Here is a 57,671-nt window from a genome sequence, read left to right as displayed (position 1 = left end):
GCACGCCTTCGTTGATATGGGCGGGCCGGCCAGGGTTGACGGAACCGCTGTGTGGCGGCCATCCATGACGGCGCCCCGTGGTGCGGCGACACGCGGCTGTTGAACGGCAGTCCCCTCGGCGGCCGGAACACCGGTCACCCCGCTTCCCGGTCCTGACACGCCCGTTGCACCTCCCCCACAGCCGATTCCGTGGCGCGAGAGACCATCATCGGACTGTGCTTTGTAGTGGTCGCTCACATGGGATGAGCCGGGGAAACTCTCTACCGTTCTCGGCCATGACGAACGCACTTCCCACCCCCGCTCCCCTGCCGCCGCCCGCCGCCGCGGTCGATCTGAGCGGCCGTACGGCCCTGGTGACCGGCGGCGGCAGCGGGATCGGCCGGGCCTGTGTACTCGCCCTCGCGCAGGCGGGGGCCACCGTGTACGCGGTCGACCGGGACGCCGAAACCGCCAAGGCCGTCGCGGAGATCACCGGCGGCGAGGCGCACGTGGCCGATCTCGCGGACCCGGAGGCCATCGACCTGCTGCCGGCCGAGGTCGACATCCTGGTCAACAACGCCGGTCTGCAGCACGTGGCGCCGATCGCGGAATTCCCCGCGGAGCGGTTCGAGCTGATCCAGAAGGTGATGGTCACCGCGCCGTTCCTGCTGCTACGGCGCGTCCTGCCGCACATGTACGCGCGCGGTTGGGGCCGGGTGGTCAACGTTTCCAGCGTCCACGGGCTGCGGGCCAGCGCCTACAAATCGGCCTATGTCGCCGCCAAGCACGCCCTGGAAGGGCTAAGCAAGGTCACCGCGATCGAGGGCGCCCCGCACGGGGTGACCAGCAACTGCGTCAACCCCGGGTATGTCCGTACCCCGCTGGTGGAGGGCCAGATCCGCGACCAGGCGGCCGCCCACGGCATCAGCGAGGCCGACGTGCTCTCCGACGTGTTGCTGGCCCGCTCCCCCGTCAAGCGGCTCCTGGAGGCCGAGGAGGTGGCCGCAGCCGTCCTGTGGCTGTGCGGCCCGCACTCCGGCTTCCTCACCGGGGCGTCCCTGCCGCTCGACGGCGGCTGGACCGCCAACTGAACGGCGGCCGTGTCGTCAGGGGCCACCCGTACGACCGTCCCCACCGTTCCCCGCCCGTCCCCCACCCGTCCCCCACCCGTGGTCAACGCCCGTGGCCCCGCGCCTACTTCGCCTCCCGCACCATCTGCGCCGCTCCCGGCCCCCTCCCGACCGCCACCGTCATCAGCGCCCCCACCGCGAGCGCACCCCCCAGCCACATCACGCCCACCGCGCCCCAGCCGTCAGCTGCCCGGCCGCCGAGGAGTGCCCCCAACGCGATGGCCCCGTTGAACACCGCCACGAACAGCGCGGACGCCGCCTCCCGGGCACCCGGCGCGGCCGCCATCAGCCAGGTCTGGGTGCTCACGGACACGCCCCCGTAGGCGAGGCCCCATACGGCCACCAGGACGGCTGCCACTGGCACCCCGCCGCCGTGGCCCAGCAGCGGCACCAGCAGTACCGCGCCCGCGAGCACCCCGCAGATCACCAGCAACGCCGCCCGCGGTGCCCGCGCCGCCCCGGCGCCGGCGGTGAAGTTGCCCGCCAGACCGGCGAGGCCGAAGGCCAGCAGCAGCGTGCTGATCTGGTCCGGCTGCGCGCCGGCCACCTCCTCGAGGACCGGCCGCACATAGGTGTACGCCGCGAAATGGCCCGTCACCAGGAGCGCCAGCAGCAGCAGTCCGGTTCGTACGGTGGTACCGCGCAGCAGTCCCAGCACCCCGTTCAGCCGGACCGCCCGGTCCTCCGGCAGCGGCGGAAGCAGGGCGGCCAGGGCTGCGCCCACCGCCCCGCAGACCACCGCCATCGCCACGAAGGCGGTGCGCCAGCCGCCCAGTTCGCCCAGGAACGTGCCGGCCGGGACGCCCAGCACCGAGGCCGCCGCGACCCCGCTGAAAATCAGGGACGTGGCCGCCGCCACCCGCCTCCCGGGCACCAGCCGCACCGCCAGCCCCGCCGCAATCGCCCACACCCCTCCCATTCCCAACCCCACCAGTACCCGCGCGGCCAGCAGCACCACGACATTCGGCGCGTACGCGGCGAGCAGATTCGCCACCGCCAGCGTGCCCATCAGGGCGACCAGCACCGTCCGCCGGTCCCGCCGCCCCACCAGCAACGTCAGAACCGGCGCGGCCACCGCCGCGACCAGCCCCGTCACGGTCAGCGTCAGCCCCGCCGTACCGTCCGAGATGCGCAGCTCGCGGCCCATCGGCGTCAACAGCCCCACCGGCAGCATCTCCGACGTCACGACGGTGAACGTCGCGGCCGCCAGCGCCCCCACCGCCGGCCAGCCACCGCCCCTACCTTCCGCCAACTCCCTTGCCTGCAGCCCTGGTTCAGCTCCGCGGACCACCGTTACGCCCTCACCGTTCGTCATGCCCCCAGCCAACGCCCGCACCCGCCGGGGAACAACGGCCAACTCCTCACCCTTCTATGAGCAGGACTTATCGATCCGCCGAGTCATGCCACCGACCCACGACCACACCTCGGAAAGGACCCCATGAGCGGCCCACCGGTCACGCCCACCACCGCCCACGCCCCCGCCCCCTCCCCCGGCCTCGAAATCCGCGAGCTGGAGTGCTTCCTCGTCCTGTCCGAGGAGCTGCACTTCGGCCGCGCCGCCGAGCGGCTGTATGTGTCGCAGAGCCGCGTCAGCCAGCTCCTGCGGGCCCTGGAGTCCCGGATCGGCGCCCGGCTCGTGGACCGCACCAGCCGCCGGGTCCGTCTGACCCCGCTCGGCGAGGAGTTCCGTACGTCCCTGCGCCCGGCCTACGACGCGCTGCGCGCCACCGTCGAGCGCGCCCGCAGCGCCGCCCGTGGCATCGAGGGCCGGCTGACGATCGGCTTCCAGGGCACCGCGGACGACCGCATCATGCGGGCCATCGACGCCTTCCACCGCCGACACCCGGCCTGCGCCACCGAGATCGTCGAGATCCCGCTCTGCGACCCGTTCGGCGCGCTGCGCAGCGGCACGGTCGATGTCGCCGTCACGCTGCTGCCCATGGCCGAGCCCGATCTCACCCTCGGCCCGGTCTTCGCCGACCAGCAGCAGACCCTCGCGGTCTCCGTACGCCACCCGCTGGCATCCCGCGCCGCGATCACCGCCGAGGATCTCACCGACGTCGCCCTCATTTCCCCGGACGGCCCGGCGCCCGCCTACTGGCGCGCGGCCCATGCCCCGGCCGCCACACCGCAAGGCCGCCCGATACCCGCCGGCCCCAAGGTCAGCACCCTGCAAGAGGGGCTCACGCTCACCGCTGCGGGCCGCGGGGGAATGCTGCTGTGCCGCCCCACGGCCGACTACCACGGCCGCCGTGACATCGCGTTCGTCCCCGTGACCGGCCTGCCGAACTCCGTCCTGGGCCTCGTTCACCACACCGCCCGGGAGACGGCCCGTGTGCGCGCCTTCCGCTCGGCCGTGCTGGCGGCCGCGGAGCCGTCGGGCGACGTGACAGAGACGGCACGGACGACGGAGACGGCAGAGACAGCAAGCGCGACCCAGGGTCTGTCCGATGGGCCAAGGTCTGCAGAGGGGTCCGGCGCCGGGCCGCCCACACCCGAGACGCCGACCGATTTCCGTGCCATACGGAGCGGCATGGCCAAGAGGACGAACTCGGTTGGCGTGACGCGGTGGTCCGGGTGACCCGCCGCCTGGAGGTTGCGGCGGGCGAGGTCACGGAACGCTGACGGAGCCTTGACCGGCACCGCTCCACCAGGCGACGTATTCGGGCGTGCCCACCGTCAGTCGTCGCGAGGTGAGAATCGGCCCGCCCGTACGCTGTCGGCCGATGCACGTGGGCGGCGGTCGGGAGCGGGCATGAGCGGTGCGGCGAGCGGCCCCGGTGGTCAGGGCGGTCCGAGGGGGCCGGGCGGCATGGCTCTGCGGCTGCGGCGCGAGCAGGACGTGCTCGCGCGGATGCGCGGGACCGAGGACCGGATCGCGGACGCGATCACCACCTTCGCCGCACCATGCTGTTCGTCCACATCCATGCGGCGTGCGACCTCCCGGCCTCGCAGACCCGTCTCTCCTTTGCACGGCTGCGAGTTGTTGCCTTCCTGGGGCGACCGAGCCAGGGCATTGGGTCGAACATCACGCCGTTCGCTCCTGGGCGACAAGTGGACATACGCAATAGGAGAGCCGCGTTAGTCACCCGACGGGTGGTTTACGGTTCTCGTCCGTGTGAATGCGCTTCCGCCGTGTCACTCGTATGCCAAGAGTGATGCGCGATGAACACACAAAACATGAGCACTTCAGAGGTCAGCGTCCCTGTCACGAAGAACGGGAACGTATCGAGCGGGGAGCAGCCGGCTTCGGAGACCTCACACACTCCGTACCCCGCACCGCCGTCGCACGGCGCGCCGCCCTCGCGGCGTTCCGTGGTCACGGCGACCGGTGCCTCGGTACTCGCTGTCGGGCTCACCGCCGCCTCCGCCGCGCCCGCGACCGCGCTGAGCCCTGCCACCGCACCCTCGACGGCGCCGGCCGCGGTGCCGCCCGGCGTCGACCGCAAGGCGTTCACCACGGTCGCCCGCGCCATCGTCGTCTATGACGAGCACGACAAACCCCTCGTCCCGGCCTACGTGAAGGCCATCGAGAACGGCCTGCCGGCCAGCCGGGCCAAGGCAACGAAGCGGGTCCTGATCGTCGGGGCCGGACCGGCCGGGCTGCTCGCCGCCGGCCTGCTCAACCGGGCGGGCCACGACGTGGTCGTGATCGAGGCCAACGGCAACCGCGTCGGCGGCCGTATCAAGACGTTCCGCAAGGGAGGCCACGAGAAAGGAGAGCAGCCCTTCGCCGACCCCAATCAGTACGCCGAAGCCGGGGCCATGCGACTGCCGGGCAGCCACCCGCTCCTCATGGCACTGATCAAGAAGCTCGGCCTCACGCTCCAGGAGTTCTACCTGGTGGATGTGGAGGTCGACAACCCATCGAAGCGGGCCAACCGCACCTGGATCCACGTCAATGGCATCCGCATCCGCAGGGCCGAGTACGAGAAAAATCCCGAAAAGATCAACGACACCTTCGGTGTCACGGGCCCCAACCGCACGAAGACCGCCTCCGCCATCCTCGCGCAGGCCCTCGAACCCGCACACCGGCTCATCCGGGGCAAGGAAGGGACGGCCCTCGTCAACGGGTGGGTCAAGGTCCTCAAGAAGTACGGCCACTGGTCCATGTACCGGTACCTCACCGAAGTCGCCAGGCTCGACACCAGGACCATCGACCTCATCGGCACCATCCAGAACCTGACCTCACGGCTGCATCTCTCCTTCCTGCACAGCTTCCTGTCCAGCGCGCTGATCGATCCCAAGACGAAATTCTGGGAAATCAGGGGTGGTACCGCGCTGCTTGCCGACGCGCTGTACAAGCCTGTGAAGGGCAAGGTGAGCCTCGACAGGCGCGCCGTACGCATCGAGCACCACGGCGGCAAGGTCAGGGTTCACACCGTTTCCGAGGCCTGCCAGACCGGCGAGGGGGGTGTCACGGAGGTCTTCGAGGGTGACGAGGCGATCATCACCGTTCCCTTCTCCGGACTGCGCCATGTGCCCTTCGACCCTCCGCTGACCTACGGCAAGCGCCGGGCCATCACGGAACTGCACTACGACGCCGCGACCAAGGTGCTGCTGGAGTTCTCCCGCCGCTGGTGGGAGTTCACCGAGGAGGAATGGAGGGCGGCGCTGAACTCCATCGAGCCCAAGCTTTACGAGAAGTACCAGGCGGGCCAGGTCAAGGACGCCAAATACCTCGGCGCGCACAAGTCCGTGAAGGACCTGGGGGTGACGATCCCCGACGCACTCAAGGAGTGTTTCGCCGGCTTCCGGCCCGTCATGAGCGGCGAACCCGAAGCGGCCCATACCCGTGGCGGCGGCTCCGTGAGCGACAACGCCAACCGCTTCGTGTACTTCGAGCACTCAGGGGGTTCGGAAGTCAGCGAGGGAGGCATCACGCTCGCCTCCTACAGCTGGTCCGACGACGCCCTCAAATGGGACGCGTTCGCTGACGACGAGCGCTATCTGCGCGCGCTCGCCGGCCTGCAGGACATCTACGGCCGCCGCTGCGAGGTCTTCTTCACCAACAAGTGCAAGACCCAGTCGTGGATGCGCGACCACTACGCCTATGGTGAGGCTTCCGTGCTCTTCCCGGGCCAGCACGCGGAGCTGTTCCCCGACATCCCCAGCTCCGAAGGACCGCTTCATTTCGCGGGGGACCACACCTCCATCAAGCCCGCCTGGATCGAAGGCGCCCTCGAATCCGCCGTCCGGACCGCGTTGAAGGTCCACGCGGGCTGACGGGTGCGGTGCGGCGCCCGGGCCAGCTGAGGTCGCTTTCCATTAGCTCGGTGAGGCGCTCGGCTGGGGTGTCCCAACCGAGCGTCTTCCGGGGCCTGGGGTTCAGTAGCCCGGTGGGGCTTCGCCGTGCTCGCCCCTGTCCTCTTCTGGCTCCCCCACTGAATGGTGGCCTCCGCTGTCACGCGGAAGCCACCACCTCCCCGGTCGCGACCTGGGGAGGGTTGGGGAGCAGCGCCGCGAGGTGGTCCCGCACGAAATCCACGGCCCTCAAGATCGATTCTTCGGCACCGGCCTGGTCCTGGAAGACGCTGGTCGAGATCATCACTCCCTCCCCGGCATCGATCCAGTAGTAGGCCACGAATCCGGGGACCTGGCGCATGAGCGGTACGAATCCCTCGTTGACGAGGCGCCCCGTCTCGACTGGATCGGTCACCCCTTCATATCGCCGGACTGCTGCGTACATGGCCGATCTCCTCATGGGGTTCCGGGTCGTGTCTTTCTGAGACGCCGTACCCCTGAGTCGACTTCCTGGTTTGCGAAGAGGCCGTCAATCACCTGAAGGGCTGCCTCAGATGATCCAAACGGGCCGGTCGCCGTACTGCCGGCGAGGCAACGCCCGGCCCGGCCCCCGCGCGGGGAAGCGGCGACCGCCTTAAGCGGAATGGCGTGGAATGGGGTGCTCGCGCTGTGCCCAAACGCCTCTCGGGCCGGCCTGAACCGCTCGCCGCCCGCCCCGCACTATCAGCCCACTCGCTCCCCTACCAGCTGCTCCTCGATCAGATCCACGGCCCGGCGGGTGCCGCCCTCGGCGCGCACCTCGGCCCACAGCCATGCCGAGCGCGCGGCGACCTGTGGATCGCCGATGAGTTCCATCAGAGCCGTACGCAGCGCCGCGGCCGAGACGTCCGGGGTGTCGATCCGGCGGGCGACACCCAGTTCGACGAGCCGGTCGGCGTAGAGGCACTGCTCGGCCCCGTGCGGTACCGCGATCATCGGCACACCGGCGTACAGGCCCTCACCGCAGCTGCCCATACCGGTGTGTGTCACCCATGTGTCCACCTGCTCGAGGATCGTCAATGGCGGCACCCACGGCCGCACTTCGAAGTTGGGAGGGATCCGGTCCCCCACCTCGGCCGAATCGCCGCCACTGCCGGTCTGCAGCACCACATGCCACCCCGGAAGATCCGCGAAGGCCGCCACACACTGCCCGTAGATCTCCCGCTGCCTGGGATACGCCGAGCCGCCCAGCGACACCAGCAGCACCTTCTCCGCACCGGCCGGCCGCATCCAACCGTCGTGCTCCTCACCGGCGCCGAAACACGGGCCGACGAACGTCACCGCCTCGGTGTCGACCCGGTCCGCATGTGGCTGCATGGCGCGCGGGATCATGGCGAGCGCTCGCCGTGGCCGGCCGGTGAACTCTTCCACGTTCGTGGTCACCGCACCGCACCGGGCCAGCCAATCGGCGAACCGCGCTCGGTGGGCGGAACCTCCGGGCAGCCGGGCGAACGCCGCACCGATCTCGTCCTGCGCGCCTTCCCAGGCCACATGCATGGGTGACAGCTGGACGAGGTCGCGGCCCTGCGCCTCGGCCAGCGCGCGGCCTGCGTACGCGCCGATGTCGTAGAGGTAGAGGTCGGCGGGGGCGTCGTCGTACGCGGCGTGCAGCTGTGGCAGTACGGCCATCGCCTCGTCGAGGAAGAGGGAGGCGGAGGCGATGAGGTCCTGCGGCCAGTCGCTGTCGGCGACCGGCAGAGTGGAGGTCACGCGGACCAGCTCGGCACCGGTGGGGGTGATCAGCCCGGCGACGTGGTCGGCGTTGGCGTACGTCACGCGATGGCCGCGGGCCACCAGCTCACGGATGATCTCCAGGCTGGGCAGCACATGGCTGACCATGGGCGTGCCGATCATGGCGATATGGGCAGGTCGGGGCATATCGGGACTTCCTTGACTAGAGGTCTACGCCAGGGAAACGCTGCGGGGCACAACTCGGCAACGGGGCAGTGCGCAACAGAGCAACGCGGCGCGATCCTCTTCGGCGTCCCGCGCAACGAAGGCGTACGGCGCGCGAGGCGGTCAGCCGGCCGGCCTGTCGACGTGCTCAATGTCCGACGACCGCAGATCGGCCTTCGAGGTTCCGGCCGCGGAGGTGCTCACGGGCCGCCGGAAGCACCTGAGGAGCGCGCGGCAAACCGACAAGACCAAGGTCGTGAAGCCGAATTGGGCGATTGCGGAAGCGGAGAAGGCGGAGGGCACCGACGGGTGGGGGCGGTGGTGTCGCCGTACGCCGGAGTCGGCGGCCGTCCAGATGCGGCACGTGAGCGAATACATGCGGCGTGACTGTGCCTCAAGGCATGTGCGCCCGCGGCCAACTGCGCCCCGGTCCACGCCCACGCCGGATCACGTCACGCTCGCCATGGCCCCGAGGCGGTACGACCAGCGGGCGAGGCCGAGGGGACGGTGGTACGCGAGGAGCCCGACGCCCTAGCGGAAAGCCTGCTCTACGCGTTCCGCCACCATGCTCGCGCCGCCGGCCCCGGCGCGCGGTCAGGCACTACCCGTTGCGCTGCTCGAGCGCCGCGCGGCGCTTGGTGCGGACGACCACCCAGATCAACAGAACCACGAAGAGGAGACCGAAAAACAGCAGAAGGATCAGAAAACCCACCAACCCCTTGATGCCGCTGTTGCTGCTCCTCTTCTTCGACTTCTTGCCGCCAAGGACGGACTTGGACGACGTCGAACGGGAGGAGCCGTGGCGGTAGGCGGACTGCTGCGTGGCAGCGACGGCCGCTGTGGTGGTCACCCGGCCGGCCTCGGCCGTACCGCGACCCGCCGCCGTGGCCGGCGCGACGCCGACGGTCAGCAGGGCGATCAGCAGCGCCAGCACGACGGCCGGCCGGCGCCGGGGCACGGTCGGTACGGGGCGCACGGTGGCGTTCCGCGGATCGGACTCGGGGCGTGCGGAGTTGATGGGCATCCTTGGGTCTCCCTGGGATCGAGCGGTCAGCCATTATGGGCGCAGCGGGCATCACGGCCCAACGCCCAGCGTCGTCCGCTTCCCGGCCCCGTGCGCGTGCACGTGGGCAGAACGTGCCGTATGCCGCTTCGGTGAGGCGGGCGCGCCATGACGCAGAGATTCCCAGTGGGCGGCGCAGAACCTTCAGGGACGCACCACATAGCGGACGGGGCTTGTGGCCTTGGAGGCGAGCCGGCCGAGGGGCTCCCTGACGTCGCCGAGGTCGAAAACTTCGGTGACGGAGGCGGACAGGTCCAAGCGGCCGAACTCCAGCAGCCCCGCCACCCGCCGCAGGTCGGTGATGCCGTATCCGAGGAAGGCCGTGGCGGACTGCTCAAGGTTGTGGAACCGGCCGAAGTCGTCGATCGAGACGGCCCCGGAGCACACGCCCGCGAGGACGAGACGGCCGGCCATGCCCAGCAGCCCCTGCGCCTGGTTGCGTACCGTGCCGTGGCCGACGAAGTCCACGGCGAGGTCGAGCCCCCGCCCGTCGGTCAGGTCGGCGATCCGGGCCGGGGCCGCCGGATCGGCAGGGTCCAGGGCCGCGTCCGCGCCCAGTTCACGGGCGCGGGCGCGGGCATCGGGGAGCGGGTCGAAGCCGACGATCGGTGCCGCGCCTGCGGAACGGGCGATCTGCACCGCGTGCGTTCCGAGCCCGCCCAGTCCCCACAGGCCGACGCTCTCGCCGGCTCGCAGTCGGCCGTGCCGGACCAGCGCGCTGAACGGGACGGTCACGGCGTCCGGAACGATTGCGGCGGCTACGTCGGGCAGGGAGTCGGGGACGGCGACCAGCGCGTGGTGGGCGGACAGTACGTACTGCGCCCAGCCACCGTCGATGTCCATACCGAGCGTGCGCAGGTCGGTGCAGGGCCCGCTCATGGACCGGCAGCCGGCGCAGCGCTCGCAGCGCTGGCGGGACATCGGCATGACGCGGTCACCGGGCTTCCAGGTGTCGGGGACCGCGGGGCCGATCGCGGCCACGGTGCCGGCGATCTCGTGGCCGAGGGTGATCCGGTGTCCGGGTCCTCGGTCCGGGGTGAAGTCGCGCAGGGAGCCGTCGAGTACGTGGACATCGGTCAGGCATACCCCGGCCGCGTCCACCTTGAGCAGGACCTGCCCGGGTCCGGGCTGTGGCACGGGGATCTCGTGCAGGCCGAAGGTGCCCGTGGACGTCTCGAGGCGGGCGGCTGTCATGGTGGCGGGCAGGGCCTGGGAGGGAGATCCTCCGGTGGGCCGGACGCCTTGTGAGGGGCGGGTGGTGGAGGTGGTCATGGGGCACTCCGGCAAGAGGTGGCTGGTCGTGCGGACGGTGGGAGGGAGGGACATGCGAGGGAGGCAGGGATGTGCGAGGGAGGCAGGGATGTGCAAGGGCGTCAGGAATGTGCAAGGGCGTCAGGGATGTGCGAGCGCGTCGAGCTCGGTCATGTCGGCGTCGGTGAGTCGCGCCGCCACCTCTGCGGCGGCCAGGTTCTGTTCCAGGTGGGTGCGGTGGGAGGTGCCCGGGATCGGGAGGATCGAGGGGTGGTGGGCGAGCAGCCAGGCGAGCGCGACCTGGGCGGTGGCCGCCTGGATGCGCTGGGCGATCGCGGTGAGCCGTGGGTCTTGCCGCTGCTCGGCGGTGCCGAGCGGGAAGTAGGGGACGAACGGCACAGGTTCGGCGCCGTGGGCTCGGCATGCGGCCAGGGCGGGGGCGCCGCTGCGGTCGAACAGGTTGAAGCGGTTCTGTACCGCGGCGACCGGAGCGATGGCTGCTGCGCGTGGGAGGTGCTCGGGGGTGATGCCGCTCAGGCCGAGGTGGCCGATGTCGCCCTTGTCGATCAGTTCGGCCAGGGTTCCCCAGGATTCCTCGAAGGGCGTGGAGTCGGGCTGGAGCAGTCCGTCGCCGCCCACGCGCAGGTAGACCAGGTCCAGGCGGTCGAGGCCGAGGCGGCGCAGGTTGTCGTGCACCTGATTGACGAGCTGGGAGGGGGAGGCGGCGGGCAGCCAGGAGCGGTCGGGGCCGCGGACGACGCCGACCTTGGTGGCGATCAGCAGGTTCTCGGGGTAGGGATGCAGGGCTTCGCGCAGCACTTCGTTGGCGACCGCGGGGCCGTAGAAGTCGGCGGTGTCGATGTGGGTGACGCCGTGGTCGAGCGCGGCGCGCATGACACCGATCGCGGCATCGCGGTCGGCGGGCGGGCCCCACACGCCGGGGCCGGGCAGTTGCATGGTGCCGTAGCCGAGGCGGCTGACGGAGTGACCAGCGAGGCGGATGGTCGGGGTGGTCATGGCGACCTCCAACAGGTCGGGTCGACTGGGGTGTTCAGGGGCGGTGCAGGACCGCACAGCTCCAGGTGAATCCGCCGCCTCCGTTGAAGATGAGGACATGGTCTCCAGAGCTCAGCGGGCTGTCGGGCGCGGTGAGGACCGCGATGTTGGCGAGCAGGTCGCCCGCCCCGAGGTGTCCGGTGTGGGCGCCGTGGTCGGTCCGCGGGACGCCGGGGAGCAGGGTGTTCAGCAGCGGGGCGTAGAGGGCCTCCAGGGTGTGTTTGCCGACGCGGGGCAGCACGATCTGGCGCAGGGACGGATCGTTGGGCCGCAGACCGGCATGCGCGAGGGCGCCGGCGATCGCACGCGAGGCGCCCTCGCGTGCGGCCGCCGCGAAGGCGTCGGCGCCGTGCTCGGCGATGAAGGCCCGGCGGGTGTCGCGAGGGGTGGGTGCTGCCGGGCTGCCGGGCCGTCGCCCGGCGCGGTGCGCCGCCTCCAGGGCCGGTGCCGCCGCCGAGACGAGGGAGACCAGGTGCAGTGCGGGGTCGTCGCACCGGAGGGTGTCCAGGACGGCGGCACACCCGGCGTCGCCGTAGAGCAACACGTCACCCCGCCAGCGGTCGAAGCCCGGCGCCGGGAAGGTGTCGGCAGCGGTGACCAGGGCGGGGCCCGCGGTCGGGTCGGCGGACAGCCAGGCGGCGGCGGTGTGCAGAGCCGCCGCGGCGCCGTTGCTCATCTGGTGTACGCCCAGGGGCAGAGCGGTCTCGGCGCGGACCCGGGCGGCGATGTGGTGGGCCGGTGACCAGAACGGGTGGGCGGGCCGGTGCAGCCAGGTGTGGACGAGCAGGCCGAGGCGGGCGGGATCGGTGCTGGCGGTGCGCAGGGCCAGCTCGGCGGCGTGCGCGGCCAGGGATTCGGGGGTCTCGTCCGGGCCGGCCACCGGCAGCGTGAGGTAGCCGCTGCGCGCGGCGTCGGTGGTGGTGAGGAAGCCGGCCGCCACCGCGTCGGCCACGGTGTGCCGGCCGCCGGGCAGGTGGACGGTGGCGGCGCGGACGGCGAGGGGAGCGGGCAGCTTCACCGGGAATGACCGGCGGAGGCGGGAGGGCGGGCGGCCAGCGGGCCGAGGCATTCGGTCGGATCGATCAGCCGGGGGTCGGCGCTCTCGTCAGTGACCCAGCGGAGCATGCGGCGCAGCGGTTCCATGGCGTCTTGGGGCAGCTCGGGACGGTAGTGGGCGGCGTAGCCGAGTGCGACGATGCGCTGCACGCCGTACAGCGGGGCGATGTCGCGTACGGCGAGGCGGAGGCTGTCGGGATACACACCGAGGGTCTGGGTGGCGGAGGTGAGGTGGCTCACGGCGGTGCCTGCGTCGTCGGTGGGCACGACGTTCACGACGCGGCCGGAGAGCCGGTCGGCGAAGTCCACGGGCTCTCCGGTGAGGGAGACGATGACCGCGCCCTCGTCCTGGCGGCCGCCGTGGATCCGGTACCACTCCGGGAGGGTGCGCAGCGCTTGCAGGTGGGCGCGGAGTTCCGGGTCGAAGCGGCGGGCGGGGGTGCTGATGCCTTCGGGGAGCCGCTGGATCTCGCGGTGCAGCAGTTCCGCCCAGGCGGTGGCGCGGGCGATGCCGTCCCGGTCCGTGCCGGTAGCGGCGTGCACGATGCGGGAGTTCATGCAGCCGAGTTGGTTGAGGGCGGCGATGTCGGCGGCGGCGTGCCGGGCGGTCAGCGCCATCGCCTCGTCGGTGGCGAAACCTTCGGGGCCGATGAGCGAGACGCTGAGCTTGGGGTCGAGAGTGATCAGCTCCAGGCCGGGGCGCAGGTAGCGGGTGACGTGCCGGACGGAGGCGAAGCCGCCCCAGGCCACGATCTTCTCCAGGTGTGCGGGGTGGTAGAGGCGGTCTTCGAACGCGGTGTCGCCGCCCTTCCAGTGCAGCACGGTCAGGTGGGCGGTGAGGGGGTGGTCGGGGGCCATGGCCGCGGCGGTCCGGGCGATGGCGGGTGCGGTGAGCGGGTCGTTGGAAGGGGTCTTGATGATGGCGTCGCCGCGGGTGAGGGCGTTGCGAATCACCGTGAGGGCCGCGATGAGGGGGCTGTTGCCGGCGATGATGTGGACGGTGCGCGCGCCCAGGGCGCGGACCGAGGCGCTGCGGCCGTCGGGCTGCGCGACGGGCCGCCAGCCTTCGAGTGCGGCGGTGCCGACGGTGTGCTCGGCCACAGCGCGGACCGCATCGCGGGCGAACAGCTCGGGCAGGTGGGCGTAGGTGGTGCGCAGCAGCGGGGCGGTGAGGTCCGACCAGGCCGCGGACCGCTCGATCGCTTCGGCGATCAGCGGGTTGTGGTGGGGGTCCAGCAGTGGACCGAGTTCTGCGAGGTAGTCCTCGATCTCCTGGTACGTAAGGGAGTTGAGGGCGGCCATGGTGCCCGGATCGCGCAGCGGCAGGCGGGGCAGGAGCCGGTGCGGGTCGGGGGCGAGGAAGCCGCCGACGCCGTCGCGGGCGGCGAAGCGGAGGGGCGCGTCGGTGACGGTCTCGCCGCGCAGGACGGCGGCGGCGAGCGGCGGCTCGGGCGTGTCAGGCACGGGTCGCCTCCAGGTATGCCAGGGCCTCGCGATGGGCGTCCGGCGCGGCGGCGCAGGTGATCTTGTCGTCGCCGCCGTGGTCGGTGTCGTAGCGGTCGATGCGCTGAGCGAGGTGCGGGGTGGTCCGGCCGCATGGGCAGGGGAGGAAACTGGCGTTGACGCGGTCGCCGGAGGCGAAGCCGCCCCAGTGGACTTCTGCCATCAGATCGAAGAAGGCGGCGCGGCCGGTCCGGGTACCGGTACGCGGCAGCGGCCGTCCGGTGTCGGGGTCGAGGATGTAGAGCACGACCCAGGGGTCGATGTGGTAACGCCCTGCCGGGCACAGGTCGTTGAGCGCCATGACCTCCGACAGGGCGTAGATGTGGTGCAGCCGGGGGACGCCGAAGAACCGACGGACGGTGTCCTGCCAGTCGTCCGGCACGGCCTGGTTCTTGGCACCGCCGCCGGGCATGACGACGGAGTCGCCGGCGAAGACGTTCTCCAGCCCCTGTTCCAGCCCGGCCCGGGCGAGGGAGTACAGCAGGTTCCAGGTGTTCATGGCGACGATACGGCGGCCCGCGAGGCGCTCGGCGAGGTCGTGGGCGAACGCGGCCATGGCCTTGCCGGGACGCTGGGCCTCCAGCAGTTCGCGGTGGCGCCCGGACAGCTGCGGTGAGACCTCGACGGCCGGCTCCCCGCGCAGCTCGGCGTTGCGCAGCCGTCCCGCCAGGTACATCACGTCCGCGCTCATCAGGCCCGGGTGCAGCGGGTGGAAGCGGTCCTCGGTCCGGGCGAACCGCTCGGCCATCGCGCGCCCGCAGCGGGCGATACCGCTGCGCCCATAGCGGTAGGAGGGCCAGATGACGTCCACCGGGCCGTCGTCCGGGGGCAGCACGTCCAGGCCGACGATGCGGAACAGCTCGTCGAACTGCCGGTGGGTGTGGGGCAGGAAGGAGAGCGTGCCGGAGGTACCGGAGGAGTGCGCCAGGCGTAGCTCCGTGGCGGTGTCGATCAGGTCGAGCCAGGCGTCGACGCTGTCACAGCCGGAGGCGTCGATGCCGGACAGGTCGACGGTGGTCAGGCGCTGGAGCCACTGGGTCAGCCGGTCGAAGCGGTTCGATGCCAGCAGCGAAGCCGGGTAGGACTTGTAGACGGTGTGCGGCAGCAGGAGGGGGGCGATGTCCTCCAGCGCCGTGACGGTGTGCAGCCCGGCCTCCTCGGCCAGTACGTCCAGCGCCGGCAGGCGGCCGCGCAGCTGGACGAACCGGTCGCGCAGTGCCTGGAGTTGCAGGTGCTCCAGTTCGGCGGCCGGCGATCGGTGCATGGCCTCGCGGGAGGCGCCGAAGAAGGCGATCGGATCCCGGGGGAAGGCGAGGGCGGTCACTGGGTGCCTCCGATAGGTGCGGTCTGCGGCTCGGCCGCGGTGCTGAGCAGGTCGACGAGGTGGTCGGTGATGGCCGTGGTGGTGGGCCGGTTCCACAGCAGGGTGGCCGGCAGGGACACACCCATCCGGGTCTCCAGGGCGCGCCGGAGGCGGACCGTCAGCAGGGAGTCCAGGCCGAGTTCGGGCAGCGCTCGCCGGTCGGGCACGTCCTCGGGGCGGACGCCGAGGGTTTCGGCGGCCGCCTCGGTGACCTCGGCGAGGAGCGCGGTGTTCAGTTCGTTGCCGGAAAGGCCGGCCAGCCGGGCGGCTGCGGCGGGCGGGCCGGGCCGCTCGTCGCCTCCGCGGGGTGCGGGTGCGGCCAGGTCGCGCAGCAGCGGAGGCCGGGTGACGGTGGGGTCTTCCGGGAGCATCCGGAAGACCGCCAGGTCCGGGGCGCCGCCGGCCGCGGCCCGGTCCCAGGCCCGCAGGGCCTGCTCGGCGGTGATGTCGCCGGTGCCGCGGGCGGCGAGTTCGGCGTCGATGACCTCCGACGATGTGGACATACCGAGGCCGCGCCAGCTGGTCCAGGCCAGCGAGAGGGTGTGGTCGCCGGGCTCGGCCGCGCGTCGATGGCGCGCCAGGGCGTCGAGGTAGGCGTTGGCGGCGGCGTAGGCACCCTGCCCGGGGAGGCGGAACAGCTGGCCGGCTGAAGAGAACAGCACCAGGAAGTCCAGGCCGCCTGGCGGGTAGAGCTGGTGCAGGGCCGAGGCGCCCGCCGTCTTGGGGTGCAGCACGGTGCGCATGTCGTCGTCGGTGAGCGCGTCGAGCCTGCGGTTGACGACGGTGCCGGCCGCATGCACGACACCGCGCACCGGCGGCAGGCCGAGGCGGTCGGGGTCGAGCAGGCGGGCCAGCCGGGTGGGGTCGGCGACATCGGCGACCAGGGTGCGGACCGTGACTCCGGTTGCTTCCAGGGCGCGCACGGCGTCGATCCGGGCCCGGGTCGACGGGGCGACGGGGGCGTCCCACTTTGCACGCGGCGGAAGTCCGGTGCGGCCCAGCAGAATCAGGCGGCGGGCGCCCCGGGCGGCCAGGTGGGATGCGACCTCCAAGCCGAGCGCACCCAGGCCCCCGGTGACCAGGTAGGTGCCATCCGCCCGGCATACCAGGGCGCCGCCGGGCGCGGACACGGTGTACGGAGCCAGCCGCGCGGTCTCGATCAGGCCCTGGCGGATCGACAGGGTGTCCTCGGTGTGTTCCCGTCCCAGCAGCGCGGCCAGTGCGGCGATGTCCTGCCCGCTCGGCTCGGAGGGCAGGTCCACCAGCCCGCCCCACGCCTCGGGCCGCTCCTCCGCGGCGATCCGTGCCAGACCCCACAGGGCCGCCTGGGGTGGCGCGGCGGAGTTGCGGGCCTCGCGGACGCCGGTGGTCAGGGCCCACATCCGCCCGGCGGGAGTCGCGGCGCGGCGCAGGGCGCGCAGCATCAACAGCGCGCCCTGCTCGGCGCGCCGGCCCTGTGCGGTTCCGGTCGGCGCTGCGGGAGCCGCAAGCAGCACGGTGGCGTGCGGGTCCGCCGACAGTTGTTCCGGATCCCGCAAAGTGTGCAGCCGCTGGCCGAATCCGGCCGCCAGCGCACGGCGAAGCCGTGCATCGCCACCCACGAGGACCACCGGTCCGGCGTCCGCCTGCGGGGCGGCGGTGCCGACGGCGAACGGCTGCCAGACCGTCTCATGCAGCATCATCGTCGGTGCCGTGTCGGCGGCGTCCGGCTCCAGCTGCCCGAACCGCAGCCCGAGCAGCGACGCGCGGGCCGCCCCGTCCTCGGATTCGATGCAGACATCGACGGTGTTCTCGCCGGTAACGCGCGCCAGGAGGTGGGCTTGGGCAGGTGGCGCGCCCCGCACGGTGGCCTCGTCAATGGCGGTGGGCATCCGCAGCGTCGCCGGGCCGTCGAAGGCGACGGACGCCATGGAGGTCGCGGCGTCCAGCAGGCCGGCCCAGCTCCCACCCGTACCCTGGCCTTCGGGTGCGGCGGCTGCCAGCCCGTACAGCAGCCCGCGGCCCTGGCAGAGCCGGCGGAAGTGCCACGGGAAGCCCATCGCCGAGACGCCGAGGTCGGCGAGGCGGTGTTGGACGTGCTCGGGGTCGAGGACGTTCGGGCACTCCGCTGCGCCACGGCGGGCCGTTGCAGGGTCCGGTGCGGCAGGCGAGGTGGGGGTCACGGTGCGCGCCGTGGTGTGGATCAGCCAGTCGTCGCCGTCCGTCCTGGTGGCCAGGCGCACGCCGCCGTCCTGCTGGACGACTTGGACATCGCGGGCGACGTCCACGCTCACCGGAATGCGCAGCCGGACATCCCGCAGAGTGGCGCCCATGGTGAACGGCCGGTCGGTGTGTGGCTGCGCCACGTGCAGGAACGTGTGCAGCAGCACCGCAGCGGGCACGATTTCGGTTCCCCGAACGGGGTGCGTGAGCGGGTACGGGCGGTTCGCATGGTCCAGCCGGGTGAGCCACAGCCGCGAGGGCGGGCCGGTGCGGACGTCCACCGGGGTGCCGAGCAGGGTGTGCTGCCGTGGGTCGTGTCCGCCGGCGCGGGTGGTGGTCTCGGACGGTCCTTCGACCCAGTGGCGGGTGTGTCGCCAGGGGTTGAACGGCAGATCGACGAGCCTCCCGTCGGGGTGCAGCGCGCGCCAGTCCACCTGCGCGCCGTGCACGTGCAGTTGTCCCAGGTTGTCCAGGAGTGTGGCGCGCTCCGGCTTGTCACGGCGCAGGCTGTGCGCGACCCAGGTCCCTTCGGCGGCGGTCTCCGCCAGCGTCTCGGTGAGGGAGTGTGCCACCACGGGGTGGGCGGAAATCTCCAGGAACAGCCGGTGCCCGTCCTCGGCTGCGGCAGCCACGGCGGCGGCTAGTCGGACGGGGGCGCGCAGGTTGGTTGCCCAGTAGGTGCCGTCGCGCAAGGCGTCGGCGCGGGGGTCGTCCAGGGCCGTGCCGTACAGCGGGACATGCGGCCTGCCCGGGCGCAGGAATGCGGCGGCGGTGACGAGGTCGGGGCACAGCGGGTCCATGTCCGGCCCGTGGAAGGCCACGTCGGAGTCGATCCGCTGGATCGGCAGCCCCTCCTTCTTCCAGGCTTCGGAGAGGTGGTCGATGGCGCGCGCGGTGCCGGAGACCACACACGAGTGCGGGGAGGAGGCGATGGCGGCGACCGCGGTCGAGTGCCCCGGTGGTGTGCCGAGCCGCCGCTCCACTTCTTCGAACGGCAGCGACACCATCACCATCGCGCCGCGACCGACCACGCGCGACAGCAGCCGGGAACGACGGCACACCAGACGGGCCCCCTCACGGGCCGTGAGCGCACCGGCCGCCGCGGCGGCGGCGATCTCGCCGACGGAGTGGCCGATGACCGCCCCCGGCCGCAGGCCCTTGGCCCGCCACACGGCGGTGAGGCCAGTCTGCACGGCATAGAGCAGGGCCTGGATGCGGTCCGTTTCGCCGAGCGCACCCGTTCTCAGTGCTTCGATCGCCGAGAAGCCCATCTCCTTCCGGTAGACGTCATCGATCTCGGCCAACGCTCGCGCGAATTCCGGCTCCGCGGCCATCAGTTCACGGCCCATGCCCGGCCACTGGGAGCCATGGCCGGAGTAGACCCACACTGCGTCGCGGGAGTCCGGGAGAGCGGCGTGCGGTGCGCGGGCCTTCCCCTGGGAGGCGTTCCGCAGCGCGGCGACGAGGTCCGTGTGGCGGGCGGCCACCACCGCGGCGCGGCAGGGCAGATGCTGGCGGCGCAGGGCCAGGGTGTGGCCGATGTCGGCGAGCGACGGGACCGCCCCACCGCGGTGTACGGAAGATTCCAGGTGGTCGGCCAGGCGCCCGGCGGCGGCGCGCAGCGCCTCGGGCGATGCGGCGGACAGGGGGAAGACACGCTGCTCGCCTCCGTCGTCCGCGGGCAGGGGCGCGGTTTCGTCGTCCACGGGTGCCTCTTCCACCACGACATGCGCGATGGTCCCGCCGTAGCCATAACTCGCCACACCGGCCCGCCGCACTCCGCCGACGGCTCGCGGCCACGGTGTCGTGGAGGTGACGAGCCGGAGACCGCCGGTCTCCCAGTCCACGGCTGGAGTCGGGCCGTCGACGCTCCGAACCCCTGGCAGCGTCCCGCGGCGCAGCGATTCCACGGTCCTGACCAGCCCGGCGACCCCGGCCGCCGCCTCCAAGTGGCCGATGTTGGCCTTGACCGAGCCGATCAGACAGGGGCGCCGGCCGCTGCGGCCGGCTCCGACGACCTCTGCGAGCGCGCTCGCCTCCACCGGATCGCCGGCCCGGGTGCCGGTGCCGTGTGCCTCCACGTAGTCGACGTCGGCGGGGTCGACGGAGGCGGCGGCGTAGGCGCGGCGCATGACGTCGGCCTGGGCGCGGGCGTTGGGCGCCATGATGCCGTCGGTACGGCCGTCCTGGCACACCGCGCTGCCCCGGATCACGGCCAGGATCCGGTCGCCGTCGCGGCGCGCGTCGGCCAGGCGCTTGAGCACCACCAGCCCGCACCCCTCACCCCGGCCGTAGCCGTCGGCCGCGGCGTCGAACGGCTTCGAGCGCCCGTCCGGGGAGATCGCCCCGGCCGCGTCCAGCACCACCGTCAGGCCGGGCCCGGACATGACCAGTACGCCGCCGGCGAGCGCGAGCGGCACTTCTCCCAGGCGGAGCGCCTGGCAGGCCTGATGGACCGCCACCAATGAGGAGGAGCAGGCGGTGTCGACGCTGAGGCTGGCGCCGCGCAGGTCCAGGGCATAGGAGATGCGGTTGGCGACGGCGCAGGGCGAGGCGCCGATACCGGTCCACGCCTCGATGCGCGGCAGATCCTCCAGCAGCCGACGCCCGTAGTCGTCGGAGCCGACGCCGACGTAGACGCCGGTGTGGGTGCCTTCCAGGGTGCGGGGCGGAATGCCGGCGTGCTCCAGAGCCTCCCAGGCGACCTCCAGGGCGATGCGCTGCTGCGGGTCCAACTGCCGTGCCTCGTGCGCCGAGATCCCGAAGAACGCCGCGTCGAACCCGGCGATGTCCGCCATGAAGGAACCGCGCGAGGTGACGCCCCGCAGCACCGCCGCCTGCTCGGTCCCCTTCCGGGAATAAGACTCCCAACGCTCCGGCGGGACTTCTCGCGAAGCGTCGCCGCCGCATTCGCTGAACTCCCATAATTCGGCTGGCGAAGAGATCCCATCGGCCGCGCGGAATCCTATTCCGATGACGGCGACCGCATCATTTCGATATCCCGAAGATTCACTGTGACGACGCACGCGATTCCTTGCGAAGGGAAATACCAGGAACAGTGAGCGAAATGACCGTAGCGCCCCAGGGAGGGCCTATATAACCCCCCGCCACCCAGGAGAGTTAACTCTTGCGAGAATTCTATATATGACTACTTCCGGCGAGGGTTGAACAATTTCCTGGGTGGCTAGCATGCCGCCATGACGACGGAACTCGACGAGCGCCCCGTCGCGGCGTCCGGCGTGGTGGTGCAAGGACACGGCCCCGCCGTCGTGCTGGCGCACGGTGCCGCGGGCAGCGCCGCGGCGAACTTCGGCCCGATGGTCGACGGACTTGCCCGGCACTACACGGTCATCGCCCCGGACTACCCCGGGTCGGGCGCGGTCCCCCTGGGGCCCGCACCCCTTGAACTGGACGCGCTGGCGGACCGGTTGGCGGCTGCGGCCACCGCGGCGGGCCACGACCGGTTCGCCATCGTCGGCTACTCCCTCGGCGTCCCGGTCGCCGTGCGGACCGCCGCACGGCACCGCAACCGGGTCCGCTCGCTCGTTCTGACCGCCGGTTTCGCCGCGCCCGACCCCCCTCTGCGGCTCAGTCTCGATCTGTGGCGCCACCTCGCCGCGACGGGCGATTTCGATGCCCTGGCCAGACTCTTCCTGCTGCTGGGCTGCGATCCCCGGGAGCTGGCCGCCTTCACTCCTGCGGCAATCGAGGAAGCGGCCGCGGCGACGGCCGCCGCCGTCAACCCCGGTATCCTCGCCCAGGCCGACCTGGTCGCCCGCGCCGACGTCCGCGCGGATCTGCCTCGTCTCGACGTGCCGACCCTGGTGGTAGCCACCGACCACGACCGGCTCGTCCTCCCGGAGAACTCCGAGCAACTGGCCGCGGCCATCCCCGGCGCGGAGCTGACGTCACTGCCCTGCGGCCACCTCATCGGCGAACCTCACTTCGCCGCCTGGGAGTCCCTCATCCATGAATTCCTGGAACGCCCCGGCCCGGTCGATGTGGCGCGCCAGCTACGCCACTTCGACCACCACGCCCCCGAGTTCACCCCCGAACTCGCGCACTCCGTCCACGACGCACTGCGCGAGACCGGCCCCGTAGTTCCCTCATCCGCTCATGGCGGCCTGCGACTGCTGACCCGGTACGCCGATGTACAAGCGGCGATGAAGGACCACGCCCTGTTCAGCTCCGGATCCGGCGTGTTCTGCCCCCGGGCGCCCGGCACCCCGTACTTCGCGCCGCTGGAGTACGACCCGCCCCTGCACACCACGTACCGCGACCTGATGAAGCGTCCCTTCGCGCGCACCGCCGTGGACTCGCTGCGGTCCCGGCTCGACGCCCTGGTGGACTCGCTCATCGCCCCTCTCGTCCGGGCCGGCGGCGGTGACCTGGTCGAACAGGTCGCCGTGCCACTGCCCCTGGCCGCCCTGGGACTGGCGGTCGGGTTCTCCGACGACGCCCAGGGGCGCATCCGCGAGCTGACCCGCACCACCTGGGAGCGCATGCCCAAGGACGCCGACCCGGACGGCTTCTGGCCCGCGTTCTCGGAACTGTTCGACCAGGAGATCCGCCGCGCCCGCGAAGAACCCGGCGACGACTACCTCAGCGCACTGGTCCACGCCGAGTTCGACGGGCGGCCGGTCACGGACCCCGAGCTGCACGCCATGCTGGTGTCCTTCGCCGTCGCCGGACACGAAACCACCATGAACGCCCTCGCCCACCTGATGTGGCACCTCGCCCGCGACCCGGACCTGGACCGACGGCTGCGCGCCGCACCCGAGTTGATCCCCGCCGCGGTGGAGGAGACCCTGCGGCTGTGGCCGCCGGTCGACCACGGCTCTCGCCTGACCACTCGCGAAACCACTGTCGGGGGAACGACGATCCCGGCAGGCACTCGGGTTCTGCTCCTGACCGGCGCCGCCAACCACGACCCGGCGGTCTTCGACGACCCCTGCACCTTTCGGCTGGACCGGGCGCGCCCTCAACGACACCTCTCCTTCGGCCACGGCATCCACTTCTGCCTCGGCGCCCATCTAGCACGCGCCGAACTCACCTCCGTGCTCACCGCGTTGCTGCGCCATCCTCCGATCCGCCAGTCCGGACCGGCCGTCCGCAGGTACGCAAACGGGAGGCACGTGGGGTTCGACCGGCTGCCGGTCACGATGGCCCCGGCTGTGCCCTGAGGAGCCGCCGAGAGCGATGACTGGCCCGCACCGCCCCGATGCGCCCCGATGGCCGGCGCGCCGCCCGGTCCTCGCTCGGTACGCCACCCCTCATTGCGCCGGAGCAGCTCCGTGAAGGGACACCGGCATCGAGGTGACAACGGCAGCCGATGTGTTCGCGCTCGGCGCGGTCGTCGCCTTCGCCGACATGGGACACAGCGCGTTCGAGGGCGGGCCCGGCGAGGGAGGGGTGTCCACGAACGAGCGCCCGCGGCTGCGGTGATCCGGAACGCTCCTTGCACCGGTCGGCAGGCGTTGTCAGACCCCTGAGGCAGGCTGGTGACCATGCGGACACTCTTCAACGGCGAACTCAGCGTGGCCTACGGCCAGATGTACATCGATGGCCGCACCGACCCCGACGAAGGACCGGAGGCCGGTCTCCACGCGTGCTTCGTGGGACAGCGGGCGGGGCTCTGCGGAGCGGCCGTCCCCGGGCATCTGTTCCTGCTGACCGGCATGCACACCGGCTCCGTCCCCTTGACCGTCGAACTGCACGAAACGGAGCCGTCCTTGGACCTCGACGGCTGGGAGGACATCGTGGAGACCTCGTTCCGTGCTGCCTCGGATGACACCCAGCTGGTCGAATGGGGCGGCGGAGGGTCGAGCCTCGGCCTGCCCCCGGGCACATATCGCGTCCGCTACCACTGCCGCGGCATGAACGAGGCCCACGACGCCGTGCGGAGCGACGACGAGCCCGTGCTGGACGAGTATCTGCTCAGGTTCTGGCCGGCGCCTCCGGAGCGCGACCGTATCGTGAAGGAGACCAGCAGCTCCGCCGCCTATTGGCACCGGTTCGCGAGCGAGCTGCCCCCGCCGCCCACCCCCGAGGAGCTGGCCGAGGCCAGGCGCCTCACCCGCGAGAAGGAGGAGCAAGAAGCGCGGGAGCTGAGGGAGCGCGTCGAGAGGAAGGAATGGGGCGGACGTCTGCCCAGCGACCGGTTGCGGAACATCGCGGGCAATGTGGCCGGGATGGTGGAGCTGGACGCCGCACTCGTGCACGCGATCGACGAGGCCGGGCCGGGCGTCCAGCGTGCGATGGCCAGATGGGCCGCACACCGCTCCTGCGACGTCGCCGAGCTCAGCGGCGTGGACTGGATAGCCCGTGGCCTGGCGGAGCTGGACCGGGGCCTGCCCTTCTCCCCTCCGCTGGACGACACGGAGCGGACATGGGATCTCCTCTTCTCCGACCCGCAGGTCCCGGACACCGCCGTCACGCTGCCCGACGGCACCCCCAACGCTTCCCAGCAGGCCATGGCACTCCCCGCCTTGACCGACGCGGCGGCCTCCGACCCGCTTCAGGCCGCGCTCGACGCCCTCTACGCCGCCGCCGCTGCCCATGGGACGGGCTGGCGTGACCTCTTCGTCGAGGCCCGTAGCGCATTTCCGGAGACCGCCCACGCCCCGCTACCGCCCGAGGGCCGCCCGCGGCGCCACGCAGCGGCAACGGTCGTGGCCCACCTGGAATGGCGGCCGGACGAGGAGCCGCGGCAAGAGAGCTGAAGCGGACGCCCGGGGCGTCAGGGAGCTGACCAGCGGCCGGTTCCTCGGGATCACCGACGCCGGCGCGCCGTTGGGTCGTATGGGGGGTGGGGGGCGGATGGAGGATCTGGCCGCCCCTCCCCCGGACGGTTCAGTCGTCATCGACGGGGCGGAGGATGCCGGGGAGTTCGTCCATCCAAGCGAGCACCGCTCTCTCGTAGTGGAGGCCGAACCGCAGCGTACTGCGCTGATACTTGTCGAACATGGGGTCGGCGTCGAACTCCTGGTACCGGCGCAGCCGCTCCGCATGAGCCGACCGGTGTTCGGCGACGTACTCCAGCAGCCGGTCGTCGTCCAGGAACCGGCCGAAGGACAGCGCCAGCAGCAGCGGAAAGCGGATGTTCTCCGGGCCCGGGGGCACAGCGAGCCACTCGGCGAAGGCCGCGCGTCCGGAATCGGTGAGACGGTACGGGCGGGCCGATCTCGCCCGGGTGGGCTGGGCCTCCACCATGCCGTGCGCCGCGAGTTTGGCCAGCTCCCGGTATGCCTGACTTCGCGTCACGGTCCAGAAGTCGCCGATGAACATCCGTGCCGCGTCCCAGAGCTGGTAGCCGGTCGCCTCGCCGCCGTGAAGGAGGCCCAGCAGCGCGGCGGCCGTCGGATTCACGTCAACCATTAACACCTCTCGACCTTCCACAGTGGACGTTCCACTATGGACGATTGTAGGCCTAAGGCCCTACCGTGCGTTCTTCGCGGGCAGCCGGCTTTACATCCAACGGACTACGTGGAATTCCTCGGTGGCGGCGGACGGGTGTGGCTCTTCCGAGAGACCTCCTACTTGGATGGTTTCCGAGCCCCCGGCGCCTCGGCCGCTCGGTGCGCGCCTACACCGCGACCGTTTTTACCATGCATTCCAGCCAACGAGGGCTGGGGAGATGGTGCAGTGGCTCAGCCTTGGGCCCCGGCGCGGACGAGCCCCGTATCGCAGGCGAGGACGACGGCATCGGCTCCTGGACGGTTGCATCCGGACCGCCGGGGCGTCCAGGTGATGGTTGATGAGCTGACCGAGGACGAGAGGCGATCCACTGCTCGGCGGCAACTTCCAGTGGGCCGATCCCCCTGAGCCCGGGCCTACCCGGACGTGATCGTGATCGTTGCATACGCCCCCTTGGGCCCCGGCGGTCTGATCCACGGCCGCGTCGGCACCGTAGGCAATCTCCCGTGGTTCAGGGCGAATTGGGGCAGCGAGACATCGAAGGTCGCCGCTATCGCATCCAGGGCGCGGCTCTCGCCCGGGAGGTCGGTGGTGGGCCCGGCAGGGTCCGGGAACAGGCAGTCGAGGGAGAGCGTGGTGGGGAGTGCGCCGGTCTGGTGGCGCTCCGTTTCGTGGACCGTGAAGGCGTACCGCTGCTCGCCGTCCTCGGCGCAGGCAAAGTGGAACAGGCCCGGCCCCCGCCAGACCGTGAGGGCGCGGGTGCCGCGCGACAGCTCGGTGCCGGGGTGGGTCAGGCGGGCCGGGTCGAAGCCCAGCTGGCGGGCCGACTCGAAGGCGAAGCTCCAGCCGTCCTGACTGCCGATCCGGGCCACGGGGCCACGGCGCCCCTGCTGCCGGGAGAACTGGAGGTCCCAGAGGTCGGTCTCACTCGCCACCGGCTCCAGCGGGCCCGTGCCGAACCGCTCCGCCAGCTCTTCGGGGCCTACGCCCTCCACCAGGACGAACCGGTAAGCGTCCCGGCGCAGTTCGCTTCTCGGGTGCCAGTGGGCCAGCCACCCGAGCCCGTCACAGACCGCCTCCCGTTCGGCGGCCGAAGCGGGCATCGCCGCCACCTGACCGGCCCGGGGCGTGGTCAGCAGCTGGCGGCCCCGCTCCGCTGTCACGATCGGGCCGAGCAGCGGGTCCCCGAGCAGGCCGAACGGGGCCACGTGGTCCTCCCGGTACGGCTCCCACTGCGGGACCGCCGCCGCGAGTACCCGCCAGGCGCCGTCCGTGTCGCCCCAGCGCGCCAGCTCCCTGGCCTCCTTGACCGCGCGCCCGAAGGGGCCCGGCGAGGTGTACTCGTAGGTGCGCAGTCTGATCTGCTCCAGGACGGCCCTGGCCCGCTCCCTGTCCGTCGCGTAGTCCTCCGTCACAGGGCCGAGCACGAAGGCGTCGTCGCTCCGGCGTTGGCTCAGGTGGTCGCGTACCTTCAGGGGCAGCACCTCGCCCGCGTACAGCGGATCATCCATGCGTGGGTCGACCGGCACCCGGCCGCGCCCGCCGTCGAGCAGCACCCGAAGCTGTGACGCCAGCAGGCCCGCGCGCGGTCTGCCGAGCTCCCCCGCCGCACCGAAGACGGCGAGCGCCTGGTCCAACTCGCCGCTCAGGCAGGCCAGTCGCGCCTCCTCCACCTTGGCGTCGAGCTCATGCGTCACCGCGTTCTCAAAGCCGGAGCGACCGCCGCCCAGGCGGTAGAACTCCTTGTACATGTCCTCCATGAACGCGCGGAACGAGGCGTACCGGTCCGGCCGTTCACCGCCCCACCCGTGATACACATACACCGCCCACTCGCCGTCGGCGCCCACATCGCCCGGGTCGAGCAGCACGTCCGTCATGTCCGAGTCGAGCGACAGCTGCAGCGCGCGACCCCACATGCCGGCCAGGAGCACCTCCTGCTCGGTCGCGGCACCGGCCAGATGCTCCTCGTACATCGGCTGCAGATCGTACGGATCTCCGTACGGCCCGATGTCCTCCGCCCCCGCCAGCAGATAGACGAAGCCACCTGCATGTCGCCAACCGTCCGTCGTCTCAAGGAAGGAGCGCAAGGACGGCGGCAGCGGCACCCCTGTCCCAAGCGCCCGAAGCCGCTCCTCCAGAGCCGCGATCCGTGCCGGATCGGCCGGAGCGAATCCCAGCCAGCGGTCCCGCACCATGTCCTCGTCCAGCTCCTGGAACTCCCCCGGCTCCGCCGCGGCAAGCGCCTCCAGCCATTCCTCGCTCCACCGCTTGAGCAGCGGCCCCCACCCGAAGATCTCCATACGTGCCATCGTGGCACCCGCCACTGACAAAGGGTCGCGGTCGCCCTGGTGAGCTCGTGGCCTCCGAAGCTCCTTCGCAGCTGGTGCCACCAACACGCTCGGCTTCGGCCTGTCGCGCAGAGTCTCACCTGCTGGGGCTGGGATTCGCGCTCGATCCGCCCCTCGCGCGGGGCTGATGGTCCGGCCGTCCGGTGTCGTGAGCGGCAGTAGTGGGTGGTGCCACAGGTGATGAGAGCGTCGGGCGTGACGAGTGGGGCGGTCGAATATTCCGTGACGTGCCGTCGGTGGAGGTGCAGACTCGCTCCATGGCGGACATGCGGGCATTCCGGGACGCGGTCAGTGGCTGGGCGAACGGCGGTTCCGGCGGGGCGGCGAGTGATCTGGCGGTGCGACTGGGGGTGCGGACGGCGGTGCTGTTGGAAGGCCCGAGTGACCTCGCGGCCGTTGAGGCGCTGGCCGCACGGCGTGGCCGGGACCTTGCCGCCGAGGGGGTGTGCGTCGTGTCGATGGGCGGGGCGATGAGCGTCGGCCGCTACGCCGGCCTCCTCGGGCCGCCCGGCCTGGGCCTGCGCCTGGCAGGACTGTGCGACGAGCGCGAGCAGCGCTTCTACGACCGTGGCCTGAAGCGGGCACGGGCGCCGCACCAGGGCTTCTTCGTATGCGTGACGGACCTGGAGGACGAACTCATCCGCGCGCTGGGCACAGCAAGGGTCGAGGAGATCGTCCGGGCCGAAGGCGACCTCCGCGCCTTGCAGACCTTCCTGCGCCAGCCCGCACACCACGGTCGGCCCCGGCAGCAGCAGTTGCGGCGCTTCCTCGGCACAAAGAAGGGCCGCAAGATCCGCTACGGCAGCCTCCTCGTCGAGGCCCTGACCCCCGAACAGGTACCGGCCCCGCTCGACGCACTCCTCACGAGCCTGTGAGCGGGACGCGAAAGCGGTCACAAGCGCTCCGGGCGCCCTCGCCATGCAGCCGCAGGCGAAGGGGACGGCTCCCGCCTTGGCGGCGCCACCGAATTCGCATTTACTGCGTTCCCGGCGTGAGCCGCTTTTCGAACCAGTGGTGGGCGTAGGGCTCATCGTTGAAGGCGGGGACCTCGGTGTACCCGCTGTTGCGGTAGAGACGAGTGGCCGCTTCCAAGGCCTTGTTGGTGTCGAGCCGCATCAGGTCGCTGCCGTGCCGGACGGCGCGTTCCTCGAGTTCGGACAGGAGGCGCCGGGCCAGGCCGAGCCCTCGGGTGCGGGGGCAGACCCACAGCCGCTTGATCTCGGCGGGTGCTCCGGCCGGCAGCTTGAGCCCAGCGCAGCCCACCGGCTCGCCGTGCAGCCGGGCGATGAGGAACAGACCGCGTGGCGCGCGCAACTCGCCCGGGTCGGGCAGCAGGCTGTTCGCGGGGTCGAAGCCGCCGTCGAAGAGCTCCTGCAGTTCGGCGGCGTAGGACCGCAGGCAGTGCGCGGCGTCCGGGTGGTCGGGGTCGAGCACTTCCAAGGAGACCACCGAGGCGGTCAGCAGTCGCTCGACCTCTGCCATGGCCGAGGTCAGCCGGTCCCGCTGCCGGGCATCGAGCGGCTCGAGGAGCGACGCGGCGAGTGCGTCGCTGCGGTCGTCGAGAAGAGCGCGCTCCGCCCGCCCGGCCTCGGTCAGCCGCACGGTACGTACCCGCCGGTCGCGGGGGTGGGGCTCGACGGCGACGAGGCCGTCGCGCTCAAGCGCCCGCAGCAGCCGGCTCACGTAGCCGGAGTCGAGGCCGAGCCGGGCTCGTACGCTGCGGACGTCGTGCGTGCCCCCGTCGCCGATCTCCCAGAGCAGCCGGGCCTGTCCGTAGGGGCGTGCACCGCCCAGATAGTGGTCGTGGAGCACTCCCACACACTCGGTGACCGTCCGGTTGAAGCGCCGCACCTGCTCTACCTGCCCCGTCGCCATTCTCTGACCTTAGTCAGGTAATGGCGACGAAGCCAAGCGGTCGGCACGAGGTTGGCCCGCCCCGCAGACCGTCTCGTCCATGGCACCTCAGCCGGCACCGCCTCGAACCATTGAAGGAGCGCACGCGCCGCGACGGCATTGCGGGGCGCTATCGCGGCTGGTGGCACGTCGCCGGTCAGGGTCCGGTGTCCCCGGGGTGGGAGCAGAGTCCGCCGCGGTAGTTGCTGTCGTACCAGGCTCCCGTGGCGTCGTAGTCGAGGTTGGTACGGCCCGGCCCGACGCAGCGGTGGCAGTTACCCCGTGCCCAGCGCGTGACCTGGATCCAGGAGCGCCGTACGACACCCGGCCGACACCGCTCGGAGCCTGACGCGGGGGCCCTGTGCGGCGCGAGTGCGCGGGAAAGAATGGTGCGGCCTCTGCTCCTGATGGTCCATCACGAACCCCCCGATTGGCGGATGATGGGCTTCTGACCTTTCTCCATCACCGGGGGGCATCATGGAGGCGGCAGAGCTTTCGGCCAGAGCGGTGGAGGTCCTCACCGCGGTGGCGACGGGTGCGGCAACTCGCTTCGGGGAAGGTGCCGGGACCGCTGTCGGCGACCTGGTGCGGACCCGGCTCGGCGGGACGGAGCGGGGCCGCGCGGCGCTCGACCAGGTCGACGCGGACGGCGACAGCGCTTCCGCGCGGTCGGAGGCCGAGGCCGCACTGCGCGAGGAGATCGCGGCGGACCCGGAGCTGCGGCGGCAGCTGGCCGTCCATCTGTCCGCTCCCTCGACACGCGTCGCCGGCAGCATGGTGATCAGCGGCAGCCGGATGTCGCGCAACACCATCTCGCTGGGTCCGCTGACGGTCAACAACAGCCCCGGAAACCGGGTCCCCCTGGTCCTGGCGGCCGTTCTGCTGCTGGCCGTGCTCGCGTTGGGCCTGTACGGGGGCGTACAGATCATCACGTCGGGTGACGACCCGCAGGACGCCGCACCGCAGCGCAGCAGCACCAGGGCACTCACCGCGGCGGAAACCCTGAAGACCGTGCCCACCGTGGACAGCATGCCGCCCGGCTGGAGATCCTCCAACGGCCCCGGGGTGTCCAAGGCCGAACGCGCCGGCGGGTGCCACAGCGGACGCGCCGATTACCAGAACCCGGCCACACACATCCGTGCCGAGTTCGTCGTCTACGCGTGCCCGGTACCCGGCCAGGCCTCGGCCGGGTACCGGGAACTCGTCCGCGAGCAGTACGCCTACACCAAGACGACCAGGGTCCCTCTGCCCCGCATGGGCGATGAGAGCACGGCGCTCACGTACTACAAGTCCGAGGAGGACACCACGATGGCGAATGCGATCGTCCGCGTGGGAAGCGTCGTCTTTTGGCTCCGGTACGGCGAGGTGGACGATCAGCCGCAGTACGAAGCGCAGCTTCAGCAGCTCACGCGAGGAGCGGTCGGCCAGATCCAGCGCGTACTGGCCACGGGAGATGCGGGCGACAGCTGAGCCGGAGACATGAGGTGCTTCACCAGTCCTCGTCTTCTTCGTCGAGCCAGTGCTGACGGCGCGGGGCGGGACGGGGCGGGCCGGGGAACGATGCCGCCCTCCCCGGAACGGTCACGTCGTTCCGGGGAGGGCGGTCGATCGGTGTGCGAGGCCGTTGCGTCGGCTAGCGGACGACGTGGACGGTCACGGGCGCGGAGGTGCGGTCCTTCTTCGCGTGCTGGTGGTGCGCGTCGGTCGAGTACAGCACGGAACGGAACTGCAGGTCACCCGTGTGCATGGCCTTGACGTTCGCGCGCGCATCGCCGTCGAAGCTCCGCTTGACGGCGTGCCAGTGGCCCCAGTGGCCGGGTTTGCCGGACCGCTCCTGTACGACGAGCGTGGTGTACCGCGCGGCGTCGTCGTCACCCTGGCCGTGCACCTTCACCACCTTGCCGACATGCACGGTGTGAGGGGTGGCCTGTATCGAGATGTCGCTCTTCGCGAACGCCGGGGATGCCGCCAGTGCCGCAGAGGCCACACCCAGCACGCCGACCACCGCGAGCCGCTTCAGACCAAGCTTCATGCTCGGGTCTCCTTGGATCTCTTCGATTCCCTGCACCAACCAGGATTCACAGCTGCCCAATTGGCGCGCTTTCATCGAAGAAGAGCGGTTTGCGTGCCAAGAAGTTCGCTCCCGATTGTCACTACCGCGTAACTGCCGCCGGATGGCTACTCGATCGCTTCGTCGAACATCGCCGCCAGGGGGCCCCCGTTTCCGCCCACCGGCAACTCGGCCCAGATGATTTTGCCGTCCGGTGTGTAGCGGGTTCCCCAGCGTTCGGCGAGGTGCGCGACGAGGTAGAGGCCCCGGCCGCCCTCATCGGTGGTGGCGGCGTAGCGCAGGTGTGGGGAGGTGCTGCTGGTGTCGAACACCTCGCAGGTCAGCACGCGGTCGCGCAGCAGGCGGACGGTGACCGGCGGGGTGCCGTAGCGGATGGCGTTGGTGAGCAGCTCGCTGAGGATGAGCTCGGTGGTGAAGGCGGCCTCTTCGAGATCCCACCGGGTCAGCTGTGCGACGACGGCTTCGCGGACGGGAGCCACGGCTGCCGGTTCCTGGGGCACGTCCCATTCGGCGACGTGGGCGGCCGGGAGCCGGTTGGCGCGGGTGACGAGCAGGACGATGTCGTCCTCGGGTTCGGGGAACAGCAGCGCTTCGCACACGTCGGTACAGGTCCGCTCCGGGTCGGGGGCGGAGCGGGCGAGGGACGCCTGCAGGAGGTCGAGGCCGTCGTCGATGCTGCGGGCGCGGCCGTGGATGAGGCCGTCGGTGTAGAGGACGAGCCGGCTGCCTTCGGGCACGAGGTGCTCGCTGCTCTCGAACGGCAGTTGGGCCAGGCCCAGCGGCGGGCCGGCGGGGACCGGCGGGAAGGTGACGGTGCCGTCGGCGGACACGATCGCGGGTGGCGGGTGCCCGGCCCGTGCCATGACGCACCGGCCGGAGACGGAGTCGTAGATCGCGTACAGCACCGTGGCACCGGAGACCTTGATCCCCTGGCTGTCGGCGGACTCGTCCTGGTCGATCCGGGCAACGAGTTCATCGAGGTGGCTGAGGAGTTCATCGGGCGGCAGGTCGAGGCCGGCGAAGTTGTGGACGGCGGTGCGCAGCCGGCCCATGGTGGCCGCGGCGTGCAGCCCGTGGCCCACCACGTCGCCGACCACCAGGGCGACGCGGGCGCCGGGCAGGGGGATGACGTCGAACCAGTCTCCGCCCACGCCGGCCTGGGCCGGCAGATAGCGGAATGCGACGTCGAGGGCGTCCTGCTGGGGCAGTTCGCGCGGCAGCAGGCTGCGCTGGAGCGTCACGGCCATGGCGTGCTCGCGCGCGTAGCGGCGGGCATTGTCGATGCAGACCGCGGCCCGGGCGACCAGCTCCTCCGCCGCGGACAGGTCGTCCACGTCGAACGGCGCGCGGCCCTCGGCGCGCCAGAACTGGGCCGTCCCCAGCCCCGCGCCGCCCCCGCGGATGGGGACGGCGATCAGGGAACGGATTCCGTTGTCCAGAAGGGCCTGTGCGAGCTGCGGCTGAGCGGACCGCCATGCGCTGTCGGCGGCCAGATCGGGCACGAGCAGGGCCCGCCCGCCGCCCGGTGGCCGGCCCTCCCCCTCGCCGGGCGGTACGGCGGGCGCCTCACCGGGCGGTACGGCGGTCGAGTCATCCGACTGGACCGCGATCGGCCCCTCGGGCGGGCGAGGAGTCCCGGGCGCCCAGGTGGCGGCCGCCCGGCACAAGGCGGTACCGGTCGGCCGGCCGGGCTCGTCGCCGCGCAGGACCGACTCCAGGAGGTCGACCGTCGCGGCGTCGGCGAGCCGCGGAACCGCCACCCGCGTCAACTCCTCCGCGGTGCGCCGGACATCCAGCGTGGTGCCGATCAGCAACCCGGCGTCGTAGAGCAGCTGCAGCCGCTCCCGGGCCACCTCCGCCCGGCCGGTGAGCGCGCGCAGCTCCGTGGTGTCGCGCAGGGTGGCCACGCTCCCGCCGTGGCGGCCGGCCGGGCGGCAGCTGACGGCCAGGAGACGGTCGTGCGCACGGTGCACCTCGTCGGTGACGGGGCGACAGGACGTCAGCATCTCCGCGAAGTCCGCGTCCAGACCCAGGTCGCTCAGATCGCGCTGTTCGGCGTCCGCGGGCAGCTCCAGCAGCCGCCGCGCCTCGTCATTGGCCAGCATCAGCCGCTGGTCGGGCCCGCTGATGAGCACTCCTTCACGGACGGCGTGCAGCACCGCGTCGTGGTGCTCGTACATGCGCGTCATCTCGGCCGGTCCCATACCGTGCGTCTGGAGCCGCAGCCGCCGGCTCACCAGTGCCGCACCGCCCACGGCCAGGGCGAGCGCCGCGGCACCCGCCGCGGCGAGGAGCGGCAGGCCCCGGTTGACCGCTTCGGAGACGGTGGTGATCTCGACGCCCGCCGTGACCACGCCGACCACTTTCCCGCGGGCGTCGGTGACCGGCACCACCGCCCGGATCGCCTCGGTGGGCGCGCCGACGAACTTCTCCGAGAACGACTCGCCGGTCAGCGCGCGCGCCCAGTCGCCGGAGGCGCGCCGGCCGATCAGCCAGGGGAGGGGATCGGTGTAGCGAATGCCGGAACGGCTCAGTACGGCGATGAAATCAACCCCCGAGGCGCGCCGGGTCTCCTCGGCCCGCGGCTGCAGCACGGCCGTGGGGTCGGGGGACCGCAGCGCCGCCGCGACACCCGGCTGATGGGCGAACGCCTCGGCCACTCCCAGCGACAGGGCGCCGGCCTCGGCTTCGCTGGCGTGCCGTGCCTGCACCACCTGTGCCACGCCCGCGGTACCGATCAGCAGGACGACGATCGCCGACTGCAGCCAGAACACCTGGCCGGCGACGCTGCTCAGCGCGCGCCGGCCGGCGCGCCGCGGGGCGCCCTCAGAGGGTGAGTTCGCGCCCTGGGAAGACGCCGTACGGTCCACCTCGCGACGGGTGCCGGCCTCCCGGAGGGCACGCATGGGTCGGACCACGGCCCGGACCAGGGCAGCCCGCATGTCTCGCAGCGGTGCCGAGATCTGACGCCTTTTCCGCCACATATCACCACTTTTAACACGCCTCGCCTTCCGAGGGGGCCCACGGCGCTGCGGGACGCGCACACCGGCGGCGGCGCGGACGACCCGAGGGGCCGCGCGCTCACGCGGCAACGTCCTCAATCGTTATGCGGAACTAATGGGACGAGCGATGTTTTCTGCGGCATAAGCATTTCCGCGTGCCTTGACGGACTCGTGAGGCCACAGGAAGCTGAGCCGCCCCCCACGGCAACCTTCCTCTTTCACCGATGGACTGCCCATGCGCCCGCTTGTTTCCGCAGGCACGCTCACGGCCGCCGTGGCCGTGTCCCTGCTGCTCACTCCTTCCGCTTATGCCGCCGCCCCCGGCGACAACGGCACCGTGAAGATCCACGACGCCACAACCGGGGAGGAACTCCGCAAGAACGAGCCTCACGTCTGCACCTTCTATCTCGACGCCTTCGGGTTCGACGACGGCCAGCAGGTCGACTGGCACATCGAAGCCTGGGCCCCGACCGCCCACGTCAAGGGCGAGACCGTGAAATCCGGGGCGCTGAACCTCGACGGCGAGGGCCACGGCCGTTCGCAGGACCTGTCGCTTCCCGACGGCCACTACAAGCTGTTCTGGAACTTCGACGGCGAGCACGGCCGGGCCAAGCACAAGGTCTTCTGGACCGACTGCAAGGACGCCGCCCAGCCCGGCGGCGGCAAGCCGTCGGCATCCGCCGCACCGTCGGCATCCGCCACCCCCTCGGCTCCGGCATCCGCCACCCCTGCACCCGCCGGGGCCACGCCGTCCGCCTCCGCCGCGGCGGCCTCCTCGCCGTCCCCGTCCGCCCCCGGCGGCGACCTCGCCGAAACCGGCAACGGCGCACCCGTGGGCCTGCTCTCCACAGGGGCGGCCGCGCTCGTCGCGGCCGGCGCCTACCTGGTCGTCCGCCGCCGTAAGGCACAGCAGCAGAGCTGACCCGGCCTGGCCGGTGCCGTGTGCCACGGCCTCCATGGCCCGTGCCCCCGTGCCCCCGTGCGACCTGGACCGTCCCAGGCGCACGGGGGCACGCACGGGCCGCCCATCTGCCACGTAGTCAGCAACCGACCAGCACCCATGCCTCCTGCCGCCGTATCGAGTGTCCTGTGTGCACGGGCGACGAGACCGCGATCGATCTCAAGGTCGGGCAGTGAAGCCGCTCGCCGTCAGCTCTCCGGCGGCCCCGGGCAAGCGGGGTCAGAAGAGACACTTTCCCGGCTGCCGCGCTTCGATCGCCGCGTCACATTCAGCGGCATGATCAATGCCCCGAACACAACCTGCACAGCCACCATGACCAGCAGCATGCTGGGCGGGGTGAAGAGGAGGTATGACCACAGCGGGATGAGGAGAAGGAACGTCGCGCGGAGCCTGAAGGACCCCGGTGCCTCCTTATGCCTGTGATGGGCGATCAACACCAGGACGAGCAGGGACTGGCCCGCCTGCCTGAGCAACGGCTGCCACCCGTAGGCCGCATACTCCACGAACGATTCCCAGAAGGGAACGCGTGTGGGGTTGTCCGACGTGGTGGACACGAGAGGGCGGTCGGCCAGCGCGGAGATGAGCAGCCACCCCGCCACGAAGGTGATCGTGTACCGGACCCCGCAGCGAACGAGCCAACGAGCCGTGGAGTCCGCAACCATTCCCTGGGCATTTTCCGTCACTTTCAGCAACTCCGTACGCATTGGCCGTCGATCCAGTCACGTAGAAAGTGCCTCTGAGCTGCAACGATAAGACGTGCTGGGGGTCTTGTACGTGGCAGTGGAAGAGGCACTTCCAGGTGAAGAACAGTTACGGGCCGCGTCCGCGTGTCCGCGTCGCGGGCGGCGGTCGTGGGGTGGTCATCAACTGCTCGGCGTTGTTTGGCCGGAAGCTACGGATGGGGCTTCTCGGTGTGGTCGGTCAAGGCAGGATCTCGATGTAGCCGTCGGTTCCGTGCACGCGGATCCGCTGCCCGTCCCGGATCAGCCGGGTGGCCTGCTCCACGCCCACGACGGCCGGCAAGCCGTACTCCCGGGCGATCACTGCGCCATGGGTCATCAGTCCGCCCACCTCCGTCACCAGGCCCGCGATTGCGACGAACAGCGGCGACCAGCTGGGGTCGGTGAAGGGTGTGACCAGGATGTCGCCCGCTTCGAGATCGGCATCCGCCATGTCGAGGATGACGCGGGCCCTGCCCTCGATGGTCCCGGCGGAAACCGGCAGGCCGATCAGGGCGCCGGCCGGCGCGTCGTCGCGCCGGTACGCCCCGGTGAGGGCCTCACCGTCCGAGGTGAGCACCCGGGGCGGTGTGAGCGCGTGGTGCGCCCGGAACTCGTCCTTGCGCTGCTGGATGAGCCCGGCATCCACCTGGTGCGAGCGCACGACGTCGTGGAGTTCCTGGAAGGTGAGGTAGAAGGCGTCCTCCCGCTCCGGAAGCACATCGGCCTGCACGAGGCGCTCGGCCTCCGCCAGCAGGGCCTGCTTGTAGACGAAGTAGCGGCTGATGATGCCGTACTTCGGGTACTCCCGGTAGCCGATGAAGGTTCTGACCCGGTCGATCATCCGCTTGGCCTCGTCGGCCTTCCCTTCTCCGTCCGGCAGGGCCCGCAGGCGGGACAGCACGTCCTGTTCCTTCTTCAGCGCCTTCTGCCGGCCTTCCTCGAAGCGCCGCTCGGCGGCACCCGGCTCGAAGTTGCTGACGTTGTCGAGGATCACGGGCACGAGCGTGGTGGGGCGCTCGCGCCAACGTGGCCGCGTGATGTCGATCTCGCCGACGCAGCGCATGCCGTACCGGTCGAGGTAGGCCTCTATGGCGTCGCGCGCTTCGGTCCCGCCCGCGAGCTTCGCCAGCTCGTCCAGGAAGGCCTCGTCCTCGACGTAATCGACGCCCTGCAGGAACGCCACCACCTCCGCCTGCGGGCGGATGACGTCCGCGACGTCGAGCAGCGCCAGTCCCATCTCTGAGGTGATGTTGTCGGGGGCGGACAGGGTGAGCGTGTCAGCCGCGTTCTTCTCGCCCAGCCACTCCTGCAGCTTGTCGTTGAGCCACCACGTGGCCTCCATCCCCGCCATGATCGCCTGAATGCTCAGCGGATCACTGAGGACTCGCTTGTGCTCCTCGAAGGCCTCCAGCAGGAAGTCGAACAGCGCCGGTCCGCTCTTCGTCCGGATGTCGCGCTCCAGGGCGGCGATGGACACCTGACTGCGCTCGATCAGCTCGGTGACGATGGCCGGATCGGTCTCGATCGGGGCGGGGGCGCCGCCGGCCGGTGGCCCGCCGGGAACCAGGTCCGGGAGCAACGGGACGAAATCGTCACGGTCGAGGACGGTTTCCAGCGCGTCCCTGACCAGCGGATCGCCCTTCCCCATGAGCTCCAGGAGGCCGGCGCGGCTCGCGGGCGAGGCCAGGCGCCGGGTGACGTCGACGAACAGTCTCCCGCCGGCCTCGTGCATCGCCACCATGGCCGTCAGCTGCCACATGGAGAATCCCAAGGGCTTCATGGGGTCGGTCATCATCTGCTGATGGCCAACGGAGACATAGACGTGATTCTCCTGGTCGCCTGTCTCGAGGACGGGCACAGGGACGGGGACGGGGAACAGTGTCGTGATCGGCCGGCTCTGGACGATCTGGAAGCCATCGTCGACCAGGCACCATTCGATGTCCTGCGGGCGGCCGAAGTGCGCTTCGATCCGCCGCCCGAGCCGTACGAGCCGCACGACCTGGTCGTCCGTCAGCGCCGGCTGCTCCTGCCGCTGCGCGTCGATCGCCACTTCCTGCGTACCGCCGGCCGGCAGGGCGTGAACGGCACGCTGTTTGGCGGCGATGGACTTGGCGACGATCTCGCCGTCTCGCACCTTGAAGACGTCCGGGTTCACCAGGCCGGATACCAGAGCCTCGCCGAGGCCGAAGCCGGCGTCCACGGTGGCGACCTTCCGGTTGCCCGTGACGGGGTCGGCCGTGAACAGGATGCCGGCCGCATGCGGGAAGACCATCTGCTGCACGACCACGGCCATGTGGACCGTACGGTGGTCGATGCCGTTCCGCTGACGGTAGGTCACGGCCCGCTCGGTGAACAGCGAGGCCCAGCACCGGCTGACGTGCTGAAGGATCGCCGTCGGCCCCACGACGTTCAGGTACGTGTCCTGCTGGCCGGCGAAGGAGGCGGTCGGCAGGTCCTCTGCCGTCGCGCTGGACCGGACGGCGTAGGCGCCTTGCTCGCCGAGCCGGGCGAGCGCGCGGGTGATCGCCGCCGCGAGATCGCCCGGGATGGCAATCCCTTCGATGGTCCGACGAATCCGCGCGCTGAGCGTGCGGATCGCCTCCCGGTCGTCCGGGTTCAAGCGCGACAACTCATCGAGCCGATCGTCGATCGACGGCGCTTCCGCCATGATCCGCCGGAAGGCGTCCGTCGTCACGCAAAAGCCACCCGGCACGCGGATGCCTTCGATCCGCGACAGCCCGCCCAGGTGCGCAGCCTTGCCGCCAACGACCGCGACCTGTGTCTCGTCAACCTCTTGAAGACCCAACACGTACTGCTCCATCACTGCGATACCTCCGAGGCAGCCGTGCTGCGTTGCACTGCGGTGGCCGATCGAATCACCGGCGCCTTCCACTCTGCCGAACCTCTTGTCGAGCACGTCCTCATCCCTGGTTGCCGTCCCTTCGACGAGTCGGCCGGCCGCTCCGCCCTCGACACCATCACACGCACCGTCGTGCCCTCATTTCCGCAGGTTGTGGCCTCGGCCGATGATTCTGCGCCGTGACCCGGGTCTTGCCGCAAGCCCCCCGGCGCGCTATAAATTGAGAGTGGCAAGGAGAGTGTTCTCCTTGCCTTTGCCTTTTCCCGTCTGCTGGGACTGACAAGATCTCGCGAAGCGGTGGCGCGCCGCGTACGGGCACACGTCGTTGGCCCAGGCGGATGGCCCCCACGCCCCCCGCCCAGATCGTGGCCCGGCTGTCCCGTCGCCGACCAGGCCCGCCTCCTGTGCGCCACTTAGCCTCACGCTTTCGCCGGGCTTGGTGTCCGGCAAATGAGCGGGCAGCCAAAACTGGCCAGCGCGATATCGGCGGCGCTTGCGCCATGGCGCTAGCCGCGCGCAGTGCACGATCCGGGGACGATCCCGCTGGATGTCACGCTCGCGACCGCTCTCGCATCGGTCGCCCAGGAGCCGGCCGCCGGCCGCCTGACCTCCCCGAAGGCCGGGATCTGGGGGCGGGTGGAGTTGCACCGTCCGGGCGCGTGCATGCACTGCACGCCCCCTGTGTGCATCGCGCCCCGGTAGGCATGTCGTTGCCGCGTCGCGTTCGTCGTACTTACAGTTTGTGGCGCGGATTCAGCCACTTAGGGCAACCTCACTGGGGCCCCTGCGTACGAATCCGTGCAGGCGCCTGTCAACTCAGGACACCTCACAGGGAACAGGAGTATGAGCATGACGTACGAGCGTCCCACCCTCACCAAGGTCGGCGGCTTCCGCAAGGTGACGGGGCTCAAGAACACCGGCCCGAAGGACCTCCTCGGCGGAAAGCAGCTTCTCTGACGCGACCGCCGCTGAACTGCTGAGCAGTTCGCGCGGCATGCCGGCAGGCCATCGGGTGGCGGCGTCCAGCCGCCACCCGATTCTTTGCTCCTGGAGCCACCCCGACGACCGAAGGCCATAGCCGTGGATGAATTCCTGTCCCTCAAGGCCCTGCGCACCTGGTTCGTTGTCCTGCCCGATACGGACGCGGCGGCCGTCCTCGCCGCGAAGGCCCGTTCCCACGCGGCTCAGAGCTTGTGCCACGCGTCCGGAAGGCCCTGGCTGGTGGGCCGTTGGGCATCCGAGACGATCGTGCTGGGCGAGCGCGGCGGAACCCGCGTCGCGGTGCTCGGGGAGCACGCCGTCACCGCCCGGGATGCCGAGCGTGCCGCGGCAGAGGCGGTCTCGGCGGGCTCCCTCGCGGCGCTGGACCGGAGCAGCGCCACCTGGACCGGTAGTTTCCACCTCGTGGCCAGCGGGGGCGGGCTGGTCCGGGCGCAGGGCGGCGTCGTCGACCTGCGACGCGTGTTCCACGCCGACGCGATGCTCCCGGGCTCCGGCCGCGTGAGCGTGGCGTCCGACCGGGCCGATGTCCTCGCCGAACTGACCGGCGCCGAACTGGATGAACGCCGCGTTGCTCTTGAGCTGCTCACCTCGGGCGTGCCTTACCCGCTGGCCGGCTCCCCACTGTGGCGCGGTGTCCATGCCCTGCCCGGGGGCCACTACGTGAGCCTCGATTCGGGGGGACGGGCCCGGACGACACGTTGGTGGACACCGCCCGACCCCGATGTCCCCCTGGCAGTGGGCGCCGTGCGCCTGCGCGAGGCGCTGACCGCCGCCGTCGACGCCCGGACCCGGGGCCGCGACCTGGTGACGGCCGACCTGGGCGGGCTGGACTCCACCGCCGTGTGCTGCGCCGCGGCGCGCGGGACCGCGAAGGTCATCGCGTACACCGCCGCCGTCCACGACGAACTCGGTGACGATGTGTACTGGGCACGGCGGACCGTCCAGGCGCTGGAATCGGTCGAGCACCACGTCGTACCGGCCTGGGACACGCCCATGACCTTCGACGGCATCGACAAGCTCCACGACATCCTGGACACGCCCAGCATGCTCACCGTCGACCGCAACCGCCGGATGCACATCGTGGCACTGGCGGCAGGCCAGACATCCGGCCTGCATCTGACCGGTCTGGGAGGCGACGAGCTCCTCGCCGGAACGCCGGCCCGCCTGCACACACTGATGCGCACCCATCCCCTCACCGCGCTGCGCGATGTACGAGGGTATGGCGCCAAGTACCGATGGCCCCGGCGGAAGGTGCTGCGCCAGCTCCTGGACCGCCGTTCCTACCAGGACTGGCTCGGCCGTGTCGCCCGGGACCTGACCGAGCCGGCGCCGGGCGCGGACGAGCCGCTGCTGGACTGGTCCGTGCCACCCCGTATGCCGCCCTGGGCCACCCCCGAGGCCGTTGCTGCGGCGCGCGAACTCCTCCGCGCCCGCCTCCCCGACGCGGAGCCGCGGGGCAGGGGGCACGGCGAGCACCGCGAGCTGGCCGCGATGGAAGGCATCTCCCAGTGGACCCGGCACATCGGGCAGATGGCGGCGCCGCTGGGGATCACCGTGGCTGCTCCCTATTACGACGACCGCGTCATCGAGGCGTGCCTGGCCGTCCGAACATCGGAGCGGATCAGTCCCTGGCGGTACAAACCGCTGATCGTCGAGGCCATGCGCGGCATTGTGCCGGAGGCCGGCCGCACCCGCGCCACCAAGGCCAACGCCACCTTCGAGGAGGAGACGGGACTGCGCAAACACCGTGCCGGGCTGCTGGCGCTGTGCGAGGAATCGCGGCTGGCCCGGCTCGGTCTGGTCGACGAAGGGATCCTGCGCGAGTGGTGCCGCCGGTCCCTGTCGGCGGAGGCGGAGAGCTATCAGCTGCATGCGACCGTAGCGGCCGAAGTGTGGCTGCGCTCCCGGGAGATGACCCCGGCACGGCCCCTGACCAGCAAGGAGAGGTGAATCGATGGTCACGTTGAAACCCGGTGTTCTGCTCACCGAGACCGAGTACGGAATGGCGCTGCTCGACCAGAAGAGCGCCGAGTACTGGACCCTCAACCCGACAGCTGCCGTCGTCCTGCGCACGCTGCTCGACGGCCGCGGCACCGAACAGGCCGTGGAGGCTCTCGCCAGGCAGTACGAGGGCGCCGACGCGGATCAGATCGCGCAGGACGTCACCGGCATCGTCGACGACCTGCGCTCCGCGGGCATCATCACGCCGTAGCCGCCCGGGCGGCCACGCTCCACCCTCCCCATTCGCCTGCCCCCTCCGTCCGCCGGGAAGAGGTACGGAATGTCGATGCCGGAAGCGGTTGCCTACCACCCCCGCTCCGTCCCCATGGCCCGCCGCTGGGCGGCCCGGGCGGTGGTGGGCTGCGCACATGTGCTGGCCACTCTGCCACCGGGCCGCATCCGCTCAGTCCTGGGGAGGCTGCGCCGAGGGGCGAAACCCGCCACGCTCGCCGAGGCCGAACTGGCCCGGCAGACGGTGCTCGCCGTGAGCCTGACGGCCGCGGGGAACAAGGGGTGCCTGCCACGGTCCCTTGCCACCGCGCTGCTCTGCCGCTGTTACGGCCAGTGGCCCACCTGGTGCGTGGGCGTGCGCACGCGCCCGCCGTTCGCCGCGCACGCGTGGGTGGAGGCCGAGGGGGAACCCGTCGGCGAGGGCACGCCGGCCGGCTACTTCCAGCGCTTCTTCGCCGTGGAGTGAGGCGGTGACGACGGCACCTCCCGCCGGCACCCGCCGCGCCGACGACGGGACCCGCGTATCACCCGACCTGGCGGCCGACTCCGATACGGTTCGAGGCCGTTGGTTCGGACACCTGGCTCTCGCCGGACATCTCCGTCCGCAGCGCGGGCGCATGCTCGCCGGAGTACTGCTGGGCCTGCTGGGCAGTCTGCTGGGACTGGCCCAGCCCATGGCTGCCAAGCGCGTGATGGACACCATGGGGCAGGGGCAGCCGGCGGCCGGCCCCATGGTGACGCTCAGCCTGCTGGTAGTGGCGGGCGGGCTCCTCGCGGGGCTCGGCCACTACGTACTGAACTGGTCGGCGGAGTCGGTCGTCCGCACCGCCCGATGCCGACTCGCCGACCGGCTGCTGCGGCTGCGGGTGCCGGTCGTGGAACGCACCGAACCGGGCGATTTGATCGCCCGGGTCACCTCCGACACGGCGCTGCTGCGGCAAAGCGCCCCCCAGGCGGTGTCAGCCGCGGTCACCGGCACCCTGGTCACCGTCGCGACGGTCGTGATGATGGGGCTCCTCGACCCCGTGCTGCTCTGCGTGACGCTTGCCGTGATCGCGTTGGTCGGCGTCCTCGTCGCCTTCGTGTCCCCGCGTATCGGCCGTGCCACCCGGCACACCCAGGAAGCGGTCGGCCTGATGGGAGCCGCGCTCGAACGGGTCCTGGGTGCCTTCCGCACGGTCAAGGCGTCGGGCGCCGAACAGCGGGAGGCCGAGGCGCTGCACCGGGCGGCCGAGCACGCCCGCCGCACCGGGGTGCGCGCCGCCGCCTGGGAGGCGGTGTCCTCGACCTTGTCAGCGGTGGTCATCCAGGTCTGCTTCCTGGCCGTCCTGGGAGTCGGCGGCGCACGCGTCACCTCCGGCGCCATCGGCGTCTCCACGCTCGTCGCCTTCCTCCTCTACCTCTTCGCCCTCGCACCCCGGATCGGCCAAGTCGTCGAAGGAATCGGCCAGCTCCAGATCGGATCGGCCGCCGCCGCCCGCATCCGGGAGGCGGAGGAGCTGGAGATCGAGGAGCTGGGCGAGGCGGAGAGGGAGGGGGGCCGGGCCGGGGGACGGGAAGCGTCGTTCGAGGCCGAGGAAGCGACGGTCATGAAGCCGGACCTGCCCCCCGCTCCACAAGAACGGGGGTCACTCCTCGCCACGCGTGAACGGCACCCGCTCCCCGCCACCGTGACGTTCGATCAAGTCCGCTTCGCCTACCGGCCGGGGCTCCCCCACGTCCACCACCAGGTCTCCTTCGCGGTCCCCGGCGGCGGCCTGACCGCGATCGTCGGCCCGTCCGGTGCGGGCAAGACCACCGTCTTCTCCCTCATCGAACGCTTCTACGAGCCGGAGGGCGGACGGGTGCTGCTGGACGGCAGGGACGTGCGGCAGTGGCCCCTGGCCGAACTCCGCGCGGCCATCGGCTATGCCGAACAGGACACCCCCGTCCTCGCGGGCAGCCTGCGCGACAACCTGACCCTGGGATCCGCCGACGCCGGCGATGCGCAACTCGCCCAAGTCCTGCATCAGGCCCGGCTCGACACGGTGGCGGACCAGCTGCCCCACGGCCTGGACACCCACGTCGGCCACCGGGGCAGCAGGCTCTCCGGCGGCGAGCGACAGCGCGTGGCGATCGCCCGCGCCCTGCTGCGCCGGCCAAGACTCCTGCTGCTGGACGAGGCCACCTCCCAGCTCGACGCGGCCAACGAAGCGGCGCTGCGCGAGACCATCACGGAAGCCGCACACCGCACGACCGTCCTCGTCGTCGCACACCGTCTGTCCACCGTGACCACCGCCGACCGGATCGTGGTCATGGAGGCCGGGCGGGTACGGGCAGTGGGGACCCACACGGAGCTGATGAGGAACGACGCCCTGTACGGCGAGCTGGCACGTACACAGCTCATGAACCACTAGGTCGTGTCCGATGGGTCAGAGTCGGAGGGGCGGCGGCGTCTGGTGCACTGCACTCGCTGCGCTCGTTCCGTCTCGGCTCTTCATCAGCCGAGCCGGGCGCGCCCTGGCGACAACGGTGATCGTTTGGCGCCCTGGCCTGCGATTTGCCCCAGGCCAGGGGCAGTGTGCGACAGTGGGTGAACCGGTCGGCCGGGCGCGCGGGTGCGCAGCCGCCGCCGGTACCCCCAACCCCAGACGGACGAGCCCGGCCGCGCCCTTTGCGCATCCGGCCCGCCCGCGCACGCCCCATGTACCGACGTCCTTCCTCAGAGAGCGATGCAGGCAACGCCCCTCCTCGTACCCCGGACCGCAGAGCTGTTCAACCAGGGCCTGGAGCACCGGACCGGTTCCGCCCTGCTGCGTTTCGGCGCCGCTCGGCAGCGCTCGGCCGACCGGATCGGCTGGTCCGGTGATGCCGCCGCCGCCTGGCTCGACGCCGCCCGTGGCCATGTGTGGAGCGTCGGCGAGCCCGATGCCGCCGCGGGCCTCGTCGTACGCGCCGCGCACGGGATGCCCGACCGGGTGCGGGAGTTCACCGGCCCCCGCGGCATCGACAGCCTGGTCGGCCGACACCTCCCGGTGACCGGCGCGGTCGAGTGGGTGTTCCGCTGGACGCTGGAGGAACCCGCCGTCCACCGGGCCGAGAACCGGGTCGTCCCGCTGGATGAGGGCCACCACGAGGAGCTCTTCGCCTTTCTCAAGGAGCACAGCCCGGCACACTCCACCGGCCCCGGATCCGTCGACGTCCGCCTGTGGGCCGGCATCCGCGCCCCGGACGGAGACGGGCGATTGGTGGCCTGCGGCGCGCTCAGCACCCTGCGGGACAGCGGCGCCCCCCTCATGGCATCCGTCGCGACGGACGCCCGCCTGCGCGGCCAGGGTCTGGGAGCGGCCCTGACCTCCTGGCTGACCCGGTACGCCGTACGCCGCCACGGCTTCTGCACCCTCTGGCAGCTGGCCGACAACACCCCCGCCGAGCGGCTCTACACCCGCCTCGGCTACCGCAACGAGGACCCTTGCGTGGCGGCGCGCCTCGCCACGCACTGACACCCCGGCTTCTTCATCAGAAAGCTGCCTCGCGCGCCAGCTTCTTCAGTGTCCGCGTGAGTGTTTCCACGTACGCAGGCATGACGTCCCGGGCCTGGGGTGTGTCGGTGTACAGCAAGTTCATGTACAGACCGGTGTCGGACCGGTGCATCCACGAGCCGTAGCCGTTGGTCCGCGAACCCCACACGTGTTTCCTCGCGTTCCGGGACACGTGGTGCTGCGCTCCGGGCGACCGCCGGTAGTCGAGGTAGGAGAAGACGTTCACGGGATACGGCCAGAGGCCCCTCTCGTACTCCTCCGGGGCCAGCAGCTCCCATGCCTTCACGAAGGGAACGTCTATGTGCTGTTTCATCTCTTCGGTCGCGGCGCGCACATGGGCCATGACGGCCGTGAAGTCCAGTCCGTCCGCCACGGGAAAGGCGAGGGGCACCGGATTGACGAACCAGCCCATGGTGTGCGCGTAGGGACCCCGGCCACGGTTGCTGACCGGCATGAGGCAACGGTAGATGTCTGGTCCGCCCTCTTTCCTGAGAGCGACGCCGACGGCGGCCAGAAGGCCCATGAAGAGCCTCCCCCCGGCGGCACGGCACGCGGCCTCCAGGCTTTCGAGCTGGTCGGCGTCGAGGAACTTCTCCGTTTCGTTGACCGTGGGGTACAAGCGGTCAGGCTCCACACCGAGATCCAGCGGGAACCGCGGGAAGAATTCGCCGTTATCCGCGATGAATGCCTTCCAATAATCCAGCCGCGCGTCGTCAGCGTCCATAGCGGCGTTCTGGCGGCGCTGCTCGCGGTTGAAGGCGAGGTGACTACCGGTTTCCGGGAGAGCGGGGGCGCGGCCGTTCGCGTACGCCTCGTAGGCCTCCGCGATGTCGTTCATGGCGATGGGCGTGGACAGCCCGTCGGTCACCAGATGGTCACAGGCAAACCAGATCGTGGCGGAGGTATCCCTGATCACCGCGCCCATGACGATCAGGGGCCAGGACAGCGGGTCGACCAGCTGGAACGTCTGGTGCAGGCGTTCGCGCACTCCGGCGGAGGAGTCGACGAACCCCAGGTCGTGCTCGTCGACCTGCACGTCGTCCGGTTCGAGGACATCGCAGGACACGTCGCCGCCAAGCTGCTGGAAACTGGAGCGCAGCACGTCGTGCCGTCGGGCGAAGTGCAGCAGGGCGGCGCCAAGAGCGTTACGGTCTACGGGACCGGGAAGGTCGAAGGTGCCGGCAATGTAGAAGCTGGCGGCTTTGTTCGCCCTACGGACATCCTGGGCGACGGTGAAATGTTTCGCCTGGTTGTAGGCCGTGGGTTCGCCCGATGGGGACGGTCCGGCGATGTCGACCCTCTTCGGAGAAGTCATCCTCCATTCGAAGAGGTGCCCTGGGAGGATTTCCACATTCTCGATGGATACCTGGATCATGCAACTCCTTGTCGTGTCGGTTCCCCTTGGCGCGAACTGCTGACGAGTTCGGCGAAGGCACGGCACCGTAACCACTCGTTCGGCAAGGAGACGCAAAGCGCCGCACACCATCCGAAGGTCAGCATTCCGGAATTCCGCTAACGCCAATCCGGGGCAGCCGCGACGTCACTCAGCTGGGCGTGGGCCCATGCGCGCAGGCACAGCTCGCCCGCGCGGATCGGGGTCCACCGACTCGCACTGAGGGGTGGTCACTCGCAGTAGCGCGCTCTGCCACGCTGCGGCCCGGCAGCTGCCGGTCTCGCAGCAACGACACGGCGATACATCTGCTCCGGACCGCTCGTTAGATGAGCAGGGAACGACCGCGGTGCGAGAGGCGCCGGGCGCTGCCATCGGTCGAGTCCACCACTCGGACGTCTGCCGTAGTTGCATGGGCGCATCGCGGCGCAATCCGGGTGGTGGAGCTGTCGGAGCTGTTCGGTGAAGGCTGGTGCGTGACTTACGGCTTGCCGGCCACGCCACCGGCGATGCACCGCTGGGCTGCGTTCAGCTGCTTGAGTCGCGGGCCGTCCGGCCACCAGTCGACGCACTGCACCAGGCCTGGGGCGACGATCTCCAGACCGTTGAACAGCTCCTCAAGCTCGGCCCGGGTGGAGAAGGTGCCACTGCCCATCATGCTGTGCAGGAACATGTCCTCCATCTTCCGGGCGGTCGCGCTGTACTCGTCCTCCGGGTCCAGGAAGTGACTGATCGCCACGTAGGAGCCGGACGGCAATGCCTCGATGTAGGCGCGCATGATGTCCTTGCGGGAACGCGCTTCCTCGCCGTTGTAGTGGTGCAGCGTGCCCATGTGCAGCAGCGCGATCGGCTCGTTCCAGTCCAGCTTGGACCGCACGACTTCGTTCTGCAGCAGCCTCTCCGGCTCGAAGATGTCCTCGCTGACAATGACGGTGCTCTCGTCCTCCTCCAGCAGCGCGCGGCTGTGGGCCAGCACCAGTGGGTCGTTGTCCACGTAGACGACCCGCGAGTCCGGGTTGATCCGCTGCACCACTTGGTGGGTGTTTTCTGCGGTGGGCAGGCCCGAACCGCAGTCCAGGTACTGGGTGATGCCGCTTTGGCCGGCCAGGAACCGGCACGCGCGGATCAGGAAGGCACGGTTCTCGACTGCCAGGTCCGCGGCCTCCGGAGCGGCCTTCTTCACACTCCGGACCACCTCGCGGTCCACCTCGTAGTTGTCGGTGCCGTTGAGGAAGGCGTCATACACCCTGGCGATACTGGGTTTTGTCGGATCGATATACGAGGGAACGCGCTTATCGGGCGTCGCACTGGACATGGTGCCTCACAGGCAATCTCGACGATCGGACGGGCATCGCGCAGCACGATGGTGTCACTGCGTGGCGAACGGGGTCGGTCAGTCAGTGGACTCTTATCCGGCGAAAGCCCTGAATATTGCAGCGATCGCCAGCATGGGGCAGGTCTCGCTCATTCGTGCGACCTGCAGCAACTCTCTCGCATGCCAGCGCGACCACCCCCGACCGGAAGGCCCCGGTTCCTCTCCACCGACGGAGCGGGGTGAGGCTGGGGCAAACCCTTCATCCAGTGCATATGCTCTGGCAGTCGCAGATGCACGGTAGTGAAGGTCGTCCGCGCCGTCGTGTCGGACGGGACTACGGACTACGGGCTATGGGGGGGCGCACGGGTGGAGTCAAGGCCAGCGCGGTGGGTGTGGAGCCGTCCCGAGGACGAGGCCACCTACCGAAACGCCGTCCGCCGGCTCACCGCCGAGGATGCCGTGCTCAAGGCCTATGTGGGCCAGAGCCGGACTACCGGCGTGGGCGAGGCGCAACTGACGGAGGAGTTCCACACTGCACGAGTGGTCGGACAGGTCCTGAATGCGGGATATCGGGAGTACGACGACTACCAGGACGCCGTGGAACAAAGAACCATCGCGGTGGAGAGGTACGAGCGGACGCCTTCTTTACCCGCAAGGCTGCCGCAGCTGGTCATGCTGCAGGCCTTGCGTTGGCAAGTCGCCTTCATGCGGCGCCAGTGGGCGAAGTCGCTGTCCGCCGCGCTGTCGTCCCAGGTACGGCCGACACTGCGGAGACTCATAGGCGAAAGTCACGAAACCCTGCTCGTCACTCCCGATCTCTTAGGGCTCATCGAGGTACACGACCTGCGCTATGTGGTTCCGCACCGAGAGTTGCAGAGCTTGGGCACGAAGATGGGGCTGATGGACGGCGGGACCATCGCGATATCCGGTCCGCGCGGGGTCGGGAAGAGCACACTCCTCAAGGCGTGCGAGCAGAGCTGGTCCGCTGCGGACCTGGTCGTTCCGGTACAGCTCCCGGCCGCCTACGTACCCCAAGAGTTTCTGCTCTCGCTGTTTCAACAGGTGTGTGAGCGGTTCCTGAAGCTCCACGGGTACAAGGTCGACTCTTCCTTCCTCTTCCTGGTCAAGCTTCGGAAGCACCTCACAACACGGCTGCGGAACGCACTGTCTTACTGGGTCCGGCTGCTGGTCGCCGTACTGCTGGTGGCCGTTGCATTTGCGCCCGTTGCGCATGCACTGCGGGTTTCACTCGGGGGCAGCGTGTATACGTGGCTGTCCGACGCATGGGGCGCGCTATCGGGAACCGCCTTGCGGCTGTGGAGGGAGCACGTCTGGCTTACGCGCATCCCGCTCGCTGCGCTGGGGCTCTCACTGGGTGCCACGCTGCTGAAGCGGCGCCGCAGGTCGCCCCTCCTCAAGGAGTGTGTCAACTACCTGTACCACCTGCGGACACTCCAGAGCACCAGTCTGGCCGCCAACGCGGGCCTCACCCCCTTCCCTGCCGGGAATGTGGGGGCCGGCAGGACGACCACCCTCTCGTCGCGTACGTTCACCCTTCCCGAACTGGTCACCCACTTCCGGGAGTTGCTGGAACGCATGGCACAAGAAAGACGTGCAGCAGCGGAAGCGCAGAACGCGGTCGGCAGGATATTCATCATCATCGACGAGGTGGACCGGATCGGCACGGCCGAGAAGGCGCGCGCCTTGCTGGCCGAGATCAAGGCCGTCTTCGGCATACCGAACGTGTACTTCCTGATCTCCGTGGCCGAGGACGTCGGTGCGGACTTCATCGGCCGGGGCCTCGCGTCCCGGGACATCCTCGACAGCTCGCTCGACGACATCGTCCACGTCGAGCCCCGGACGCTGGAGGAGTCACGCGGCATCCTCGAGAACCGGGTGCCCGGCCTGACCGCGCCCTTCATCGCGCTCGCGCACTGCCTCTCCGGAGGCATCACCCGCGACCTGATCCGGTACACCCGCAGGATGGTGCAGATTCCCGATCAGCCCGACGCCCGTGGCAGTCAACTGCCCGAAGTAGCAGGGAAATTACTCGAAGAGGAACTACGGGAGACCCTCATGGGGTTCCGCGTACGCCTCGCCAGAAATGGCGTCGAGGGCGGCTGGGAAGCACGGTTCGACCACATCCGCCGGACGGTCCTGCGGCTGCAGGAGCAGTCCGTCCACGGGCAGGCGTCCCGCACCTACGACGCAGTCGAGCGGCTGATGACCGCGAGCGCCACGCCGCCCGGAACCGCCCTGGGCAGCGAGCCCGGAGAGCAGCAGCCGTGGGCAGAAGTCGCGGCCTATTGCGACTTCATGCTGACCCTCCTGGGCTTCTTCACCAGCAGGCAGTTCCCCACCTCCGACGTGATCCAGTCAGTAGGTCCTGACGGGAATCTGCAAAGGCTCGCCGAAGCACGACTCGAACTGGCGGTGTCACCCGCCGGCGCACGACTCGTGCTTCAACGCTTCCGAGAGGCCTGGGATTCGCCGCCTGCCCGGGGATGGCCCGCCTGACGGGTCACCCTGCTTCGTTGGGGGATCTCGCCGGTGCCGGCGTCTTTCAGGCGACAGGGTGAGAAGTAAGAGCACCCGAGGTGGCGTGGAGTTCGATCGCGCGTGCGGAGCCGGCCCCGTTCGTGGCAGGATGCTGCCATGTTGATCAGAAAGGGCGATGCCGCGTAGGCGCCCGAAGGCCGTCCGCGCTGAGCGATGGCGGCCTCACAGACATGTTGTAGTTCGGCGGATCCGTGGCGTTTCCGCGAAGACACATGCCGCTGTTCGCCGTGTGGAACATGAGCGGATGTGGCCTGACGCGGTTGCTGACGCACTCGCCCGTTTCGAGTGGGCGTTCAAGCACCCCGGCCGTTATCTGAACGCGTCCCAGGTCTGGCAGCCCGGGCGGGAGGTGGAGGATGCCCGCGATGATCTGGAGGAGGCCATGCTTCACCTCCCGCGCGGTGCCCGGCGTGATCTGGGCCGGCTGATCGCTCGCATCGACGACGAGTTCGAGCGTCGCACTCTGCCGGACCCTGGGCCGGTGAGCGAACGGACGGTCGGCGGCTGGTGGTGGTCAAGGATCCGCGAGCACTGATGCCGGTCACGGAGCCCCATGCGTGGTGATCCAGCGGCCAGTTGTTGTTCCGCTCGGGCTCGGGTGATGGCGAGGCGGTAGGGGTCGGTGCCGGTCTCGATGATGTTGCCGCCGAAGGCCCCGTCCCGTGCCAGATGTTCCTGCGCCCGGCCAGGCGGCAGTCGACGAAGCCGAGCGGCATGAACCCGAGGGAGTTCAGGCCGAACGCGAACGAGTAGCCCTGCGGTGAGAGCTCGTAGACGCCCCAGCAGGTCGGGCCGTTCTTCGTCTTGACCCCCTGGGGACAGAACGAGGACACGTTCGCTGCCCCTCAGTCGATACAGAACTCGTTGCCCTCGATGTCCAGCATCGGGATACACGAATCATTGCCGTCGTACAGCGTTTGCAAGTGGACCGCGCCGAGCGGGACCAGGCGGGCACGTTCGGCCTCAAGTACGGCGAGACGCTCCTCACCCACGAGTCCGGTGCCGACCCGCACATCAAGATGCACCCGGTTCTTGGCGGCCTTCCCTTCGGGGACGCGCTGGAAGTACAGTCGCGGGCCCACACCTGAGGGGTCTATGCAGGCGAACCATGAATCCCGCTGCTCAGGTGGCTGCGAACCCTTGAAATCGTCCCAAGTGGCGAACCCCTCCGGGGGCGGCGGTACGACGTACCCCAACACCTCACACCAGAAACGAGCGAGACGCTCAGGTTCGGCGCAGTCAAAGGTGACTTGGAACTTCCTGATCGTGGCCATCGGAGCACCGTACCAAGGGGACTTGGGACTCCGCCGATCAATTCCCCAGGGGGCCCCGCACCCCCGTCGCCCCTTGGCCAGCTCGGACACCTCGGACGCCAAGTGATCAAACCGGACGGTCTGGCACGGCCGCTGATCCCGGTCACGTCAGCCGCTCCCGCATTCGCGGCGGGAGCGATCGCGCCGCCCGACCAGCTCAACATGCGCGCTGCGAAGAGCCCGCGAAAGGACGGCACCGCCAATGGGGCCGACGCCCCGCACATGCCTCCGGCGTCCCGCGAACTTCAGGCCGTCGAGGGGCTGTGGCCGTCTGACGCGATCACCCCGCGCTGCGCGGGTTCGTCGGCTGACCGCCACCCGTGGAGATCATGCGGGCACAAGGCATGGTCGACCCGCTCATGCGCCGCCTGCTGAGCCGCACCACGTCCTGATGGCATCCCCAGCCCCGGCGAACCGCCAGGCCGGACAGGCACGTCTGCCGAAGCATGAAGATCATTACTGAGCAGGTCAGTGAGCCGGGCCTACTGACCCGCTCGGCACACGCTACTTGGCCGGCTTGCCGGGCTGGTCGTGGGTCGAGCAGTGGATGCCGCCACCGCCCGAAGCGATGGTGTCGATCTTCACCTGCACGATGTCGCGCTTGGGGAACTGATCCTGCAGGATCCCCTTCGCCCGGTCGTCGGCCCGGGCGTCGCCGAAGCGGGGGAGGAACACCGCGCCGTTGGCGACATAGAAGTTCGCGTAGGTGGAGACGAAGGCGTCGCCCTGACCGGTGATCTTGTCGAGGTCGGGCTGGGGCAGGTCGATGACCTCCAGGTACTTGCCGCGAGCGTCTGTGGTGTCCTTGAGTACCGACCTGGCCTGGTCGGCCGCGCGTGACCAGACGTCGGGGGGACTGTCGGGGAAGGCACGGTCCACGAGGACGACACCTGGTGCGGTGAACCGGGCGATGCTGTCGACATGCGCGTCAGTGATGTCCTTGCCGCGCACGCCGGCCAGCCAGATCACCTTCTCGATGCCGAGGCTGCTCTTGATTTCGGCCTCGATCTGGTCGCGGCTCTTCCCTGGGTTGCGGTTCTTGTTGACCACCGAGCTCTCGGTGATCAGCAGGGTGCCCTCGCCGTCCGTCTCGAAGGAGCCGCCTTCGGCGACCAGCGGGGCCTTGGTGCGCGGAATGTCGTACTTCTTAAGGAGGGTGCGGCCGACCTGGGCGTCGTAGCGGTGCTCCTGCTTGTTCCCCCAGCCGCTGAAGTTGAGGTCGACGCCCAGGATCCCGCCGGAGTCCTCGACGAACAGGGGCACGGTGTCGCGCGCCCACAGGTCGTCCACCATGAGGGGGATCGCCTCGACCTGGGAGCCGCATGCCTGCTGTGCCGCGGCCTGCTGTTCGGGACGGGCCATCATGACCACGGCCTCGTACTCCGCGATCGCGCGGGCCACGCGCGCGATATCCGCCCGGACGGACGGCAGTTGATCACCCCAGACCGACTCCAGGGCCGGCCAGGACATGAAGGTGCGGGTGTGGCTGTCCCACTCGGCACCGAACCGTCGGCCCGTCGTCTTCTGTGAGGCGGAGGGGGAGGTGTTCGGGGTGTCGCGTGGACCGCAGGCCACCGCTCCTAGGGCGAGGGCGCCAATGCCGGCGAAAGAGCGCAGGACATTGCGGCGGGGCATGGGGGGATGGGGCACGGAGAACTCCGGAATTCAAATGATGAGCCCGTATCCAGGGAGAACTGATCCTGAATTAAGGGCCCTGAGGATGAAGGGTATGCGAGGGGTGAGGCGATTCCGGGCAGGTGCGGACGTGCGGCCGGCTACGGAATGGGCTGGTGCATGGTGGAGCAGTGAATTCCACCGCCGCCGCCCATGAGGCGGTCGACATCCAACTGGACGACCTCGCGACCGGGAAACGCCTCGGCCAGGGTCCGGCGGGCCGCGGCGTCCGCCCTTGCGTCGCCGAACTGGGCAGTGATGACACCGCCGTTGACGAGATGGAAGTTGAGGTACGAATCCACGAACGTCGAGCTGCGCGAGCGTACGGTGTCCGGCCCGTCCACGCGGATCACCTGGAGGCGCCGCCCCTTCGCGTCGGTCGCGGCGGACAGGATGGCGAACTGCTCGCGGGCGTCCTCGGCCCAGACGTCGCGCCGGTCGCCCGGCGGAACCTGCACCATGACGACGCCGGGGCTGACGAAACGGGAGGTGACGTCGATGTGGTTGTCGGTGATGTCCCGACCTCGCACACCGGGAACCCAGATCATCTTCTCGGCACCGTAAGCCGCCAGTACGGCCTCTTCGATATCGTCCCGGGTCATCCCGCGATTACGGTTCTTGTTTACCAGGCTGCTTTCGGTGGCCAGCACCGTGCCGTCGCCATCAGTTTCGATGGAGCCGCCTTCCCCGACAACATCCGCCTCGGTGAAGGCGATTCCGTTCAATTCGGCGATGGACCAGGCCACTTCGGCGTCGTCGTGATGCGCTTGCTTGCGTCCCCACCCGTTGAAGTTGAGGCCGACGGCATCGAGGTTCCCGCGGCCGTCGCACCGGAAGACGGCGCAGGTGTCACGCATCCAGAGATCGTCCGTGGGGATCGAGTCGATGACCGTGACGTCAGCGCCGCAAGCGGCCTCCGCGGCCTCGACGGTGGTTTCGTCCGGCGCGCACATGATCACGGGCTCGTATGCCGCGACCGTGCGGGCGATAAGGGCGATGTCCTGTTGGACACCCGTCAGGTGGCGGCCCCAGATGGACCTTCGCGAGGGCCATGACATCCAGGTCCTGGTATGCGGAACGTCGTCGGCCGGCACGCGCCAACCGAGGCTTCCCGCGCCATCGGGCGGAGCCCCGTGCGACGGACGTGGACCGCGGAAGGCATCGAGCGGCCACTTGCCTACGGGGAGTTCGCTCATGGGGGCTCCACATCGGATTCGTGAGTTCGGGCGGTCGTTGACCGTCGGGTCCCGTTCGGACCAGAGGGGAAAGCGGTCCCGTCACTGTCGTCCGGAGACGTTCGCGTCGATGACGCCTGCGGTGAGATCGGGTACGGCCACACCGCCTACACCCCTCAGTGCGGTCGAGGCGGGGCGTAGTGCGTGAGTCCGGGCGCGCCAGAAGAAGCCCGGTATCACTGTGCCCCCACTGTGGCACTGACTGGATTTTCAGTCAACTTCCGAGGCGTGTGTCCCCTGCCGCCCCCTTGCGAAGGTCAGCTCTGCGTGTTCCGGGCGAGCTCGCGCTCCAGCGCGGTGGCCACATGCGCCCTGGCCTCGGCAGTGGTGAGCAAGCCGGCCAGCCAGCGCCCGCTCAGCCCTTCCACCAGGGACGTCAGTCGGACCGCGGCGGCCCGCGAGTCGACGGACGCGCAGATGCTCCCGTCGTCCTGCCCGTCCGCGATCAGCTCGGCGACGTCGACGAGCCAGCGCTCGGTCAGTGACGCGAGGGTCCGCCGCAGCCCCTCCTCGAATGTCGCGGCGGCACGCACCTCGCCCCAGACCGCGGAGTTCTCCCGCACCGTGGTGTCGTCCTGGAACTCCGCCGCCAGTAGCGCGAGCAGCAGATCGCGGACTGGAGTGTCGTCGCCTTCCGCGATGCCCGCATAGCTTTCGGCCCGGTCGTTGACGTACTCAAGGGCGCTGGTGACCAGGCCCCCGCGATCGCGGAAGTGGTAGTAGATCAGCGTCTTGGAGACGCCCGCCTCGGCGGCGACGTCTTCCACACGCAGCCCCCGGACCCCTCGCCGGGCTATCACTCGGCAGGTTGCTTCCAAGAGTTTGGCTCGTCGAGTAGTCACATTCGTACCGTAACCACTGGGCTCCGATGGGGGCTGACGGACCGTTCGACGGGAGTGCCCGCCCCTAGTGGCGGCCCAACCGCTCCAACTCCGCGTCGATGGCGTCCAGCACCAGCTCACGAGCGTGCTCCAGAGGCAGGATGCCGCTGAGCCAGCGCATGCTGAGCCCTTCCACCAGAACCGTCAGTCGCTCGGCGGCGACGGTCAGGCCGGAGGCGGTGGCCATGGGACGTATCCGGCCGAGCAGTCCGGCGATCTCCTGGACCCAGACCAGCGTGGCCTTGGCCAGGTCCTCTCGCAGGTGGGGTTCGAAGATGGCGCTGGCGCGCAGCTCTCCCCACGCCGTGCTGTTCTCCCGGACGGCCTCGTCGTCCTGGAGTTCCAGGAGCAGGGTCTGCTCCAGCTCCTGCCGGGGGGCGAGGGGGGCGGCGGCCGGGTCCCGGTCGGTGGTGTAGCTCCCGGCCCGGTCGTTGATGAACTCCAAGGTCTGGCGCAGGATGCCGGCCCGGTCCTTGAAGTGGTAGTAGATGAGCGCGGTGGACACGCCGGCCTCGGCGGCCAGCTCGTCGACTCGCAGTCCGCGGACCCCCCGCCGGGCGATGACCCGCGAGGCCGCCTCCATGATTGCTGTTTTACGGTCACTCACGGTTACTCACCTTAGCTGGCCCTTCTTGCTCTGCTTCTCAGCATTATATTGACTGAAACTTCAGTAAGCATCGAGGGTGCCGGGCGTCCGAGCATCCCGGCCCGCTGCCCACCTTCGCGGCTCTGGCCGCCGACGGTCCGGAGGAGATCGGCAGGTACCGGCTGCCCGCCCGGCTCGGCTCGGGCGCCATGGGCACGTGGCGCCCTCTACCTCCCTCCCCCGAGAGACCAGGTACCCAGTCGCCCAGCCCAGACCTCTCTCGCGTATTGACTGAATTTTCAGTCAATGGCAATCTGCAGGCCAGACGACGCTGCTGACCTGCCACAGAAAGCGACGCAACCATGCACAAGGACGCTCCGGCCGACACGCCGGCCCCGAACTGCTGCCGGGAGCCACGGCCATGCGACTGACTCCGACGGAACGCGACCGGCTGTTGTTGTTCGGCGCCGCCGAACTGGCCCGGGCACGACATGCGCGCGGCTGCCGCCTGAACGTGCCAGAGGCGACGGCTCTGATAGCCGACACGGTCTGCGAGGCGGCCCGCGACGGTGCCCGGCTCGCCGAAGCCATCACGGCCGCCCGCAGGACGCTCGGGCCCAGCGATGTGCTTCCCGGCGTGCCCGACATCGTTACCGAGATCCACGTGGAGGCGGTATTCGACGACGGATCGAGGCTGGCCGTGGTCAGTGATCCGTTCCAAGGTGGCGGACTCGGCGCACACGCCCCGGGTGCAGTGCTGCCTGGGGCCGGGGCAACGGCCGGGCCCCAGCCGGTCCGGTTCGTGGCCGTGCGCAACACCGCGAGCGTGCCGATCAGCGTGACCTCGCACTTCCACTTCTTCGAGGCCAATCCCCGGCTGGACTTCGACCGCGGCGCGGCCTACGGCA

General features: G+C 70.4%; 43 protein-coding genes and 2 pseudogenes. 19 read left to right on the top strand and 26 right to left on the bottom strand.

The genetic code is table 11. The features are described 5' to 3' along the window. Positions 1-275: 275 nt before the first annotated feature. A complete protein-coding gene (locus ACIRPT_RS35270) occupies positions 276-1,070 on the top strand; it encodes a 3-hydroxybutyrate dehydrogenase (protein WP_403834864.1) in 795 nt (264 codons plus the stop codon). Positions 1,071-1,173: 103 nt separating this feature from the next. On the opposite strand, the gene ACIRPT_RS35265 is transcribed toward ACIRPT_RS35270, so the two are convergent. Next, on the bottom strand, positions 1,174-2,424 hold the full coding sequence (locus tag ACIRPT_RS35265) for an MFS transporter (protein WP_403834862.1): 1,251 nt from the start codon (positions 2,422-2,424) through the stop codon (positions 1,174-1,176). Positions 2,425-2,547: 123 nt separating this feature from the next. Between ACIRPT_RS35265 and ACIRPT_RS35260 the strand changes: the two are divergent. Both ACIRPT_RS35260 and ACIRPT_RS35255 read left to right on the top strand, forming a co-directional pair. Next, positions 2,548-3,480, top strand: a pseudogene (locus ACIRPT_RS35260) (LysR family transcriptional regulator); the annotation flags it as partial. A gap of 794 nt (positions 3,481-4,274) precedes the next feature. Beyond that, a complete protein-coding gene (locus ACIRPT_RS35255; RefSeq protein ID WP_403834859.1) occupies positions 4,275-6,335 on the top strand; it encodes a flavin monoamine oxidase family protein in 2,061 nt (686 codons plus the stop codon). Positions 6,336-6,513: 178 nt separating this feature from the next. Here the strand turns inward: ACIRPT_RS35255 and ACIRPT_RS35250 are convergent, their stop codons facing one another. From ACIRPT_RS35250 to ACIRPT_RS35210, 9 genes are all read right to left on the bottom strand, one after another. Beyond that, positions 6,514-6,798 carry a hypothetical protein gene (locus ACIRPT_RS35250; RefSeq protein WP_403502624.1) on the bottom strand — a complete coding sequence of 95 codons (285 nt, stop codon included), beginning with the start codon at positions 6,796-6,798 and terminating at the stop codon, positions 6,514-6,516. Positions 6,799-7,076: 278 nt separating this feature from the next. Then, positions 7,077-8,270, bottom strand: a complete 1,194-nt coding sequence (locus ACIRPT_RS35245) for a macrolide family glycosyltransferase (RefSeq protein WP_403834857.1) — start codon at positions 8,268-8,270, stop codon at positions 7,077-7,079. 619 nt (positions 8,271-8,889) lie between these two features. Further along, the gene (locus ACIRPT_RS35240; RefSeq protein WP_403834855.1) at positions 8,890-9,312 is read right to left on the bottom strand and encodes a hypothetical protein; all 423 of its coding nucleotides are present in this window, start codon (positions 9,310-9,312) and stop codon (positions 8,890-8,892) included. 183 nt (positions 9,313-9,495) lie between these two features. Then, positions 9,496-10,623, bottom strand: a complete 1,128-nt coding sequence (locus ACIRPT_RS35235) for an alcohol dehydrogenase catalytic domain-containing protein (RefSeq protein WP_403834852.1) — start codon at positions 10,621-10,623, stop codon at positions 9,496-9,498. Between the two features lie 120 nt (positions 10,624-10,743). After that, a complete protein-coding gene (locus ACIRPT_RS35230) occupies positions 10,744-11,619 on the bottom strand; it encodes an oxidoreductase (RefSeq protein ID WP_403834849.1) in 876 nt (291 codons plus the stop codon). 34 nt (positions 11,620-11,653) lie between these two features. Next, entirely contained in the window at positions 11,654-12,676 is a 1,023-nt protein-coding gene (locus tag ACIRPT_RS35225) for a 3-oxoacyl-ACP synthase (protein ID WP_403834846.1), read from the bottom strand. After that, complete coding sequence (locus ACIRPT_RS35220; RefSeq protein WP_403834843.1) at positions 12,673-14,178, bottom strand: acyl-CoA reductase; 1,506 nt, start codon at positions 14,176-14,178, stop codon at positions 12,673-12,675. Before ACIRPT_RS35220 ends, ACIRPT_RS35225 begins: the two co-directional genes overlap by 4 nt. Continuing rightward, complete coding sequence (locus ACIRPT_RS35215) at positions 14,171-15,541, bottom strand: hypothetical protein (RefSeq protein ID WP_403834841.1); 1,371 nt, start codon at positions 15,539-15,541, stop codon at positions 14,171-14,173. Before ACIRPT_RS35215 ends, ACIRPT_RS35220 begins: the two co-directional genes overlap by 8 nt. After that, complete coding sequence (locus ACIRPT_RS35210) at positions 15,538-20,808, bottom strand: type I polyketide synthase (protein ID WP_403834839.1); 5,271 nt, start codon at positions 20,806-20,808, stop codon at positions 15,538-15,540. The genes ACIRPT_RS35215 and ACIRPT_RS35210 overlap by 4 nt, the downstream gene beginning before the upstream one ends. A 171-nt stretch (positions 20,809-20,979) precedes the next feature. On the opposite strand from ACIRPT_RS35210, the gene ACIRPT_RS35205 reads away from it, so the two are divergent. The 3 genes from ACIRPT_RS35205 (at position 20,980) to ACIRPT_RS35195 (ending at position 24,504) form a co-directional block, all read left to right on the top strand. After that, on the top strand, positions 20,980-22,965 hold the full coding sequence (locus ACIRPT_RS35205) for a cytochrome P450 (RefSeq protein WP_403834834.1): 1,986 nt from the start codon (positions 20,980-20,982) through the stop codon (positions 22,963-22,965). 133 nt (positions 22,966-23,098) lie between these two features. Continuing rightward, a complete protein-coding gene (locus ACIRPT_RS35200; protein WP_403834832.1) occupies positions 23,099-23,227 on the top strand; it encodes a hypothetical protein in 129 nt (42 codons plus the stop codon). A 62-nt stretch (positions 23,228-23,289) separates the two neighbouring features. After that, positions 23,290-24,504 (top strand): hypothetical protein, encoded by a 1,215-nt coding sequence (locus tag ACIRPT_RS35195; RefSeq protein WP_403834829.1) that lies wholly within the window; start codon positions 23,290-23,292, stop codon positions 24,502-24,504. A 130-nt stretch (positions 24,505-24,634) separates the two neighbouring features. Here the strand turns inward: ACIRPT_RS35195 and ACIRPT_RS35190 are convergent, their stop codons facing one another. Next, entirely contained in the window at positions 24,635-25,159 is a 525-nt protein-coding gene (locus ACIRPT_RS35190) for a PadR family transcriptional regulator (RefSeq protein ID WP_403834826.1), read from the bottom strand. A gap of 455 nt (positions 25,160-25,614) precedes the next feature. Further along, on the bottom strand, positions 25,615-27,498 hold the full coding sequence (locus tag ACIRPT_RS35185; RefSeq protein WP_403834823.1) for an SMI1/KNR4 family protein: 1,884 nt from the start codon (positions 27,496-27,498) through the stop codon (positions 25,615-25,617). Between the two features lie 305 nt (positions 27,499-27,803). Here ACIRPT_RS35185 and ACIRPT_RS35180 point away from each other — a divergent pair, with 305 nt between their 5' ends. Beyond that, on the top strand, positions 27,804-28,421 hold the full coding sequence (locus ACIRPT_RS35180; RefSeq protein ID WP_403834820.1) for a TOPRIM nucleotidyl transferase/hydrolase domain-containing protein: 618 nt from the start codon (positions 27,804-27,806) through the stop codon (positions 28,419-28,421). A 100-nt stretch (positions 28,422-28,521) separates the two neighbouring features. On the opposite strand, the gene ACIRPT_RS35175 is transcribed toward ACIRPT_RS35180, so the two are convergent. After that, a complete protein-coding gene (locus ACIRPT_RS35175) occupies positions 28,522-29,421 on the bottom strand; it encodes a GNAT family N-acetyltransferase (RefSeq protein ID WP_403834817.1) in 900 nt (299 codons plus the stop codon). Between the two features lie 175 nt (positions 29,422-29,596). Next, a complete protein-coding gene (locus ACIRPT_RS35170; RefSeq protein ID WP_403835031.1) occupies positions 29,597-29,743 on the bottom strand; it encodes a hypothetical protein in 147 nt (48 codons plus the stop codon). Positions 29,744-29,916: 173 nt separating this feature from the next. Between ACIRPT_RS35170 and ACIRPT_RS35165 the strand changes: the two genes are divergently transcribed. Then, positions 29,917-30,909: a hypothetical protein gene (locus ACIRPT_RS35165; RefSeq protein WP_403834814.1), complete on the top strand. Its 993-nt coding sequence runs from the start codon at positions 29,917-29,919 to the stop codon at positions 30,907-30,909. Positions 30,910-31,072: 163 nt separating this feature from the next. Here the strand turns inward: ACIRPT_RS35165 and ACIRPT_RS35160 are convergent, their stop codons facing one another. After that, complete coding sequence (locus ACIRPT_RS35160; RefSeq protein ID WP_403834811.1) at positions 31,073-31,471, bottom strand: hypothetical protein; 399 nt, start codon at positions 31,469-31,471, stop codon at positions 31,073-31,075. Positions 31,472-31,617: 146 nt separating this feature from the next. Beyond that, complete coding sequence (locus ACIRPT_RS35155) at positions 31,618-34,416, bottom strand: SpoIIE family protein phosphatase (protein ID WP_403834808.1); 2,799 nt, start codon at positions 34,414-34,416, stop codon at positions 31,618-31,620. Between the two features lie 331 nt (positions 34,417-34,747). Here ACIRPT_RS35155 and ACIRPT_RS35150 point away from each other — a divergent pair, with 331 nt between their 5' ends. After that, positions 34,748-35,434 carry a hypothetical protein gene (locus ACIRPT_RS35150; protein WP_403834805.1) on the top strand — a complete coding sequence of 229 codons (687 nt, stop codon included), beginning with the start codon at positions 34,748-34,750 and terminating at the stop codon, positions 35,432-35,434. A 227-nt stretch (positions 35,435-35,661) separates the two neighbouring features. Here ACIRPT_RS35150 and ACIRPT_RS35145 read toward each other — a convergent pair whose 3' ends face one another. Then, entirely contained in the window at positions 35,662-36,177 is a 516-nt protein-coding gene (locus ACIRPT_RS35145; RefSeq protein WP_403834802.1) for a hypothetical protein, read from the bottom strand. 217 nt (positions 36,178-36,394) lie between these two features. Further along, positions 36,395-39,019: a rifamycin-inactivating phosphotransferase gene (gene rph, locus ACIRPT_RS35140; protein ID WP_403834799.1), complete on the bottom strand. Its 2,625-nt coding sequence runs from the start codon at positions 39,017-39,019 to the stop codon at positions 36,395-36,397. Between rph and ACIRPT_RS35135 the strand changes: the two genes are divergently transcribed. The 7 genes from ACIRPT_RS35135 to ACIRPT_RS35105 all read left to right on the top strand — a co-directional run bounded on the left by ACIRPT_RS35135 (position 38,942) and on the right by ACIRPT_RS35105 (position 45,771). Continuing rightward, entirely contained in the window at positions 38,942-39,238 is a 297-nt protein-coding gene (locus ACIRPT_RS35135) for a hypothetical protein (RefSeq protein ID WP_403835042.1), read from the top strand. The two genes, rph and ACIRPT_RS35135, sit on opposite strands and share 78 nt — an antisense overlap. A gap of 666 nt (positions 39,239-39,904) precedes the next feature. Then, positions 39,905-40,012 carry a keywimysin-related RiPP gene (locus tag ACIRPT_RS35130; RefSeq protein ID WP_403834796.1) on the top strand — a complete coding sequence of 36 codons (108 nt, stop codon included), beginning with the start codon at positions 39,905-39,907 and terminating at the stop codon, positions 40,010-40,012. A gap of 123 nt (positions 40,013-40,135) precedes the next feature. Then, on the top strand, positions 40,136-42,007 hold the full coding sequence (locus tag ACIRPT_RS35125; RefSeq protein WP_403834793.1) for a lasso peptide isopeptide bond-forming cyclase: 1,872 nt from the start codon (positions 40,136-40,138) through the stop codon (positions 42,005-42,007). A gap of 4 nt (positions 42,008-42,011) precedes the next feature. Next, positions 42,012-42,269 (top strand): lasso peptide biosynthesis PqqD family chaperone, encoded by a 258-nt coding sequence (locus ACIRPT_RS35120; protein WP_403834791.1) that lies wholly within the window; start codon positions 42,012-42,014, stop codon positions 42,267-42,269. A 69-nt stretch (positions 42,270-42,338) separates the two neighbouring features. Beyond that, positions 42,339-42,755: a lasso peptide biosynthesis B2 protein gene (locus ACIRPT_RS35115; protein ID WP_403834788.1), complete on the top strand. Its 417-nt coding sequence runs from the start codon at positions 42,339-42,341 to the stop codon at positions 42,753-42,755. A 151-nt stretch (positions 42,756-42,906) separates the two neighbouring features. Then, positions 42,907-44,685 carry an ABC transporter ATP-binding protein gene (locus tag ACIRPT_RS35110; protein WP_403835028.1) on the top strand — a complete coding sequence of 593 codons (1,779 nt, stop codon included), beginning with the start codon at positions 42,907-42,909 and terminating at the stop codon, positions 44,683-44,685. 315 nt (positions 44,686-45,000) lie between these two features. Continuing rightward, positions 45,001-45,771: a GNAT family N-acetyltransferase gene (locus tag ACIRPT_RS35105; protein ID WP_403834785.1), complete on the top strand. Its 771-nt coding sequence runs from the start codon at positions 45,001-45,003 to the stop codon at positions 45,769-45,771. Positions 45,772-45,787: 16 nt separating this feature from the next. Here the strand turns inward: ACIRPT_RS35105 and ACIRPT_RS35100 are convergent, their stop codons facing one another. Both ACIRPT_RS35100 and ACIRPT_RS35095 read right to left on the bottom strand, forming a co-directional pair. Beyond that, positions 45,788-47,185 (bottom strand): condensation domain-containing protein, encoded by a 1,398-nt coding sequence (locus ACIRPT_RS35100; protein WP_403834782.1) that lies wholly within the window; start codon positions 47,183-47,185, stop codon positions 45,788-45,790. 496 nt (positions 47,186-47,681) lie between these two features. Beyond that, a complete protein-coding gene (locus tag ACIRPT_RS35095) occupies positions 47,682-48,515 on the bottom strand; it encodes an SAM-dependent methyltransferase (RefSeq protein ID WP_403834780.1) in 834 nt (277 codons plus the stop codon). Between the two features lie 459 nt (positions 48,516-48,974). Between ACIRPT_RS35095 and ACIRPT_RS35090 the strand changes: the two genes are divergently transcribed. Continuing rightward, positions 48,975-51,032 (top strand): P-loop NTPase fold protein, encoded by a 2,058-nt coding sequence (locus ACIRPT_RS35090; RefSeq protein WP_403834778.1) that lies wholly within the window; start codon positions 48,975-48,977, stop codon positions 51,030-51,032. A 286-nt stretch (positions 51,033-51,318) separates the two neighbouring features. Further along, on the top strand, positions 51,319-51,609 hold the full coding sequence (locus ACIRPT_RS35085; protein ID WP_403502712.1) for a hypothetical protein: 291 nt from the start codon (positions 51,319-51,321) through the stop codon (positions 51,607-51,609). Between the two features lie 32 nt (positions 51,610-51,641). Here ACIRPT_RS35085 and ACIRPT_RS35080 read toward each other — a convergent pair. The 6 genes and pseudogenes from ACIRPT_RS35080 to ACIRPT_RS35055 form a co-directional block, all read right to left on the bottom strand. After that, positions 51,642-51,725: pseudogene (locus tag ACIRPT_RS35080) on the bottom strand (AAA family ATPase); the annotation flags it as partial. A 194-nt stretch (positions 51,726-51,919) separates the two neighbouring features. Next, positions 51,920-52,348: a VOC family protein gene (locus ACIRPT_RS35075; RefSeq protein ID WP_403834774.1), complete on the bottom strand. Its 429-nt coding sequence runs from the start codon at positions 52,346-52,348 to the stop codon at positions 51,920-51,922. Between the two features lie 543 nt (positions 52,349-52,891). Next, complete coding sequence (locus tag ACIRPT_RS35070) at positions 52,892-54,022, bottom strand: agmatine deiminase family protein (RefSeq protein WP_403834772.1); 1,131 nt, start codon at positions 54,020-54,022, stop codon at positions 52,892-52,894. Between the two features lie 140 nt (positions 54,023-54,162). Further along, positions 54,163-55,257, bottom strand: coding sequence for an agmatine/peptidylarginine deiminase (locus ACIRPT_RS35065; RefSeq protein ID WP_403834769.1), 1,095 nt, complete (start codon positions 55,255-55,257; stop codon positions 54,163-54,165). Positions 55,258-55,553: 296 nt separating this feature from the next. Beyond that, positions 55,554-56,138 carry a TetR/AcrR family transcriptional regulator gene (locus ACIRPT_RS35060; protein WP_403834766.1) on the bottom strand — a complete coding sequence of 195 codons (585 nt, stop codon included), beginning with the start codon at positions 56,136-56,138 and terminating at the stop codon, positions 55,554-55,556. 64 nt (positions 56,139-56,202) lie between these two features. Then, entirely contained in the window at positions 56,203-56,760 is a 558-nt protein-coding gene (locus ACIRPT_RS35055) for a TetR/AcrR family transcriptional regulator (RefSeq protein WP_403835025.1), read from the bottom strand. Positions 56,761-57,184: 424 nt separating this feature from the next. Here ACIRPT_RS35055 and ureA point away from each other — a divergent pair. Then, positions 57,185-57,671: urease subunit gamma (ureA, locus tag ACIRPT_RS35050; RefSeq protein WP_403834764.1), on the top strand; the 487-nt coding region annotated here is incomplete at its 3' end.

The organism is Streptomyces sp. NPDC101227, from assembly GCF_044767545.1.
In the GTDB taxonomy this organism is placed as follows: Bacteria; Actinomycetota; Actinomycetes; order Streptomycetales; family Streptomycetaceae; genus Streptomyces.
The sequence above is the reverse complement of the archived record's forward strand: the minus strand, read 5'-3'. Positions and strand labels throughout refer to the sequence as shown.

What these genes read in the sequence shown, in the direction of transcription:
- ACIRPT_RS35160 (WP_403834811.1), bottom strand. Translation starts at nt 31,471, where the DNA reads ATGAAGCTTGGTCTGAAGCGGCTCGCGGTGGTCGGCGTGCTGGGTGTG.
- ACIRPT_RS35070 (WP_403834772.1), bottom strand. Translation starts at nt 54,022, where the DNA reads ATGCCCCGCCGCAATGTCCTGCGCTCTTTCGCCGGCATTGGCGCCCTC.
- ACIRPT_RS35130 (WP_403834796.1), top strand. Translation starts at nt 39,905, where the DNA reads ATGACGTACGAGCGTCCCACCCTCACCAAGGTCGGCGGCTTCCGCAAG.
- ACIRPT_RS35105 (WP_403834785.1), top strand. Translation starts at nt 45,001, where the DNA reads ATGCAGGCAACGCCCCTCCTCGTACCCCGGACCGCAGAGCTGTTCAAC.
- ACIRPT_RS35115 (WP_403834788.1), top strand. Translation starts at nt 42,339, where the DNA reads ATGTCGATGCCGGAAGCGGTTGCCTACCACCCCCGCTCCGTCCCCATG.
- ACIRPT_RS35055 (WP_403835025.1), bottom strand. Translation starts at nt 56,760, where the DNA reads ATGGAGGCGGCCTCGCGGGTCATCGCCCGGCGGGGGGTCCGCGGACTG.
- ACIRPT_RS35230 (WP_403834849.1), bottom strand. Translation starts at nt 11,619, where the DNA reads ATGACCACCCCGACCATCCGCCTCGCTGGTCACTCCGTCAGCCGCCTC.
- ACIRPT_RS35120 (WP_403834791.1), top strand. Translation starts at nt 42,012, where the DNA reads ATGGTCACGTTGAAACCCGGTGTTCTGCTCACCGAGACCGAGTACGGA.
- ACIRPT_RS35195 (WP_403834829.1), top strand. Translation starts at nt 23,290, where the DNA reads ATGCGGACACTCTTCAACGGCGAACTCAGCGTGGCCTACGGCCAGATG.
- ACIRPT_RS35095 (WP_403834780.1), bottom strand. Translation starts at nt 48,515, where the DNA reads ATGTCCAGTGCGACGCCCGATAAGCGCGTTCCCTCGTATATCGATCCG.
- ACIRPT_RS35240 (WP_403834855.1), bottom strand. Translation starts at nt 9,312, where the DNA reads ATGCCCATCAACTCCGCACGCCCCGAGTCCGATCCGCGGAACGCCACC.
- ACIRPT_RS35270 (WP_403834864.1), top strand. Translation starts at nt 276, where the DNA reads ATGACGAACGCACTTCCCACCCCCGCTCCCCTGCCGCCGCCCGCCGCC.
- ACIRPT_RS35145 (WP_403834802.1), bottom strand. Translation starts at nt 36,177, where the DNA reads ATGCGTACGGAGTTGCTGAAAGTGACGGAAAATGCCCAGGGAATGGTT.
- ACIRPT_RS35235 (WP_403834852.1), bottom strand. Translation starts at nt 10,623, where the DNA reads ATGACCACCTCCACCACCCGCCCCTCACAAGGCGTCCGGCCCACCGGA.
- ACIRPT_RS35155 (WP_403834808.1), bottom strand. Translation starts at nt 34,416, where the DNA reads ATGCGTGCCCTCCGGGAGGCCGGCACCCGTCGCGAGGTGGACCGTACG.
- ACIRPT_RS35175 (WP_403834817.1), bottom strand. Translation starts at nt 29,421, where the DNA reads ATGGCGACGGGGCAGGTAGAGCAGGTGCGGCGCTTCAACCGGACGGTC.
- ACIRPT_RS35205 (WP_403834834.1), top strand. Translation starts at nt 20,980, where the DNA reads ATGACGACGGAACTCGACGAGCGCCCCGTCGCGGCGTCCGGCGTGGTG.
- ACIRPT_RS35100 (WP_403834782.1), bottom strand. Translation starts at nt 47,185, where the DNA reads ATGATCCAGGTATCCATCGAGAATGTGGAAATCCTCCCAGGGCACCTC.
- ACIRPT_RS35065 (WP_403834769.1), bottom strand. Translation starts at nt 55,257, where the DNA reads ATGAGCGAACTCCCCGTAGGCAAGTGGCCGCTCGATGCCTTCCGCGGT.
- ACIRPT_RS35245 (WP_403834857.1), bottom strand. Translation starts at nt 8,270, where the DNA reads ATGCCCCGACCTGCCCATATCGCCATGATCGGCACGCCCATGGTCAGC.
- ACIRPT_RS35085 (WP_403502712.1), top strand. Translation starts at nt 51,319, where the DNA reads ATGTGGCCTGACGCGGTTGCTGACGCACTCGCCCGTTTCGAGTGGGCG.
- ACIRPT_RS35165 (WP_403834814.1), top strand. Translation starts at nt 29,917, where the DNA reads ATGGAGGCGGCAGAGCTTTCGGCCAGAGCGGTGGAGGTCCTCACCGCG.
- ACIRPT_RS35150 (WP_403834805.1), top strand. Translation starts at nt 34,748, where the DNA reads ATGCGCCCGCTTGTTTCCGCAGGCACGCTCACGGCCGCCGTGGCCGTG.
- ACIRPT_RS35110 (WP_403835028.1), top strand. Translation starts at nt 42,907, where the DNA reads ATGCTCGCCGGAGTACTGCTGGGCCTGCTGGGCAGTCTGCTGGGACTG.
- ACIRPT_RS35180 (WP_403834820.1), top strand. Translation starts at nt 27,804, where the DNA reads ATGGCGGACATGCGGGCATTCCGGGACGCGGTCAGTGGCTGGGCGAAC.
- ACIRPT_RS35190 (WP_403834826.1), bottom strand. Translation starts at nt 25,159, where the DNA reads ATGGTTGACGTGAATCCGACGGCCGCCGCGCTGCTGGGCCTCCTTCAC.
- ACIRPT_RS35265 (WP_403834862.1), bottom strand. Translation starts at nt 2,424, where the DNA reads ATGACGAACGGTGAGGGCGTAACGGTGGTCCGCGGAGCTGAACCAGGG.
- ACIRPT_RS35255 (WP_403834859.1), top strand. Translation starts at nt 4,275, where the DNA reads ATGAACACACAAAACATGAGCACTTCAGAGGTCAGCGTCCCTGTCACG.
- ACIRPT_RS35250 (WP_403502624.1), bottom strand. Translation starts at nt 6,798, where the DNA reads ATGTACGCAGCAGTCCGGCGATATGAAGGGGTGACCGATCCAGTCGAG.
- ACIRPT_RS35075 (WP_403834774.1), bottom strand. Translation starts at nt 52,348, where the DNA reads ATGGCCACGATCAGGAAGTTCCAAGTCACCTTTGACTGCGCCGAACCT.
- ACIRPT_RS35185 (WP_403834823.1), bottom strand. Translation starts at nt 27,498, where the DNA reads ATGGAGATCTTCGGGTGGGGGCCGCTGCTCAAGCGGTGGAGCGAGGAA.